This window comes from Pseudoflavonifractor sp. HNCC25GI2 (assembly GCF_058136395.1).
This window is the reverse complement of record NZ_JBYUOW010000008.1, coordinates 57,148-110,317: the sequence shown is the minus strand read 5'-3', so window position 1 is coordinate 110,317 and position 53,170 is coordinate 57,148. Positions and strand designations below refer to the sequence as shown.

56 protein-coding genes and 3 tRNA genes (1 of these 59 cut by a window edge) are annotated in these 53,170 nt (G+C 60.9%); 14 read left to right on the top strand and 45 right to left on the bottom strand.

Going from position 1 to position 53,170, the window contains the following annotated elements; all coding sequences use genetic code 11:
- Positions 1-144: 144 nt before the first annotated feature.
- The 9 genes from AC3YUO_RS10715 to spoIIIAA form a co-directional block, all read right to left on the bottom strand.
- On the bottom strand, positions 145-519 hold the full coding sequence (locus AC3YUO_RS10715; RefSeq protein ID WP_118644820.1) for an Asp23/Gls24 family envelope stress response protein: 375 nt from the start codon (positions 517-519) through the stop codon (positions 145-147).
- 182 nt (positions 520-701) lie between these two features.
- On the bottom strand, positions 702-1,340 hold the full coding sequence (locus tag AC3YUO_RS10710) for a SpoIIIAH-like family protein (RefSeq protein ID WP_489963021.1): 639 nt from the start codon (positions 1,338-1,340) through the stop codon (positions 702-704).
- A 35-nt stretch (positions 1,341-1,375) separates the two neighbouring features.
- A complete protein-coding gene (locus AC3YUO_RS10705) occupies positions 1,376-1,882 on the bottom strand; it encodes a stage III sporulation protein AG (protein WP_489963020.1) in 507 nt (168 codons plus the stop codon).
- Positions 1,879-2,376 (bottom strand): stage III sporulation protein AF, encoded by a 498-nt coding sequence (locus AC3YUO_RS10700; protein WP_489963019.1) that lies wholly within the window; start codon positions 2,374-2,376, stop codon positions 1,879-1,881. Before AC3YUO_RS10700 ends, AC3YUO_RS10705 begins: the two co-directional genes overlap by 4 nt.
- Complete coding sequence (locus tag AC3YUO_RS10695; protein WP_489963018.1) at positions 2,373-3,443, bottom strand: stage III sporulation protein AE; 1,071 nt, start codon at positions 3,441-3,443, stop codon at positions 2,373-2,375. Before AC3YUO_RS10695 ends, AC3YUO_RS10700 begins: the two co-directional genes overlap by 4 nt.
- On the bottom strand, positions 3,440-3,829 hold the full coding sequence (locus tag AC3YUO_RS10690; protein WP_489963025.1) for a SpoIIIAC/SpoIIIAD family protein: 390 nt from the start codon (positions 3,827-3,829) through the stop codon (positions 3,440-3,442). Before AC3YUO_RS10690 ends, AC3YUO_RS10695 begins: the two co-directional genes overlap by 4 nt.
- A complete protein-coding gene (gene spoIIIAC / locus AC3YUO_RS10685) occupies positions 3,829-4,023 on the bottom strand; it encodes a stage III sporulation protein AC (protein WP_118644832.1) in 195 nt (64 codons plus the stop codon). Before spoIIIAC ends, AC3YUO_RS10690 begins: the two co-directional genes overlap by 1 nt.
- A gap of 33 nt (positions 4,024-4,056) precedes the next feature.
- Positions 4,057-4,566, bottom strand: a complete 510-nt coding sequence (locus AC3YUO_RS10680) for a stage III sporulation protein AB (RefSeq protein ID WP_489963017.1) — start codon at positions 4,564-4,566, stop codon at positions 4,057-4,059.
- The gene (spoIIIAA, locus tag AC3YUO_RS10675) at positions 4,563-5,477 is read right to left on the bottom strand and encodes a stage III sporulation protein AA (protein WP_489963016.1); all 915 of its coding nucleotides are present in this window, start codon (positions 5,475-5,477) and stop codon (positions 4,563-4,565) included. The genes AC3YUO_RS10680 and spoIIIAA overlap by 4 nt, the downstream gene beginning before the upstream one ends.
- Before the next feature lie 165 nt (positions 5,478-5,642).
- Here spoIIIAA and AC3YUO_RS10670 point away from each other — a divergent pair, with 165 nt between their 5' ends.
- Both AC3YUO_RS10670 and AC3YUO_RS10665 read left to right on the top strand, forming a co-directional pair.
- Positions 5,643-5,996, top strand: coding sequence for a hypothetical protein (locus AC3YUO_RS10670; protein ID WP_489963015.1), 354 nt, complete (start codon positions 5,643-5,645; stop codon positions 5,994-5,996).
- Positions 5,993-6,190: a helix-turn-helix transcriptional regulator gene (locus tag AC3YUO_RS10665; protein ID WP_489963014.1), complete on the top strand. Its 198-nt coding sequence runs from the start codon at positions 5,993-5,995 to the stop codon at positions 6,188-6,190. The genes AC3YUO_RS10670 and AC3YUO_RS10665 overlap by 4 nt, the downstream gene beginning before the upstream one ends.
- Positions 6,191-6,267: 77 nt before the next feature.
- Here the strand turns inward: AC3YUO_RS10665 and folD are convergent, their stop codons facing one another.
- The 4 genes from folD to yfmF are packed head-to-tail and all read right to left on the bottom strand — an operon-like array spanning position 6,268 to position 10,760.
- On the bottom strand, positions 6,268-7,110 hold the full coding sequence (folD, locus tag AC3YUO_RS10660) for a bifunctional methylenetetrahydrofolate dehydrogenase/methenyltetrahydrofolate cyclohydrolase FolD (protein WP_489963013.1): 843 nt from the start codon (positions 7,108-7,110) through the stop codon (positions 6,268-6,270).
- Between the two features lie 3 nt (positions 7,111-7,113).
- Positions 7,114-8,193, bottom strand: coding sequence for a prolipoprotein diacylglyceryl transferase (gene lgt / locus AC3YUO_RS10655; protein WP_489963012.1), 1,080 nt, complete (start codon positions 8,191-8,193; stop codon positions 7,114-7,116).
- The gene (yfmH, locus tag AC3YUO_RS10650; protein ID WP_489963011.1) at positions 8,193-9,473 is read right to left on the bottom strand and encodes an EF-P 5-aminopentanol modification-associated protein YfmH; all 1,281 of its coding nucleotides are present in this window, start codon (positions 9,471-9,473) and stop codon (positions 8,193-8,195) included. Before yfmH ends, lgt begins: the two co-directional genes overlap by 1 nt.
- A 3-nt stretch (positions 9,474-9,476) precedes the next feature.
- Entirely contained in the window at positions 9,477-10,760 is a 1,284-nt protein-coding gene (yfmF, locus tag AC3YUO_RS10645) for an EF-P 5-aminopentanol modification-associated protein YfmF (RefSeq protein WP_489963010.1), read from the bottom strand.
- A 295-nt stretch (positions 10,761-11,055) separates the two neighbouring features.
- Between yfmF and ylxM the strand changes: the two genes are divergently transcribed.
- The 6 genes from ylxM to AC3YUO_RS10615 all read left to right on the top strand — a co-directional run bounded on the left by ylxM (position 11,056) and on the right by AC3YUO_RS10615 (position 15,139).
- Entirely contained in the window at positions 11,056-11,421 is a 366-nt protein-coding gene (ylxM, locus tag AC3YUO_RS10640) for a YlxM family DNA-binding protein (RefSeq protein ID WP_489963009.1), read from the top strand.
- Between the two features lie 3 nt (positions 11,422-11,424).
- Positions 11,425-12,810 carry a signal recognition particle protein gene (gene ffh / locus AC3YUO_RS10635; protein ID WP_489963008.1) on the top strand — a complete coding sequence of 462 codons (1,386 nt, stop codon included), beginning with the start codon at positions 11,425-11,427 and terminating at the stop codon, positions 12,808-12,810.
- Between the two features lie 78 nt (positions 12,811-12,888).
- Complete coding sequence (gene rpsP, locus AC3YUO_RS10630) at positions 12,889-13,128, top strand: 30S ribosomal protein S16 (protein WP_118644854.1); 240 nt, start codon at positions 12,889-12,891, stop codon at positions 13,126-13,128.
- A 21-nt stretch (positions 13,129-13,149) separates the two neighbouring features.
- The gene (locus AC3YUO_RS10625; protein ID WP_199648853.1) at positions 13,150-13,380 is read left to right on the top strand and encodes a KH domain-containing protein; all 231 of its coding nucleotides are present in this window, start codon (positions 13,150-13,152) and stop codon (positions 13,378-13,380) included.
- 80 nt (positions 13,381-13,460) lie between these two features.
- Positions 13,461-13,955 carry a ribosome maturation factor RimM gene (gene rimM / locus AC3YUO_RS10620; RefSeq protein ID WP_489963007.1) on the top strand — a complete coding sequence of 165 codons (495 nt, stop codon included), beginning with the start codon at positions 13,461-13,463 and terminating at the stop codon, positions 13,953-13,955.
- A 2-nt stretch (positions 13,956-13,957) separates the two neighbouring features.
- Positions 13,958-15,139 carry an AI-2E family transporter gene (locus tag AC3YUO_RS10615; RefSeq protein ID WP_489963006.1) on the top strand — a complete coding sequence of 394 codons (1,182 nt, stop codon included), beginning with the start codon at positions 13,958-13,960 and terminating at the stop codon, positions 15,137-15,139.
- A gap of 63 nt (positions 15,140-15,202) precedes the next feature.
- On the opposite strand, the gene AC3YUO_RS10610 is transcribed toward AC3YUO_RS10615, so the two are convergent.
- From AC3YUO_RS10610 to AC3YUO_RS10580, 7 genes are all read right to left on the bottom strand, one after another.
- Positions 15,203-17,839, bottom strand: coding sequence for an EAL domain-containing protein (locus tag AC3YUO_RS10610; RefSeq protein ID WP_489963005.1), 2,637 nt, complete (start codon positions 17,837-17,839; stop codon positions 15,203-15,205).
- A 177-nt stretch (positions 17,840-18,016) separates the two neighbouring features.
- Entirely contained in the window at positions 18,017-18,946 is a 930-nt protein-coding gene (locus AC3YUO_RS10605; protein WP_489963004.1) for a DMT family transporter, read from the bottom strand.
- A gap of 110 nt (positions 18,947-19,056) precedes the next feature.
- Entirely contained in the window at positions 19,057-19,593 is a 537-nt protein-coding gene (locus AC3YUO_RS10600) for a CarD family transcriptional regulator (RefSeq protein WP_489963003.1), read from the bottom strand.
- Between the two features lie 169 nt (positions 19,594-19,762).
- Positions 19,763-21,091 carry an MATE family efflux transporter gene (locus AC3YUO_RS10595; protein ID WP_489963002.1) on the bottom strand — a complete coding sequence of 443 codons (1,329 nt, stop codon included), beginning with the start codon at positions 21,089-21,091 and terminating at the stop codon, positions 19,763-19,765.
- Positions 21,092-21,259: 168 nt separating this feature from the next.
- Positions 21,260-21,433 (bottom strand): DUF4250 domain-containing protein, encoded by a 174-nt coding sequence (locus AC3YUO_RS10590; protein WP_489963001.1) that lies wholly within the window; start codon positions 21,431-21,433, stop codon positions 21,260-21,262.
- Positions 21,434-21,454: 21 nt separating this feature from the next.
- The gene (locus AC3YUO_RS10585) at positions 21,455-21,847 is read right to left on the bottom strand and encodes a DUF5655 domain-containing protein (RefSeq protein WP_489963000.1); all 393 of its coding nucleotides are present in this window, start codon (positions 21,845-21,847) and stop codon (positions 21,455-21,457) included.
- A gap of 143 nt (positions 21,848-21,990) precedes the next feature.
- Positions 21,991-22,077, bottom strand: a tRNA-Leu gene (locus AC3YUO_RS10580).
- Positions 22,078-22,416: 339 nt separating this feature from the next.
- Between AC3YUO_RS10580 and AC3YUO_RS10575 the strand changes: the two genes are divergently transcribed.
- Together AC3YUO_RS10575 and AC3YUO_RS10570 are read left to right on the top strand one after the other, a co-directional pair.
- Positions 22,417-22,977, top strand: a complete 561-nt coding sequence (locus AC3YUO_RS10575) for a manganese efflux pump MntP (protein ID WP_489962999.1) — start codon at positions 22,417-22,419, stop codon at positions 22,975-22,977.
- Between the two features lie 84 nt (positions 22,978-23,061).
- Entirely contained in the window at positions 23,062-24,282 is a 1,221-nt protein-coding gene (locus AC3YUO_RS10570; RefSeq protein WP_489962998.1) for a dicarboxylate/amino acid:cation symporter, read from the top strand.
- A 64-nt stretch (positions 24,283-24,346) separates the two neighbouring features.
- Here the strand turns inward: AC3YUO_RS10570 and AC3YUO_RS10565 are convergent, their stop codons facing one another.
- The 9 genes from AC3YUO_RS10565 to AC3YUO_RS10525 all read right to left on the bottom strand — a co-directional run bounded on the left by AC3YUO_RS10565 (position 24,347) and on the right by AC3YUO_RS10525 (position 33,844).
- A complete protein-coding gene (locus AC3YUO_RS10565; protein ID WP_489962997.1) occupies positions 24,347-25,264 on the bottom strand; it encodes a LysR family transcriptional regulator in 918 nt (305 codons plus the stop codon).
- Positions 25,265-25,527: 263 nt separating this feature from the next.
- Complete coding sequence (rpoN, locus tag AC3YUO_RS10560) at positions 25,528-26,883, bottom strand: RNA polymerase factor sigma-54 (RefSeq protein WP_489962996.1); 1,356 nt, start codon at positions 26,881-26,883, stop codon at positions 25,528-25,530.
- 481 nt (positions 26,884-27,364) lie between these two features.
- Positions 27,365-27,457 (bottom strand): HIT domain-containing protein, encoded by a 93-nt coding sequence (locus AC3YUO_RS10555; RefSeq protein WP_489962995.1) that lies wholly within the window; start codon positions 27,455-27,457, stop codon positions 27,365-27,367.
- 138 nt (positions 27,458-27,595) lie between these two features.
- Positions 27,596-27,934, bottom strand: coding sequence for a histidine triad nucleotide-binding protein (locus tag AC3YUO_RS10550; RefSeq protein WP_489962994.1), 339 nt, complete (start codon positions 27,932-27,934; stop codon positions 27,596-27,598).
- A 67-nt stretch (positions 27,935-28,001) separates the two neighbouring features.
- Entirely contained in the window at positions 28,002-29,042 is a 1,041-nt protein-coding gene (locus AC3YUO_RS10545) for a hypothetical protein (RefSeq protein ID WP_489962993.1), read from the bottom strand.
- A complete protein-coding gene (locus AC3YUO_RS10540) occupies positions 29,029-29,523 on the bottom strand; it encodes an RNA polymerase sigma factor (protein WP_489962992.1) in 495 nt (164 codons plus the stop codon). The genes AC3YUO_RS10545 and AC3YUO_RS10540 overlap by 14 nt, the downstream gene beginning before the upstream one ends.
- A 147-nt stretch (positions 29,524-29,670) precedes the next feature.
- On the bottom strand, positions 29,671-30,198 hold the full coding sequence (locus tag AC3YUO_RS10535) for a hypothetical protein (RefSeq protein WP_489962991.1): 528 nt from the start codon (positions 30,196-30,198) through the stop codon (positions 29,671-29,673).
- A gap of 487 nt (positions 30,199-30,685) precedes the next feature.
- Positions 30,686-33,364, bottom strand: a complete 2,679-nt coding sequence (gene alaS / locus AC3YUO_RS10530; RefSeq protein ID WP_489962990.1) for an alanine--tRNA ligase — start codon at positions 33,362-33,364, stop codon at positions 30,686-30,688.
- Between the two features lie 45 nt (positions 33,365-33,409).
- Positions 33,410-33,844: a DUF3887 domain-containing protein gene (locus AC3YUO_RS10525; protein WP_489962989.1), complete on the bottom strand. Its 435-nt coding sequence runs from the start codon at positions 33,842-33,844 to the stop codon at positions 33,410-33,412.
- 384 nt (positions 33,845-34,228) lie between these two features.
- Here AC3YUO_RS10525 and AC3YUO_RS10520 point away from each other — a divergent pair.
- Both AC3YUO_RS10520 and AC3YUO_RS10515 read left to right on the top strand, forming a co-directional pair.
- Positions 34,229-34,315 (top strand) — tRNA-Ser (locus tag AC3YUO_RS10520).
- Between the two features lie 36 nt (positions 34,316-34,351).
- Positions 34,352-34,443 (top strand) — tRNA-Ser (locus AC3YUO_RS10515).
- A gap of 135 nt (positions 34,444-34,578) precedes the next feature.
- Here AC3YUO_RS10515 and AC3YUO_RS10510 read toward each other — a convergent pair.
- From AC3YUO_RS10510 to AC3YUO_RS10460, 11 genes are all read right to left on the bottom strand, one after another.
- The gene (locus tag AC3YUO_RS10510; protein WP_489962988.1) at positions 34,579-35,343 is read right to left on the bottom strand and encodes a peptidoglycan recognition protein family protein; all 765 of its coding nucleotides are present in this window, start codon (positions 35,341-35,343) and stop codon (positions 34,579-34,581) included.
- A 235-nt stretch (positions 35,344-35,578) separates the two neighbouring features.
- Entirely contained in the window at positions 35,579-36,748 is a 1,170-nt protein-coding gene (locus AC3YUO_RS10505) for a sodium ion-translocating decarboxylase subunit beta (protein WP_489962987.1), read from the bottom strand.
- Between the two features lie 14 nt (positions 36,749-36,762).
- The gene (locus AC3YUO_RS10500) at positions 36,763-37,428 is read right to left on the bottom strand and encodes an OadG family transporter subunit (protein WP_489962986.1); all 666 of its coding nucleotides are present in this window, start codon (positions 37,426-37,428) and stop codon (positions 36,763-36,765) included.
- A 16-nt stretch (positions 37,429-37,444) separates the two neighbouring features.
- A complete protein-coding gene (locus AC3YUO_RS10495) occupies positions 37,445-37,861 on the bottom strand; it encodes a biotin/lipoyl-containing protein (RefSeq protein WP_489962985.1) in 417 nt (138 codons plus the stop codon).
- A 210-nt stretch (positions 37,862-38,071) separates the two neighbouring features.
- Positions 38,072-39,208, bottom strand: a complete 1,137-nt coding sequence (gene hgdB, locus AC3YUO_RS10490) for a (R)-2-hydroxyglutaryl-CoA dehydratase subunit beta (protein WP_489962984.1) — start codon at positions 39,206-39,208, stop codon at positions 38,072-38,074.
- Complete coding sequence (gene hgdA / locus AC3YUO_RS10485) at positions 39,205-40,668, bottom strand: (R)-2-hydroxyglutaryl-CoA dehydratase subunit alpha (protein ID WP_489962983.1); 1,464 nt, start codon at positions 40,666-40,668, stop codon at positions 39,205-39,207. The genes hgdB and hgdA overlap by 4 nt, the downstream gene beginning before the upstream one ends.
- Positions 40,669-40,722: 54 nt before the next feature.
- Complete coding sequence (gene hgdC, locus AC3YUO_RS10480; protein ID WP_489962982.1) at positions 40,723-41,517, bottom strand: (R)-2-hydroxyglutaryl-CoA dehydratase activase HgdC; 795 nt, start codon at positions 41,515-41,517, stop codon at positions 40,723-40,725.
- A gap of 76 nt (positions 41,518-41,593) precedes the next feature.
- On the bottom strand, positions 41,594-42,844 hold the full coding sequence (locus tag AC3YUO_RS10475; RefSeq protein WP_489962981.1) for a sodium/glutamate symporter: 1,251 nt from the start codon (positions 42,842-42,844) through the stop codon (positions 41,594-41,596).
- A gap of 223 nt (positions 42,845-43,067) precedes the next feature.
- Positions 43,068-44,816, bottom strand: a complete 1,749-nt coding sequence (locus AC3YUO_RS10470) for an acyl-CoA carboxylase subunit beta (protein WP_489963024.1) — start codon at positions 44,814-44,816, stop codon at positions 43,068-43,070.
- 64 nt (positions 44,817-44,880) lie between these two features.
- A complete protein-coding gene (gctB, locus tag AC3YUO_RS10465) occupies positions 44,881-45,684 on the bottom strand; it encodes a glutaconate CoA-transferase subunit B (protein WP_489962980.1) in 804 nt (267 codons plus the stop codon).
- A gap of 21 nt (positions 45,685-45,705) precedes the next feature.
- Positions 45,706-46,803, bottom strand: a complete 1,098-nt coding sequence (locus AC3YUO_RS10460) for a CoA transferase subunit A (RefSeq protein ID WP_118644922.1) — start codon at positions 46,801-46,803, stop codon at positions 45,706-45,708.
- 291 nt (positions 46,804-47,094) lie between these two features.
- Between AC3YUO_RS10460 and AC3YUO_RS10455 the strand changes: the two genes are divergently transcribed.
- Together AC3YUO_RS10455 and brnQ are read left to right on the top strand one after the other, a co-directional pair.
- Entirely contained in the window at positions 47,095-47,934 is an 840-nt protein-coding gene (locus tag AC3YUO_RS10455; protein WP_489962979.1) for a helix-turn-helix domain-containing protein, read from the top strand.
- Positions 47,935-48,160: 226 nt separating this feature from the next.
- Positions 48,161-49,468, top strand: a complete 1,308-nt coding sequence (brnQ, locus tag AC3YUO_RS10450; protein ID WP_489962978.1) for a branched-chain amino acid transport system II carrier protein — start codon at positions 48,161-48,163, stop codon at positions 49,466-49,468.
- A gap of 58 nt (positions 49,469-49,526) precedes the next feature.
- On the opposite strand, the gene AC3YUO_RS10445 is transcribed toward brnQ, so the two are convergent.
- The 5 genes in view from AC3YUO_RS10445 to recA are tightly spaced (at most 41 nt apart) and all read right to left on the bottom strand, a layout consistent with a single transcriptional unit that may run on beyond the window.
- Positions 49,527-50,405: a YitT family protein gene (locus AC3YUO_RS10445; protein WP_489962977.1), complete on the bottom strand. Its 879-nt coding sequence runs from the start codon at positions 50,403-50,405 to the stop codon at positions 49,527-49,529.
- A 28-nt stretch (positions 50,406-50,433) separates the two neighbouring features.
- Positions 50,434-50,958: a CDP-diacylglycerol--glycerol-3-phosphate 3-phosphatidyltransferase gene (gene pgsA / locus AC3YUO_RS10440; protein ID WP_489962976.1), complete on the bottom strand. Its 525-nt coding sequence runs from the start codon at positions 50,956-50,958 to the stop codon at positions 50,434-50,436.
- A gap of 30 nt (positions 50,959-50,988) precedes the next feature.
- Positions 50,989-52,314 (bottom strand): 30S ribosomal protein S12 methylthiotransferase RimO, encoded by a 1,326-nt coding sequence (rimO, locus tag AC3YUO_RS10435; RefSeq protein ID WP_489962975.1) that lies wholly within the window; start codon positions 52,312-52,314, stop codon positions 50,989-50,991.
- 41 nt (positions 52,315-52,355) lie between these two features.
- Positions 52,356-52,976 (bottom strand): regulatory protein RecX, encoded by a 621-nt coding sequence (locus tag AC3YUO_RS10430; RefSeq protein ID WP_489962974.1) that lies wholly within the window; start codon positions 52,974-52,976, stop codon positions 52,356-52,358.
- 3 nt (positions 52,977-52,979) lie between these two features.
- Positions 52,980-53,170, bottom strand: the 3' end of a protein-coding gene (gene recA / locus AC3YUO_RS10425) for a recombinase RecA (protein WP_489962973.1). The gene runs 922 nt beyond the window's last position; only the last 191 of its 1,113 coding nucleotides appear in the window; the start codon falls outside the window, past its right edge — the gene reads right to left on this strand; the stop codon is at positions 52,980-52,982.

The window sequence follows — 53,170 nt, the reverse complement described above, 5'->3', positions numbered from 1 at the left end:
CAAAGGCAGGCACATTGTTTTCTTCCTCTTTACAACAAAAACGAGTGAGCCATATACATGGCTCACTCGTTTTTCTGCCTTTTTCCGCAATTTCTCACCACATAAAAAAGGAGCCTGCTCTCGCAGGCTCCCGCTGTGTCTCACTTACGCCTTGGGAGGGAAGGTAATGCCGCCCACGTTCACGTTGATGGCGGACACCTCCAGGCCGGTCATGGACTCCACGGCGCTCTTGACGTTGTCCTGAATGGCCTTGCCCATCTCCGGAATGGTGTGCCCATAGGACATGAGGACGGACAGCTCGATTTCCACCTTGTCGTCCTCCATCTTTACATGGACGCCCTTGGCCAGATTTTTCTTGCCCAGCAGCTCAGCAATGTCGCTGCCCAGGTTCGCAGCCAGACCGCTGACGCCCTCAACCTCCAGCGCAGCAGCGGCGGTAATGGCGGCCAGCACTTCCTCCGAAATATGGATATTGCCCAGCTCGTCAGAGCGGGAGACGTACTCTTTGTTCTCACTCATGTTTGCCACGCTCCTCAATCGTTCGCAGATAGGTCGCCCCGGCGCTCCTCCACCTGGGAGAGGAGGCCCGCACCCGGGCTGGCGGCAGCTGCCGCTTTTGTGTATTGTACCACATTTCCCTCTCCTTGACAACTGCGGCGGCCAAACTTCTTCTCCTGTCCCCCGCTCCGGGTTTCGACCAATTATTCCACCGGGATGATCTTAATCTGGTCCGCCGTGAAGCCCGCGGACTGATTGACCACGTCCACAATCTTGGCGGTATCCGCCTCGGTGAGCCCGCCCTCCGGCGCGGCCACCGCCAGGCTGAGGGCATTCTCCCCGATGAAGGCCACGCAGTCAGTGTAGCCCTTGGCCACCACCAAATTTTCGATCTGGGCCTCGGTGACGGTGTAGTCCGCCATGGTCTGAATGGTGTCGTTGACCTGCTCCTTCACGGTCTCGTCGGCGTCCTCCCGGGCGGCGGCGTCCTGGAGCAGGGAGAGGGCACTGTCCCGGGCCTGCTGGCGGTTGAGACGGGCGGTGGCAAAATAGTCTCCGCTGGTGGTGGCGGTCTGGGATTGTGCGTCCGTCTCCACATCGCCGCTTTCCACGTCGCCAGTCTGGGCGTCCGCATCCTGCTCGATACCCGTTCCGCTCACCAGCGGGTCATTCGTCTCACTGCCCACCATGGTGGACTGGCCCAGGGTCTTCCCCGCCTCGGCCTCCTGCTCATAGTTCCAGTTGAGATACACCGCCGCGCACACAAACAGGGCAATGGCCGCCACCACCGCGTTGCGCTTCCACAGCTGGGACCATCCCGTCCCCTTTTTTCCCGTTCTCATTGCTCATTCCTCCTGATTTCTTGAAATAATGAATGTTATGGATTTCCCGTGCAGATAGAGATTCGGTCGCTGCCCAGACCGGTGACGGCGGACACCGCCTCCACCAGCCGCAGCCGGACCTGGGCCTCTCCGCCCCCCTGGCAGATCACCAGAGCGCCCCGGAAGTCGGGGGTAAAGGTCTGGAGCGGGACCACCTCCTCCGTCCCGCCTCCCCGGCCCACCGTCACGGTGGTGGAGGAGCCTCCTCCCCCGCCGTCGGTATCCCGGTCCTGGGCCAGCACCTGGCGGCCATCGCTGGCCAGGGTCAGCACCACGCTGACCTCCCCCGCCCCCTCAATGCGGGACAGGGCTTTTTCCAGCTTTGTCTCAAATTCTTCCAAATCAAAGTACGTTCCGCTCTCCTCGGTCAGAACCGTTTCCTTCTCCCCGCCGCCGGGCCAGAGCAGCAGCGCCGCCCCCACCCCGATGACCAGCAAAACGTACCCGTACTTTCCCAGCGCCTCCTTCCACCGCCGGACCAGTGCCGGCCAAGCTTCCTTCACGGCAATTCCTCCTCGCTGTAATAGGCCTGCCGTTCCGGTGGGACCAGCAGTTCCTCCTCAATGATCTGGGTCAGGCGGCTCTGCTCCTCGTCAGAGAAGCGTCCTGTCACCTCCACCCGTTCCGGCACCGTCAGGCCATCCTCTCCGGTCCGGCAGACCACCCGGGCACGGCAGACAATGCCAAGCTCCTTTGCCTTGTCCACAATATATGCGGCGTACTCCTCCTCTATGATACCTTTTGTCCCCGCATCCGCCGCCTCTTTCAAATCCTGCTTCTGCTGCTCCAGCCCGGAAAAATAGCTCTCCAGCCACGCCTGTCCCTCCTCCAGATGCAGGCCGGGAAGGGGGGAGAGCATCACACACAGCAGCACCAGGCCGCACACCAGCCGTCCCGCCTTTTTCACCGGCCCCTGAGGCATCAGGGCGTCGGCCAGGGCACACAGCAGACACGCGGCGATGACGCTCAGCAGCCAGCCCCGCACATCGTCCATCATGAGGGCACCACCGCCGACACGGCAGAGACCAGGCTGACCAGCAGCAGCAGCGCTCCCGCTCCTGTCATGCCCAGCACCAGGCCGAAGGCGCCGCCGATGGCGTCAATGAGCTGGCTGAGCCGGGGCTGAGCCACCGTGGCGCACAGGGCGGCCGTCACCTTGTAGGTGAGGTACTGGAGGGCCAGGCGCAGGAAGGGGGTCAGGCAGATGGCCAGCACCACCAGAAGCCCGGCCACGCCTACCGTCCCCCGCAGCACCCCCGCGCCGGCCAGCACCGTCTCCGAAGCATCGGCCAGGATGCTGCCCACCACCGGAATGGCCCGGGAGATGGCCAGCTTGGCCGCCTTCACCGCTGAGGCATCCACACTGCCGGCGATGGCCCCGCTGGCGGTGAGGTAGCCCACAAACCCCAGCAGAAGGGCGGTGAGGAGGAAGGTGGCGACGCTCTTCAGCAGCCCGGCCAGCTTCTGAAGCCCCGGGTTGCCCACCGCCGCATAGGCGCAGCTGAGGGCCACATAGCCGTACACCAGAGGGATGAGCAGCCGGTCCATGGCGGTGATGAGCAATTGGGAAAAGAGAACGGTGGCCTCCTGCCGGGCGGCAGCCGCAGTAATCCCTCCCGTGGCGGCGGTGAGCACCGCCACCGCCGGCAGCAGCACTCCGGCAAAGTCGTCCATCTTTCCGATGGTGTCCCGCCCCAGGCCAATCATGGCCGCCATATCCGTCATGGTCAGGGCGGTGATGGCCAGGGCGCCCCCCATCTCCACAACCGGCAGGCTCTCCCCACCTCCGCCGCTGTATAGTCCCTGGGCCGCGGCGCACAGCACCACCACCGCCAGCAGTTTTAGTCCCGTGGCCACCCTTGCCCGAAGAAGCTCCCCCGCTTGGGCAAGGGCGTCGGAAAAGAGGTTGGATAGCCCCTGGTCCAGCTCCGTGCCTCCCTCCACGCCGTAGCGCTCCGTCTGCTCCCACAGCTCGTCCACCTGAGGGAACTCCAGCTCCGCCGCCAGACAGGGGGTGGCGCTCAGCAAAAGTACCACAATCATGGTCAGTATTCCTTTTCTCATGTCAGCATCTCCGCCATCAGTACCGCTACCGCCCGCATCAGGGGCAGGGCCACCACCAGGGCGGCCACCGTCCCGCCCAGTTCCACAAAGGAGGCCAGCCCCGATTCCCCCGCCGAGCGGCAGATTTCCGCCGTCAGCTTGGTGAGGATGGACAGGGCCACCGTCTTGGCCACCGGCTCCAGCAGCTCCTCGGACAGGCCGGACACCCCGGCCAGCTCCTCCATCAGCGCCGCCACCGCCCCCAGCCCATCCAGCGTCAGCGTCAGAATCCACACCCCTGCCGCCACCACCAGCAGCAGCGCCAGCTCCGGGGCACTCTTCTTCAGAACCGTCCCAAGCACTGCCGCCGTCAGCCCCACGGCGGCAATGCGCACCATGGTCTCCATCACAGCTGAAACAGGGTTTTGACCAGGTCGAACAGGTCGGCAATCTCCTGCACCACCATCATCAAAACCACCACCAGCCCTGCCAGGGTGGTCATCATGGCCTGTTCATCCCGGCCGGCCCGGCTGAGCACCTGGTTCAGCACCGCCACCAGAATTCCAATGGCGGCAATTTTAAAAATCAAATCCACATCCATTGTCTTACCCTCTTTCGCATTCGGCTTGCTGCCTCACAGCAGGAGAATCACCAGAAACGCCCCGCCGGACAGCCCCAGCACCTGATAGACCCGGCCCATCCGAAGCCGCTCCTCCCTGGCCCGCCCGGCCTCCTGCTCCAGACGCTGGGCCACGCAGTCCAGGGCCCTCCGCTCCTCCTCCCAGCCGCAGCGCCCCAGCACCTGCCCAAGGGGCAGCAGACAGGCCTGTCCCTCTTTGTTCAGCAGGGGCTCCGACTCCACCAGCCGCTCCCAGGCCCGGGCGAACGGCTCCTCCTCCAGGTGGTCCAGCGCCGCCCGGCACCCGGCAAACAGCGTGCGGGCCGCTCCCCGGCTCCCTGGAATCAGCCGCTCCAGCAGCTGTTCCAGGGGCGGCTGGTCCAGCTCCAGCTCCCGGGCCATGCGGCTCAGCCCCTCCGCCAGCTCCTCCAGGGCCCGGGTCCGTGCCCCCAGCCTCCCCGCCGCGCCAAAGCCCAGCCAGGCACTGCCTGCCGCAATAAAAAGCGCCCCCATCAGCCGTATCATCGTCCCAACTCCTCCACTTCGTATTGCCGCCCATCCCCCCGCCGGAGGATGTGTACCAGCTTTTGAAACATGCCCTCCCGCAGGAGAGGGCGGTACAGTTCCCGCCGCTCCAGGTCCTCCCGGTCCCGCCCGTGGGCGGTTGCCAGCAGGGTAACGCCGCAGCCCACAGCGGTACGCAGGGCGGCCACATCCTCGGGGGCGGTAATCTCGTCCACCGCCAGCACCTGGGGGTTCATGGCCCGCAGCAGCAGCATAAGGCCCTGGGCCTTGGGGCAGCCCTCCATCACATCGGTGCGGGGGCCCACCTCCAGCTGAGGAACGCCCCGGTACAGAGCCGCCACCTCTCCCCGCTCGTCGGCCAGGGCCACCCGCAGAGGGTGACAGCCCTCCCCCTCGGACACCCGGCGGATCAGATCCCGCAGCAGGGTGGTCTTGCCCAGACCGGGCGGGGCCAGAATGAGGGTGCTCTCCAGCCGCCCCTCCCGGCACAGCCGTTCCAGCACCCCCTCCGCCGCTCCAGGCAGCTGCCGGGCAATACGCAGGTCGGCGGAGGAGAGATTCCGCAGTCCCTGCACCTCCCCCTCCCGCAGCACCGCGCTGCCGCACAGGCCGATACGGTGGCCTCCTGCCACAGTAAGGTAGCCCCGGCGCACCTGGTCGGCCACCGCGTGGAAGGAGGCCCCGCTGGCTAGCTCCACCAGCTGCTCCAGATCCCGCCCGGTTACCGGGTTTCCCTCCAGCCAGCGCTCCCCCCAGGGGAGCACCAGGGAGAGGGGCCGTCCCACCCGCAGCCGGACCTCCTCCGTCCGTTCCTGCTCCTCCTGAGAGACGGACAGCGCCCGCTGCCGCAGGGGTGGGGGCAGAACCCGGAGGGCCTGCCGGTATGCCGTCACTGCTCTGTTTTCTTCCATGCCCGTCCACCCGCCTTTGCCCTATCCTATGTGGGGACAGGCCCGGGTATGACAGAAGGAAATGTGAGATATTTTTCACATTTCTCTTGACAGTGCCCGGCACATGTGATATATTTCACACACAGGATATTAGAAATATCTCACATTTCAGAAAGGAGCTCCCCTATGAAACGAGCCTTCAATCCCATGGGGCTGCTGGGCCTGCCCGCTCTGGCCGCTCTGCTGTACCTGCCCACCGGGGAGACCAGCTTTCTGGGCTTTCTCGGCTTTTTGGTCTTTTTCCGCTACTTCCGGGTCATCCCGGATGAGCTGTTCCTGCTCACCCTCCGTCGGGCGGCCACCCTCTCCTTTTTGCTGGAGTGCATTCTCATCGGCCCGGCCCTGCTGTTCTTCTATCTCCGGGCTCCCGGCGCGAACCCCATGCCCCAGGCCCTGGGGCTGAGCTTTGCCGCTGCCCTTATCTTCTTCTGCCTCTACCACACCTATCTGGAGTGGCGGGAACTGAGGGGGATGGCATGAGTCTGACCACACGCATCCGGGAGTACCGCATCCGGGACCGCATGAGCCAGGAGGAGCTGGCCCAGCGGGTGGGAGTGCGGCGGGAGACCATCGGCAACCTGGAAAACGGCAAGTATAACCCCTCCCTGAAGCTGGCCATGGACATCGCCCAGGTCTTTGGCTGCACCGTGGAGGACCTGTTTTTCTTCACTTAACCGGAAAAGCACAAAAATCCCCCTGTTTCAGAGCAGACGCTCTGAAACAGGGGGCATATTTCTGCCATTGGCAGCCTTTATTTCCCATGTCTCCGTGCAGCCAGGAAGGTGTTCTCCATCAGCATGGCCCGGGTGACCGGACCCACGCCGCCGGGAACGGGAGTGATGTAGGAGGCCTTCTCCACAACCTGGTCGTAGACGGTATCGCCGCACAGCTTTCCCGTCTCGTCCCGGTTGACGGCGATGTCAATGACCACCGCGCCCTCTTTCACCATGTCTCCGGTAATGAGGCCCCGCTGGCCGGCTGCGGTGATCAGGATGTCCGCCCGGCGGCACTCTCCGGCCAGGTCCACTGTCTTGGTGTGACAGACGGTGACCGTGGCGTCCTCCCACAGCATCATCATAGCCTGGGGCTTGCCCACGATGTTGGACCGGCCCACCACCACACAGTGCTTGCCGGTGGGGTCAATTCCATATTCGGACAGCAGCCGCATCACACCCGAGGGGGTACAGGGGCGCAGGGACTCCTCCCCCAGCACCAGGTAGCCCATATTGGCCGGGTGGACGCAGTCCACATCCTTGTCCGGCCGAATGGCCAGCTGCACCGCCTTGCCGTCCAAGTGGTCCGGCAGGGGGAACTGGACCAGAATGCCGTCAATGTCCTCCCGTCCGTTGAGCAGGTCGATGAGATCCAGCAGCTCCTCCTGGGAGGTCTCCTGGGGCAGGATGTACTCCTCACTGTAAATGCCGCACAGGGTGCAGTCCTTCTTCCGTCCCCGCACGTAGACCCGGGAGGCGGGGTCCTCCCCCACCAGCACCACGGCCAGGCCGGGCTTCACGGGCATCTTCTCCACCTGCTGACGAATCTCTTCCTTTAATTGGGCCGCCAGGGCCTTTCCATCCATTGCCACAGCGGCCATGGGTCATTCCTCCTTGTGTGTCTCGTCCTCCGCGTCCCGTTCCGGCACCTCAGGTGCCTTCTCTTCCTCCGCCTGCTCCGCGGCGGCCCCTTCCGGGGCAGCCTGGGCAGACTCCGACGCAGTCTGGGCCGCCTTCTGGGCGGCCAATTTGTTTACATACAGATTTTCCGGGCGGTTATTTTTGCGCAGCAGCATCACCAGCAGCACAATGCCCGCCGCCAGAGCGGACAGGGCCGCCACCAGCTGGGACACCCGGATGCTGCTGCCCACATAGAGATAGAGGCTGTCGGTGCGCAGCCCCTCAATCCAGGCGCGGCCAAGGCCGTACCAGAAGACATAGAACAAAAAGCACTGTCCGTCAAACTTGCGCTTCTTGCCCATGAAGTAGACCAGCAGAAGGCCCACAAAATTCCAGGCCGACTCGTAGAAAAAGGTGGGATGTACGCCCAGGGAACCGGACAGGATGGCCTGGTAGCCGGTCTCATCCACATAGCCGTTGCGGAGCATATAGTCGGCAATGGAGCTGCCGCACATGCGCCAGGGGGCGGCGGTGGTGGAGCCGAAGGCCTCCACATTCATGAAGTTGCCCCAGCGGCCCACCAGCTGGCCGATAAACAGCCCGTGGACCCCCAGGTCGGCAAAGGCCAGGAAGCTGATCTTCCGCACATGGCAGAAGATCAGCAGCACGATGGCCGAGGAGATGATGGCCCCGTAGATGGCCAGACCTCCGTCACTGTAGTTTAAAATCTTTCCCCAGTTCAGGGATCCGTCCTGGTTTTGGAAGATACTGATGTTAAAGGCCACATAGTAGACCCGGATGGCCACCAGGGCAGCTGGGACGGCAAAGAGCATCATGTCGATGATCTGATCTCCGTTCACCCCGTACCGAACTCCCCAGCGGCTGCACAGGCAAACCGCCAGGATGAGGCCGGAGGCAATGATAATGCCGTACCAGTAGACCGGACGGCCCAGAATGATGACGGCTACCCGATTCAGGTCAAAGCTCAGCCCCAGGCCCGGGAAGAAGACGTTCTGCACCGTCTCCGGCCCGGGCAGGGCAATGAGGTTTTGCAAAAAGTCCATCAGTCCGCTCCTCCCTTGGGCCGGATAATGGACAGGGCGGTGCGCTCCTCCGTCACCCAGCGGGCGATGAGCTCCTCCGCCTCCTGCTTGGTAAGGGCGCCGAAGAGGTCGGCAAAGCGCAGGAAGTCCGTGCCGGCAAAGAAGGCCTGGGCCTGGCCCACGCACAGGTTTTCAAAGGAGTTGAGGGAACGCACCTTGTTGCCGTAGACGCCCTTTTTGAGGCGCTCCCACAGCTTGCCGTCGATGCCCTCCCGGCCGATGCGGGCGCCCTCCTCGGCCACCGCCATGCGCACGGCCTCCGGGTCCTTGGACTCGCCGCCGGCGCACAGGAAGGAGCAGCCGGGGTAGCTGTCATAGCCGTAGGAGAAGTTCTGGTTGATGAGGCCTTCCCGGTAAAGCTTGGCGTACAGGGGGCTGGAGTTGCCCAGCAGGGCCTCCAGGGCCAGCTCAGTCACCAAACGCTGGCGCAGCCGCTCCTCGCCGGTTTTGGCCGGGTCGCCCTTGTAGCCCAGCTGGAAAATGGGGGTGGACACCGCCATCTCCTTCTCCACCCGGTGCTGGAAGACCCGGGGCTTCTCCTCCTCGCCGTAGTCCTTCAGGGCGATGGGGCCGGGGGTCTTGGGCAGAATCTCCCGGGCCAGCTCACACACCCGCTCCGGGTCCACATTGCCCGCCACGCACAGCACCATGTTGGCCGGGTCATAGAAGGCCTTGTGGCAGGCATAGAGGGTGTCGGCGGTGATGTGGGAGATAGACTCCACGCTGCCCGCCACGTTCTCCCGCACGGGGTGATTCTTGTAGAGGGCGGCCATGAGGTTGATATAGGACTCCCACTCCGGATCGTCCTCGTACATGCGGATCTCCTGGCCGATGATGCCCTGCTCCTTGTCCACACTCTCGGGGGTAAAATAAGGAATGGAGACAAAGGAGAGGAGGATCTTCAGATTGTCCTCGAACTTCTCCGTGGACTCAAAGAAGTAGCCGGTAATGGCGTTGCTGGTGAAGGCATTGGGGGAGGCCCCGTTGGCCGCCAGCTCCTGGAGGGCGTTGCCCTCCTTGGTGTCAAACATCTTGTGCTCCAGGAAGTGGGCCACGCCGGCGGGGGTGTCGTGCCACTCCCCGTCCAGGCAGAAGCGCATATCCATGCCGCCGTAGTTGGTGGCAAAGAAGGCGTAACCCTTCTGATAGTCGGGCTTGGGGAAGACAAACACGTTGAGGCCGTTTTCCAGCTTCTCGTGGTACATCTGCTCCCCTACCCGGGTAAATTCCAGCTTCTCCATGGCTCAGGCCTCCTTTCCCTTCAGGAAGTAGATGGTGTCCAGCTCCAGCTTCTGAGCCACGGCCGCCACCTGCTCCCGGGTAATGGTCTCAAACTGGGCGCACAGCTCCTCAATGGTGGTGTCCAGTCCGGCGGCCGCCTGGCCCAGCCAGAACTCCTCCTGCCGTCCCTGGTCGTCCAGGGTGGACAGGTGGCCCCCAATGAGGGTGCGGCGGGCACCCTCCAGCTCCCAGTCCTCAATTTCACCCCGGCGGACGGCTTCCAACTGAGCCAGGATCTCATCCCGGGCGGTCTCGTACTTGTCAAACTCGATGCCGGAGGAGACCAGCATAAGGCCCTTCATCTTCTCCAGCATGGAGCTGGCGTAGTAGCAGAGGGACAGCTTCTCCCGCACGTTGAGGAAGAGCTTGGACAGGGTGGTGCCGCCGAAGATGGCGTTGCACATCACCAGAGCGGGGTAGTCCTCCTCCCAGCAGGTCACTCCGCCGGTGCGGAAGCCCAAGGCCAGCTTGCCCTGGGTCACGTCCATGGCTTCCTCCTCCACCCGGGGCTGCTCCTCGGCGTGGAGGCGCACCTGGCACTCGGGGGTCAGGCGGTTCTCGCTCACCGGCAGGGACGCCAGGGCGGAGCGCAGGGCCGCCTCCACCCGCTCGGGGGCGGCAGAGCCGCAGTAATAGACCTCAATGGCGGCGGAGGACAGCAGATTCTGATACCGCTGCCACAGGGAGGCGGGGGTAATGGCCTCCACGCCGGCCTCGTCACCCAGCTTGTCCACGCCGAAGGCCTCCTCCCGGCACATGCGGCGGGTGAGCTGGAGGGTGGCGTAGGTCCGTTTGTCGTTCACCTGGCCCCGGATGCGGTCCAGCAGGTTGGCCTTCTCTCCGGCGGTATAGTCGGGGCAGAACACCCCGTCCTGGGTGTAGGGGTTCAGCAGCAGCTCGCCCAGCAGGGCGGCGGCGCTTTCCAGAATGGGCTCGCCCCCCAGGGTATAGGCGTCATCCAGGAAGCTGGCCACAAAGCCCACGCACTGGGTCTCCCCCTTCTTGCGCACCACCGGCTCCACCGCGCCGCCGTACAGCTCGTCCAGCGCGGCGGACAGGCTCTCCATGTCCGGGTGGACGGCCGTGCCCCGGCGCAGGACGTAGGGAACCAGGGCGTTCTCCGCCGCCGTTGCCCGGTCCAGGGGCGCCATGAGCGTGAGGGACAGATACGCGCTTTTGAATTTCTCCGTGTGGATCGCGCGCAGCCACACGCCGGGCCAAAGTTCCCGGCGGGTCATTTGAGCCATAATGAAATTCCTTTCTCCGCAAAGCTACGGAAGGAAATGGATTCCTTCTTTTACAATGTGTAATATGATACACGACCGGCCACAAAAAGTAAAGCAGGCGGGGCGAATTCCCCTCCAAAGCCCTGTGTTTTTCCTCCCCACGGCATGGAGTGTTCCCCGGCCCTTGGCGCAATATACCAAATCCAGCCTCCAGCGGGGCAAGTAATTTGACTTGACATTTTGAGGCAAATGTGGTATGATTCCGTTTGTAAAGTCATTCGCCTTTACATTTTTGCTTTGAAGGAGGTCCGCTGGAATGAAAAATCAGGCCTATCGCATGGCGATGCTCTTCGATTTTTATGGCGACGTACTCACCGATCGCCAGAAGGAGTTCTACGACCTCTATTACAACGAGGACCTCTCCCTGGGCGAGATTGCGGAGAACTACAACATCTCCCGCCAGGGCGTCCGGGACGTCATTGTCCGGGCGGAGGCCACTCTCACCGAGCTGGAGGACAAGACCGGCCTCATCAAGCGCTTTCACACCATGCACCGCCAGCTGGAGCAGGTCCAGCAGGACACCCGCAAAGCACTGGAGCTGTCCGCCCGGTACGACGACGGGGAACTGGAGACCCTGCTGCGGCGCGTGGATGACACCGTTGACACCCTGCTGAAGGAGTAACCCATGGCATTTGAAGGACTTTCCGAAAAGCTCTCCGCCGCCTTCAAAAAGCTGCGGGGCAAGGGCCGCCTGTCGGAGGCCGATGTCAAGGAGGCCATGCGTGAAATCCGCCTGGCTCTGCTGGAGGCCGACGTCAGCTACAAGGTGGTCAAGCAGTTCATCGCCCAGGTGACGGAGAAGGCGGTCGGGGCCGACGTGCTGGAGGCTCTCTCCCCCGCCCAGATGATCATCAAGATTGTCAACCAGGAGCTCACCGAGCTCATGGGCGGCACCAGCGCCAAGCTGACCATCGCCTCCAAGCCCCCCACCATTGTGATGATGGTGGGCCTCCAGGGCGCCGGTAAGACCACCAACGTGGCCAAGCTGGCGGGTCTTATGAAAAAGCAGAACGGCAAGCGCCCCCTGCTGGTGGCCTGCGACGTCTACCGTCCCGCCGCCATCAAGCAGCTGGAAGTGGTGGGCGAGCAGCTGGACATCCCCGTCTTCCAGATGGGACAGATCAATCCCGTGGACATCGCCAAGGCCTCTGTGGAGCACGCCCTCAAGCACGGCAACGATATGGTCTTCCTGGACACCGCCGGCCGGCTCCACGTGGACGAGGAGCTGATGGATGAGCTGCGGGCTATCAAGGCCGCAGTCAATCCCACGGAAATTCTCCTGGTGGTGGACGCCATGATCGGCCAGGACGCGGTGAATGCCGCCAAGGCCTTTGACGACGCCCTGGACATCAGCGGCGTGGTGCTCACCAAGCTGGACGGCGACGCCCGGGGCGGTGCGGCCCTCTCCATCAAGTCGGTCACCGGCAAGCCCATCAAGTTTGTGGGCATGGGCGAGAAGCTGGACCAGATTGAGGTCTTCCACCCCGACCGCATGGCCAGCCGTATCCTGGGCATGGGCGATATGCTCTCCCTCATTGAGAAGGCGGAGCAGTCTTTTGACCAGAAGAAGGCCCTGGAGCTGCAGGAGAAGCTGCGCAAGAACAAATTTACCCTCACCGATTTCTACGAGCAGATGGCCCAGCTGAAAAACATGGGCTCGCTCAGCGATATTGCCGGGATGCTCCCTGGCGTCAAGGCCTCCGACTTGGAGGGGGCCACCATGGACGAGAAGCTCCTCCAGCGCATGGAGGCCATCATCCTGTCCATGACACCCTACGAGCGGGAAAACCCCAACGTCCTCAACTCCAGCCGGAAAAAGCGCATCGCCGCCGGTTCCGGCACCCAGGTGGTGGACGTCAACCGCCTTCTCAAGCAGTTTGAGATGCTCCAGACCATGACCAAGCAGTTCTCCGGCGGCAAGCTGCCCCGGAACCTGCGGAAGATGATGGGCAAAAAGGGCGGCAAGGGCATGTTCCCCGGCATGGGCGGCGGAATGGGTCTCCCCTTCTGACGCGCCCCCTTCCTGTTGGCAAGGCGTCGCAGACGCTTTCCATATAACATTAACAAATTCATTTGGAGGTGAACATAAATGGTCAAAATCAGACTGCGCCGCATGGGCGCCAAGAAGGCCCCCTTCTACCGCATCGTGGTGGCCGACTCCCGTTATCCCCGTGACGGCCGTTTCATCGAGGAGATTGGCATCTACAATCCCGTGGTCAGCCCCGCCGAGCTGAAGGTGGATGTGGACCGCGCCCAGGCCTGGATCAAGACCGGCGCTCAGCCCACAGAGACCGTACGTGACCTGCTGAAAAAGGCTGGCGCGCTGTAAAGCTTGGAGGTCTTGCACGCAATGAAAGAGCTTCTGACCTACGTGGCCCAAAATCTGGTGGAGCATCCGGAGCAGGTCTCCGTCACCGAATCTGAGGGCGACGGCGAGACCATTCTGGAGCTGCGGGTGGCTCCCGAGGACATGGGCAAGGTGATCGGCCGCCAGGGCCGCATCGCCAAGGAAATCCGTGTCCTCATCCGCTCCGTGGCCCAGCGGTCCGGTAAGCGAGTCTCTGTTGAGATTGTCGACTAAAATGGCAGCGCAGGAGGTTCCTGCGCTGTCGTTTTACCCGGCGCTTTGCGCCTGCAACCCAAAAGGAGGGATGTTCCGGGATGGAACAGTATTTGGAAATTGGAAAAATCACCAATGTTCACGGCATCATGGGCGAGGTCCGGGTTCAGCCCTGGGCGGATTCTCCGGAATTTCTCTGCCAGTTCAAAACCCTGTATGTGGACAAGGCCCACTGGCCCATTGAGGTGGAGCGGGCCCGGGTCCACAAGAACATGGTGATTCTGAAGCTGCACGGTGTCACCGATGTGCCCAGCGCGCTGGCCATGCGCAATGCCATTTTGTATATTGACCGCAAGGACGTCCATCTGCCTGAAGGCGCGTTTTTCCTGGCCGACATCTACGGCCTGGAGGTGCGGGACGCCCAGTCCGGTCAGGTGCTGGGCAAGGTGGCCGACGTGCTCACCCTGCCCGCCAACAACGTGTACGTGGTCCGGGGCGGCGAGCGGGAGCTGATGATCCCCGCCGTTCCCCAGTTTATTGCCGAAACCAATCCGGAGGGCGGCTATCTCCGGGTCAATCTCATCGAGGGACTGTAACTATGAAGCATGAATGGAAGGTCTGGCTGCGGCTGGGCGTCACTCTGTTCCTTCTCTATCTGGCCGTTCATTACTGGGGGACGGTGTCCCAAGTGGCCCTTCTGGTGCTCTACACCTCCACCCCCCTGCTCCTGGGTGCCATCATCGCCTATGTGGTCAACATCCTCATGAGCATCTATGAGCGCTTCTACTGGCCGAAGAGCAGCCGGCCCGCTGTCATCCGGACCCGGCGCCCTGTCTGCCTCCTCCTGGCTCTGGCCAGTCTGGTTGCCATTGTCATTCTGATTATCCGCATGATTCTGCCCGAACTGGTACAGTGCATCGGGCTGCTGGTACAGGAGATCACACCTCTGCTGGAACAGCTGGGCGAAACACTGAATCAGAAGGTGGACCTGTCCCAGATCCTCTCCTCCTCCGGCATGGCGCTGGCAGACGGCACCATCAACTGGCGGGAGGCCATTACCTCCGCAGTTAACTGGGTGGTGGCCGGGCTGGGCGGCGTGATGGGCTCGGTGGTCTCCCTGTTCTCCGCCGTGGTGTCCACCGCCTTTACCCTGGTGGTCAGCGTCATCTTTGCCATTTACCTTCTGTTTGGAAAGGAAAAGCTGCAGCGGCAGTGTTCCCTGGTGCTGCGCACCTATTTGAAACCGGCCTGGTATCAAAAGCTGACCTATTTCCTCCAGACGCTGAATACCTGCTTCCACCGGTTTATTGTGGGCCAGTGCACGGAAGCGGTGATTCTGGGCCTTCTGTGCATGGCCGGGATGGCGCTGTTCCGCTTCCCCTACGCCACCATGGTGGGAACGCTCATCGGCTTTACCGCCCTTATCCCGGTGGCTGGAGCCTATATTGGAGCCGGTGTGGGCGCCTTCATGATCTTTACCGTCTCCCCCATTAAGGCCCTGCTGTTTCTGCTGTTTATCTCCGTTTTGCAGCAGCTGGAAGGCAATATCATCTACCCCAGAGTGGTGGGTTCCTCCATCGGCCTGCCTGGTATCTGGGTGCTGGCAGCCGTAACCGTCGGCGGCGGCCTGATGGGCATCTTTGGAATGCTGCTGGCCGTTCCCCTGACCGCCACTTTTTATCAGATGCTGCGGACAGACGTGAAAAAACGCAATCCGCCCCTTGCACCGCAAGAGCCTACGGAAGATTCTTCTCCCTCTGATCCACCTCAGGCCACCTGAGTTCGGAAACATGTAATAATATGAAAGAGGAGGAGGACCAAATGGTCCTCCTCCTCTTTCATATTATCTTCTTATCCCCGTGCAGACCTCCGCACTGCTCTGAATCGGCTCCTCCAGATTGGGCCGCCACAGGCAGCAGCTGCCCTTATTGCGGAATTTGGCCGCATATAGAGCCTGGTCGGCCTGGTGGATCAAATCCGAGATTGCAATGGGGCTGCGTCCGCACAGCACTCCGCCTGCCGAGCATGCGGTGGGCAGTTTTCCGTTTTGGGCACTCTCCCGGAAGGCGCGGCAAATCTCATCGCCCTTTTTCTGTACGCTCTCCCAGGTCCCCATCCGCCGGATCACCGCCACAAACTCGTCGCCGCCATAGCGGGCCAGCACGTCCGTGCTGCGGGTGTGGTGCCGGAGCACCTCGCTGAACAACTTGATGGCCCGGTCACCCTCTCCGTGTCCGTAGGTGTCGTTGATCTGCTTCAGGTTGTCCAGGTCGAAGAGGTAGATGGCCAGAGGCATGTCCTCTTCTCCCATGGCCTTCACCGCCGCCTGCAGACCGCGGCGGTTCAGGATTCCGGTGAGATAATCCCGGCTGGCCTCATCCTTGAGCATCTGCTCCCGCTCCCGGGAGGTGGTAATTCCCACCAGCCGGAGCATCCGCTGGCGGAGGCTGTTCTTCGTATAGGGCTTACACATGAAGTCGTCTGCCCCCCGCTCCAGGGCCAGTTCCTCCAGCTGCTCGTCCGGCCGGGCGGTCACGATGACCGGAATCTTCCACACCGCCTTCTCGCCGCGCAGCATGTCCAGCACGGCCAGGCTCTTTTCCCAGTCCTTTGCCATGCCCAGCACCACGGCGGCAATGGTATACTCCTGGCTGGACAGGCAGCGGAGCGCCGTCTGGGCGTCGGCTACTTCCATCACCCGATAGCGGTTTCCGAAGGTCTCCCGCGCCTGACGGCGGTACTCCTCCTCCTCGTCCACGACCAGGATGGTCTGCCCCTTGTCCTCCCGCATGGCGTTGGCCAGGTAGGGCCGGATGCCCCGCTGCTTCTGCTTGAGCAGCTCCTCAAAGTCCCAGCGGGTCATGGGCTTGGCAAAGTAGTAGCCCTGGCCGTAGTCACAGCCGATTTCCCGCAGCTGTTCAATCTCCTCCTCGGTCTCCACGCCCTCGGCAATGATGCTCAGGCCCATCCAGCGGGCCAGGCTCATAATAAAGCGCAGAATTCCCTGGTTCATGTGCCGCTTTCCGTCGTCTTTCAGACTGTTCATGTCCAGCTTCAGCGCATCAATGGTCATCCGGTTGAACATATTCAGGGAGGAATAGCCCTGACCGAAGTCATCCATCTCAATCTCAAAGCCCAGCTTCCGCAGCTGCTCCACCGTCTGGGACATCTGGATGGGACTCTCCATATAGGCCCGCTCGGTGATCTCCAGATGGAGGCTGGCGGGCGGGAGGTGATACCGCTCCACCGTCTGGAGCAGCACGCTGGTCAAATCCGCCTGATAGGCGTCCGCCCGGGACACGTTGACCGACACCGGAAGCACCGGATATCCCTGGTCCGACCACTCCCGGAGCATAGCGCACACCTTGTCCCAGATATACTGGTCCAGCCGGGTAATAAAGCCGTTCTTTTCAAAGAGCGGAATAAATTCCGCCGGAGACATGACGCCCCACTCCGGGTGGCACCAGCGCACCAGCGCCTCCGCCCCCGCCAGCTCATCGTGGCGGAGATCGTACTTGGGCTGGAAGTAGACGGAGAACTGTCCCTCCCGGAGGGCGTCCTCCATACTTGCCTCGATGCGCTGCTCCCGCAGCAGCTGTTCCCGCAGCTGGTCATCGTATTTGGCGCAGTACTTGTTGTATTTTCCCTTGATGCTCCCGGCCGCCAGCAGCGCCCAGTCGCACATCTGCTCCACGGAAATCTTCGGGTCTGTGACCTCATATATGCCCCATTTCAGGGCCACATTTTTAATGTTGGAGAGGATTTTCAGCTGCTCGGCAGCTTTGCGGAAGCGCTCGTTGCTGTATTCCGTCCCCTGCTCCACCAGACAGGCAAACTGATCCCACCGCAGGCGGCCGCACAGCCCCCCGGCACCCACCATATTCTTATAGAGGTCTGCCACCTCACGCAGCAGCCGGTCTCCGGCACCGATGCCGAAAATATCGTTGACCCGCTTGAAGTTTTCAATGTTGGAGCACCAGATCTCATATCTGCCACAAGGCTGTTCATCCAGCACTTCCCGCACCCGCCGGTAAAAATACTCCCGGGTACAAAGGCCGGTCAACCGGTCGTAGCGGAAGTGGTCGATCACATTGGCGGACTCCCGCAAGCGGATTACGCTGGACACGCGGTGGAGCACGATCTGCTCGTTGTAAGGGCGGGACACATAGTCCTCCGCCCCCCGCGCCAGAGCCTCAGCCTGCTGGTCGGGAGAGTCCTGCTCGGTAATAGCCACCACCGGAATGGAAGATAACTTCTCCTCCCGTCTGAGCCGCTCCAGAAGGAGCTGTCCCTGCTCGTCCAGCACTGTGCTGTCCAGTAAAATCAGGGAAATTTCCCCCGCGTCCTCCCGCAAAAGCTCCAGGGCCTTCCGGCCGCTCTCCGCCTCCGCAAGCTGATATTCCTCTCTCAGGATTCGCTTGAGCAGCTCCCGGTTCTCCCGGCTTTGCTCCACCAGCAAAATCCGCTCTTGCCCTGCCATAGTCCATCCCTCTTTCACCGCTGGTTCGCTCGCGCAAATTTGGTGAATTCTCCTCTTCTTCTGAATCATTCTACCATGCCCTCCGGAAAGATTCAATCGATTTCCGGGTTTTCCGCTCAAATCAAAACGCAAAAAGCTGCCGAGGGCCCACTTCCTCCGGCAGCTTTTTCGTTCCATTTACTCGGTCGTCTCCGTCGCTTTCTCGGCTTTTTCCGGCGTTTTTCCCCGCAGAGCGTCCCACTGGGAGATCACCAGTCCCCCCAGTGTCAGGCCGGCACCCACCAGAGAGGCGGGAGTCATCTGCTCCTTCAGCACCACGGCAGAGCACACCAGGGTGATCACCGGCGACAGATAGATGTATACACTGGTCTTCACCGCCCCCAGGCAGTTTACAGCCACACCCCAGGTCACAAAGCACAGTGCGCAGGCACCAATGCCCAGATACAGCATGGTCAGCGTATTCACCGGCTGGGCAAACCGTCCCAGGTTCCAGTGGAAGTCCATCAGCATCGCCGCCGGAATCATAAAGATCAGTCCATAGAGGAAGGTACGCCGGGTAGTCTGCAAAATGGGGTAGCCGAAGGAGGCAATCACCTTAACCAGCCGGGAGTAGATCCCCCACACTGCCGCCGCGCCCAGGGCCAGCAGGTCTCCCCGCCAATCCAGGGAAACCGACGCAATGCTGGGGAAGCTGATGAGGCAGATGCCCGCCATGGCGGTCACAAAGCCCAGAAAAAACTTTCCCGTGGGCTTTCCCTCTCCCCCGCCGGTCTTCCACACAATCAGAGCGGTAAACAGCGGCGCGGCCGTCACAATAACACCCACGTTGGCCGCCGTAGTGTAGGTGAGGGCCACATTCTCCATCAGATAGTATAAGCAAGCTCCGGTCAGACCCGCTGCGGCAAACACAAGCTCCTGCCGCCGGTCCCGCACCCGCAGCAGTCTGGGGCAGGCCACATACAGGGCCAGCACCCCCAGCAGAAAGCGAAACACCAGAATTTCCACCGGCGTATAGGACCGCAGCAATATTTTGGTGGCAATAAAGGTGGTCCCCCAGTTGACAATGGTAAACAGTGCGGCCAGGTGGCCCAGCGTCCTGCGCTCCAAAGAAATCCCTCCAAATCCTGTTCCGTGCAGAAAAAGGCGTCATTTGCCGTTTTTGCACAGCAACACCAGTATAGCGGAGCGCCGCAAGAAAATCCAGTCCAATTTTCCGCTCAATCCTGCGTTTTCTCTGTCCCATCACTTTCCTGGGCACGCTGGATGGTCCGGCTGATATAGTCCTCCACCTCATCCAGAGGAATGTCCAGCGCCACTGCCAGCTCCCCGTGGAGCATGTCCATGGCCTGTTTTTTGCTCCGCTCATCCACCTGGCCCAGATGGCGTCCCTTGTCCGCCGCCTCCCGTCCCTTGGCGTAAATGGTCCGGATGAGCTTCACCAGTTCCACGCAGCTGCCGCTCTTCAGGCTGGTCTGATAGCGCTCATGAAGCAGACGGGGATTGTGGCTCTGGCATTTTTCTCCCTGTATCTCGGGGATATGCGCAATCAGGTCCTCCGCCTCCTCCCTGGTCATCACCGGACGCATCCGCACCTTGGCATCCACCGGAATGAAAATTGTCCCCCCGCGATAGAGCGGGGACAGGGTGTAATAGTCCACACCCTTCTGCGCCCCCTGCATCTCCAGCGGGCCCACCTTTTCCACCCGGCACACACCATCTGAGCCATAAACAACCAGCGCGCCTACTTCAAACATTCTGGCAACCCTCCTGTCCAAATAAGCGGAAGTGCACCGCCTTCTCCCGTCCTGCCCGCAGGCAGCAAACAGTTTTTCTTGCACTTCTCAACATTTCCAGCACGTTACAGGTATATAATAGCACATTTTGGAGGGTTTCGTAAGTTTTTGTTCCAGCTCTTTCCCGGTGTCAGGGTGCTTTTTCCAGCGGCTCCTTCCGCCGTCCGCGCCAGCTTGCCAGCAGGGCGATGAGGGAGGTCCCGCACTCCGCCGCCGGGAAGGTCAGCCACACACCTGTCATGCCCCACTGCCAGGCCAGCAGAAATGCCAGGGGAAGAATCAGCACAAAGCCCCGCAGCATGGAGATGAGAAAGGCCGGCCGGGGCTGATCCATAGCGCTTCGGTAGAGGGCTGTGACCACGTTATAGGCCGCAAAGGGGAGTGCCAGAAAATAAAGCCGCAATCCCGAGGAGGCAATGGCCTGCAGCTGCGCGTTCCCTTCGCTGTTGAAGGCGCCCGCTATGGGACTGGCAAACAGGGCAATGAGCCCGTACATCACCAGAGCAAAGCCGCCGGCCGCCAGCAGGGCGTAGCGGTAGACCAGCCGTCCCTGCTCCGGCCTGCCGCTGCCGCAATACTGGCTGACCAGGGGCTGAATGCCCTGCCCCACACCGGTAAACATGGCCATCAGCACCAGGGACAGGTTGGCCACCACACCGTAGGCTGCCACGCCCACGCTTCCCTCCAGCTCCAAAATCAGCAGGTTGAACACGATCATGACCACACCGGAGGACACCTCAGAGATGAGGGAGGAGACGCCCAAAGCTGCAATCTCCCCCGCCGCTTTTGGCTCCAGCCCGGTCTTCACCAGGGTAAAGGAGTTGCGACGCTTCCAAAACCACCGGGACAGGATGGCCATGCTGATGATGGGCGCAAAGCCGGTGGCCAGCACCGCGCCGAAAATACCCATCCCGCAGGGAAAGATAAAGACATAGTCCAGCACAATGTTGGCCAGACTGCCGCCCACCATGCCGGCCATGGCCAGCTTGGGGCCGCCGTCATTGCGCACGAAGCACAAAATGGTGCTGTTGAGCAGAAAAGCCGGGGCAAAGAGCAAAATCACCCTCAGATACGTCCTGGTCATGGGGTACACCACGCCCTCGGCCCCCAGCAGCGCGGCCAGCTTTCCCGCTCCGAAGGCCCCGACCAGCATGTAGACCACCGCCAGCGAGCAGGCGAGGATCACCGCCTTGGTAAAGACCTTTTCGGCCTTCTCCTGCTCTCCCGCGCCCCGCAGCAGCGCGTATTTGGTGGCGCCGCCCATTCCTACCATCAGGCCCGAGCCATAAAGGAAGCTGTAGACCGGAATGGCCAGATTCAGCGCAGCCAGTCCATCCGCGCCCAGTCCCTGGGCCACAAACCAGGTATCCGCCAGAATATAGCAGGACAGGCCCAGCATTCCCATGACATTCATCGATACATAGCGCAAAAATTCCGCCCGCAGGCCCCTTTGCTCCATTCCCATTCCTCCAGACATACAAAAAGCGCCCGGCATTTCATACCTTCTAAGGCCTAATGGTATGAAATCCGAACGCGCGGTCGCTTTACCCGGCGGCAAAGCAGAGTTTGTTTGATTGTGGGGATACGATACCACTTTGGACGAAAAAAGTCAAGAGCAATTCCCGTCTCATCCAAAGCGCCGGTGCTCCGGGTCGTAGCAGCAGCCCAGTGCGGCCAGCTTGCTCTCGATGTCCTTCTGCTCGGCGTCGTGCTCCTGGCAGAATTCCTCCAGCGTGCAGCCCTCATCCCGCATGCAGGTGTTCACATAGCTGAGCAAAATAGCAGGGTCCTGCGGCAGCATCTTCCATCCCTCCTCTCCTTCTTATTTGTTTCGTGCAAACTCATAGGCCTCCTCCAGCCAGCCCAGCAGTTCTCCGTCCAGCTCCTCCTCCCGGGTGACCAGCACGTGGTGGGTCCAGCGGTTGGGGTAGGGCTCCACCGCCACCGCAATGCGGGGCGATTCCAGCCGATGAGAGAGCCCGAAGGTGACCAGGAGGCTCTTCTCCGGCCAGCCCTTCTTTCTGCGCAGGGGCAGGGAGGCGGCGGCAAAGAGGCGGGGGCTGTAAAAGCTGATCTGGCTTTTCTGTACCTTTACCTTTGCGTCGGGGAACCGCTCCTCCATACGGGCAAACAGCGACTCATAGAGGGCCAATTCCTCCGGATGTCCGTCGAAAAAGAACAGCACGTCCGACTGGTAATACTCCGATTGCTCCACAGCACGCCCTCCCCTCTTACCATATTGTTATACCACGGGAGCGGGCATTTGAAAAGGGCGGTCGTCAACCGGAACCTCTCTGCCCATTTCAAGCCGGGAGCAAAACACAAAACAAAAGGACATCCTTTTGGATGTCCTTTTGTTGGTGCGCGAGGCGGGAGTCGAACCCGCACGCCCTTGCGAGCACTGGCACCTGAAGCCAGCGAGTCTACCAATTCCACCACTCGCGCATCTTATTGAGTTGGCGCTTCGCCGTGTCGCTCAGCGCAAGAGATATATTACCATAAGCCTCGAATTGTGTCAACACCTTTTTTCAAAAAATTTTCTCTTTTTTAAAAAGCCCCGCATGAACGCCGTCAGGGAAAAATAGGTTGACACAGGCCGCCCTTTCTGATAGGCTTATGGGAAAGTAAGGGAGTAATCGGCGCATTGGGCGCGGCCCGGTCAACACACTGGAGAAGATGCCTCTCCTGGCCGGACCTGAAATGATGAGACTTACCTGTCCCAGGGGACAGGTGGGTCTTTTTCTTTTTGCCTGCGCGCACCAAACAAGTGAGGAGGAACTTAATATGGGTTTATGGGAGCTTTTTCTGGTGGCGGTGGGTCTGTCCATGGACGCCTTTGCCGTCTCCGTATGCAAGGGCCTGTCCGTCCCCAAGGCACAGCTGAAGCACAGCCTGATCTGCGGCGTCTACTTCGGCCTCTTTCAGGCTCTGATGCCTCTGCTGGGCTGGCTGCTGGGCGTACAGTTCCAGAACATGATCACCAGCATTGACCACTGGATCGCCTTCGTGCTGCTGACCATCATCGGTGTCAACATGATCCGCGAGTCCCGCGGCCAGGAGGAGGAAGTGGACTGCTCCTTCACGCCCCGGGCCATGCTGCCCCTGGCGGTGGCCACCAGCATCGACGCTCTGGCTGTGGGGGTGACCTTTGCCTTTCTGAAGGTGCTCATCCTGCCCGCTGTCACCTTTATCGGTGTGACCACCTTCCTGCTCTCCGCCATCGGCGTGCGGGTGGGCGCGGTATTCGGCGCCCGGTTCCGCTCCAGCGCGGAGCTGGCCGGCGGCGTCATTCTGGTTTTGATGGGCCTGAAAATTTTGCTGGAACACCTGGGCGTTCTGGGCTGACTTTTACTGTGCTTCCCAGTTGCGGTTCGCCGCATATTATGGTACTATGGGAATGCTCCGCAAAACAAGAAAGGTTGTGGTCCTGTGAAAAAAGCTCTGAGCAGTCTGCCCGCCCGTCTTATCATCGGCGTGATCGTCGGCATCGCCCTGGGCCTGGCGTGCACCAATCTGTTCCTCTTTGGAAAAGACGTGGGCGTCTTGATCATACAGGTGATCCTGACCGTGAAAAATCTGCTGGGTTCGCTGATCTCCTTCTGCGTGCCCCTGATTATCATTGGTTTTATCGCCCCCTCCATCACCCGGTTGAGAAGCAACGCTTCCCGGATGCTGGCGCTGGCGTTGGTGCTGGCCTACACCTCCTCGGTCTGCGCCGCCCTGTTCTCCACGGCGGCCGGCTACACCATTATTCCCGCCCTCTCCATCCAGTCTGCGGTGGAAGGCCTGCGGGACACCCCCGAGCTGCTGTTTAATCTGGAAATCGCCCCCATCATGTCGGTGATGTCCGCTCTGGTCTTCTCCGTTCTGGTGGGCCTGGCGGCCACCTGGACCCATGCGCGTGTGGTCACCCAGGTGCTGGAAGAGTTCCAGCAAATCATTCTGGCTGTGGTTACCCGGGTGGTCATCCCCATCCTGCCTTTCTTCATTGCCGGTACCTTTACCGGTCTGGCCTATGAAGGCACCATTACCAAGCAGCTGCCCATCTTCCTCATCGTCATTCTCATCGTTATGGTGGGCCACTATATCTGGCTGGCCCTGCTGTACGGTTTGGCCGGGCTCTACTCCGGCTCCAATCCCTGGGAGGTGCTGCGGCACTATGGCCCCGCCTACCTCACCGCCGTGGGTACCATGTCCTCCGCCGCCACTATGGCCGTGGCCCTGAAGGGCGCCAAGAAGTCCTCCGTCCTCCGCCAGGACCTGACCGACTTCGGTATTCCCCTGTTTGCCAACATCCACCTGTGCGGCTCGGTGCTCACTGAGACCTTCTTTGTCATGGTGGTCTCCAAGGTGCTCTACGGCACTCTGCCCGCTCCGGGTACCATGGTTCTGTTCTGCTTCCTGCTGGGTATTTTCGCCGTGGGCGCCCCCGGCGTGCCCGGCGGCACGGTGATGGCCTCCCTGGGCCTCATCATCAGCGTGCTGGGCTTCGACAACGACGGCACCGGCCTGATGATGACCATCTTCGCCCTCCAGGACAGCTTCGGCACTGCCTGCAACGTCACCGGTGACGGCGCCCTGACCCTGATGCTCACCGGCTACGCCAAGAAGCACAACATTCAGGAGATGCCCAGTCAGACCATTCTTTAAGTTTCCCCACCTACAAAAAACCGGCTGTCTTGAAGACAGCCGGTTTTTTGTATTTTCTGGCCGGTTATAGCACCGTTCTCTCCTCAGGGAGCACATCCGGATGATCCTCCACCGTGCTCCGCACATACTGAAGAAACTCTCCCGCCACACCCAGGGGCTTCTGTTCCTTGGGCCATACCAGCACATATTCCGCCTCCTTGGCGCTGTCGGTAATCACCTTGGACACCAGCAGTCGATTGGGCGTGGAAGTGGTCTGGGGAAAAATGCTGATTCCCACCCCCTGCTCGGTCAGTGCCACGGCATCTACGTAGTTGGACATCTCACACAAAATACGGGGTTCGGCGCCAATCTCCTCAAACCAGGTGCGGATGGCCTCCACCCGGGACTTCCGGGAGGGGATGATCAATTCCTCCCCGGCCAGGCACTCCAATGCCACCTCCTCCCCCGGCAGCTTCGCCAGAGGGTGTGTTCTGGGGATCAGGGCGACCCAGGGCTCCCGGCCCACCGGAAAGCCCTCCAGATGCTCGCTGTCATAGGGGGCTGCCAGAATGGCCAGGTCGGCCAGGCCTTTCCGCAGCCGCTCCAGCACATCGTCTCCGCTGCCGTTCCACAGGCTGTACCGCACCAGGGGATAGCGCCTGCGAAACCCGGCAATCCACTGGGCGCACAAATAGGGTGCCCGCCCCTCCACCATAGCCAGACTGATGGTACCGGACAGGCCCTCCGACATGGACTGCAGCTCCTGCCGGGTCTTTTCCGCCAGATCCAGCATCTGATTGGCCCGGCGCAGCAGCAGCTCCCCCTCCTGGGTCAATTGAAGCCGGCGCTTTCCCCGGTAAAACAGGGTTACCCCCAGCTCCTCCTCCAGAGCATGCATCTGATTGCTCAGGGGCGGCTGGCTCATATGCAGCTTTTCCGCCGCCCGGGTGATGTTCAGCTCCCGGGCTACCACAGTAAAATAGCGCAGGGTACGCAGTTCCATAGTTTTTCACCTCCCACTTATCATATCAAAAAGATATGATAAAGACAATAATATATGTATTTCATTTTTTATTCGGTGTGTGCTAAGCTAAAATCATCCCAAGACTGACCGCGCTTTCCCTTCGTAATCTGGAAAAGGCAGACACGTCCATCCCGTGTCAGTTCAGTCTTCTTCTCTTCTCCTTTGTGTGATCCCATCCATCACCAAAGAAAAACAAATATGCTCCGGACAGCAGCCCTCTCTGCTATCCGGAGCGTATTTTTTTAATAGCGCCGGCGGCCGCTGGCCCCCGGGATATTCAGCTCATCCCGATACTTGGCCACGGTGCGCCGGGACAGCGGGCATCCCTCCTGAGCCATACGCTCGCACAGCTTCTGGTCGGAGAGAGGACAGGTTTTGTCCTCCTCCTCAATCAGGCGGCGCAGCAGCTCCCGGGCGGCCGTAGCCCCCATGGAGGAGGCCTGCTCCTCCCCCGCCGCCCGGCGGGAGAAGAAATAGCTCAGGGGGTACACCCCCCGCTGGCACTGGAGATATTTCTCCCTCACAGCCCGGCTCACGGTGGATTCGTGGATGCCCACCTCCTGGGCCACATCCACCAGCCGCAGCGGCATCAGGGCCATGGGGCCCCGCCGGAAAAATTCATTCTGCCGCTCCACAATCACCTGGGCGCAGTGCTGCAGGGTACTCTCCCGCTGGCCAATGGCCCACAGCACATGTTCCGCCTGGTGGAGCTTGCCCCCCAGGTACTCCCGCACCTCCCGGTCCGAGGACTGCTCCAGCAGCTCCCGGTAGTAGCTGTTGATGCGGAACATGGGGCGCTCCCGCTGCCGCACACGGGCCACGAAATGTCCATCCTGTTCCTCCACAAAGACGTCGGGCTGGATATAGGCCACCTGCTCCGGACGCTGGAACATCATCCCAGGCCGGGGCTCCAGCTGCTGGATCCGCTCCTCCGCCTGCTGCACCTGGGCCATGGTGAGGCCAAGCTTCTCCCCAATGGCCCGGTAGCGCCGCTTGGCCAGCAGCTCCAAACAGTCCCTGGCCACCGCCAGAGCGGGTCCTACCTCTCTCCGGCGCTCCAGCTGGAGCACCAGGCACTGGGACAGGGTCTCCGCCCCCACCCCAGGAGGATCCAGGGACTGGAGAATGTCCAGGCCCTGCTCCAGCTGCTTGACCGGAATGCGGGTATTCTTGGATATCTCCTCCAGGCCCACCCGCAGGTAGCCGTCATCCTCCAGAAAACAGGCCAGACACTGGACGCAGCGGGCGGTGCTCCGGTCCAGGGGCAGGCGGTCAATCTGCCGTAGGACAAAGCGCTGCAGCGTCTCCTCCAGGCCTCCCTCCGTCCCCACCCGGGCCAGCGGGTCCAGCTCCTCCTCGCTCATGGACTGGTAGAAGTGGTTCTGTCGGTCGTTGTCCTCCAGCCAGCGCAGGCGGTTCACCAGCTCCTCGCCCCGGTCCGGCGCTGCCGCTGTCCGTTCCTCGGGCTCCACCATGGGATTTTCCAGCGCCAGCTCCTGAATATAGTGCTCCAGCTCCAACGTGCTCAGCTGCAGCAGTTCCACACTCTGCAGCTGCTGTTGGGTCAGCTTCTGTACCTGCAGCTGTTGAAGCTCCACCGCGCATACCTCCTCTGCCGGTCTCCAAACCTACGGCCTCCCAGGTCCTATAAAGTCCGGACCCAGGAGGCCGCTTTCTTCTCGGTCACCCCTACTATACCAGAAAACACACCCCTTGTCATCTTTTTCAACAAATTTCTTCCTGTGTCATTTCCATTTGCTGTGCGAACTGTAACAGAAGTTCTCTCCGCCAGCCAGCTGTTCCTTTGCCGCTCTTCCTCCAGGTACATAGAAAAACCCCCGGCTGCGTGTATGCGCACAGCCGGGGGCTCGTCCGGGGAGATGCCTGTTCCGCCGGACTAGTCTGGTGGTCAGAGAGCGTCACAACTAAAGGTAGGAAGAAAGCAGGGAGGTGTAATGTGAGGAGGGGGAGTTCGCTTCCTCTAACCACGCTTAGATTAGCATATGCTAACTCATTTGTCAACCGTTTTTTCATAAAAAATCTCCGGAGCCCGAAGCTCCGGAGATTTTCGTTTTCGCATCAGCCGGGAGGCCAGGTCATATCCCGTCCGCTGAGGACATGGAAATGGAGATGCGGCACGGACTGGCCCGCCTGCTCTTCCCAATGGGGCAAGCCCCATTGGGTCCCCTTCTCATTCTCCTCGGGCGAAGTGAATTCGCCCTGCGGAATTCCTCCGTCCCTGCGGGACGGAGGAATTTACGGCGCAAAGGCGCCGCCCCATGTGCCATGGGGCCCCGGTGAGCAGGCCTCTTAGCCGGGAGGCCAGGTCATGTCCCGTCCACTGAGAACATGGAAATGGAGATGAGGCACGGACTGGCCCGCCTGCTCCCCGATGTTGGACACCACCCGGTAGCTCTCCAGGCCCAGTTCCTTGGTCACCTTGGAGATGACGGCGAAGATGTGGGCCACCACGGTGGCATTCTCCGGGGTGATCTCCGCCACAGATGCGATGTGGGCCTTGGGAATCACCAGGAAATGGGTGGGCGCCTGGGGGTCGATGTCGTAGAAGGCATAGACCGTCTCATCCTCGTAGACCTTGTTGGACGGAATCTGCCCGGCGGCAATCTTACAAAACAGGCAATCAGACATGGAAAACCCTCCTTTGTTTGTCAGGTACTTCCATTGTACCCCATTTTGCCGAAATTGCAATGGGCAATCAGCCTTCCGTAAACGCCACCCCATCCAGGGAGACGGTCTGGCCCAGCAGGGTGATGGCGGTCACATCCTCCGGTTCCAGAATCATATCGGTCTGGAAAATGCTGTGTACCGCTCCCGTAGCCTCGTCGGTGGTCTGGGACACCATACGCCGTATGGATACCTCTGTGCCGTCCGCCAGATGGAGACTGGCATCCTCCTCGATGTGGGCCAGGTCCGACCCCTCCAGGGTCTGCTCCTCCCCGGGTTCTCCCTTGAGGACAAAGGCCGCGCTGATGGGCGAGAGGTAGAGCTCGCTCAGCGTCATGGTCTCCCCATCCACCTGGATGGGCGCACTCAGCGTGTAGGTTCTGCCGCTGTCCTGCTCCGGCAGGGCCACGGTACAGCTCTGCTCCCGCTCCTCCCGAGAGAAATCCACGTCTAATTTCTTGCCTCCGCTCTCCATCAGCCATTTTGGAGTCAGGGTCACACTCTGGCCCAACAGGTCCTTGGCTCCCAGCTCCCGAGCTCCCTTGGTTTGGAGGAAGGTGAGACGGTTGTCCCCCGGGTCCTCATCCTCCAGAATCACCGGGCCATAGCCCCAGCCGCTGCTGGCCGGCTGGTTACGTGCCGAAGGGGGCAGCTCCATGCCCAGTTCAAAGTAGTAGGCCTCTCCGTCCAGCACAGTCCCCTCCGGGGCAACCACCTCGGTGAGGACCGCCAGGGAGTAGCGGTCCGCCAGCACCTGTTCGATGTTGATGGTCCAGCCGTTTTCATATTGGAAGCTCTGTCCCACCCCCACTACACCACCGGACACCTGCTGAGCATCCTCCTCGGTTCCTCTGAAGTACGCCAAAAATCTCTGGTCCAGACCCGTCGCCACGGTAAAGGCACAGGCCATCAGCAGCAGGGCGGCCGCGACCAATACGGTTACTGTTTTTTTCACCGGCTTCATTGGGCTTGTCCTCCTTTCCTCGCTCAGGAGGCGCTCCAGCATGGCCTGTTCCTGTTCCGGTGTGGGTGCGAACTCGTCAAACACCTGATTCAAATCATGGAATGTCATATCCTTCCGCCTCCATTCTCAACTTCAGCTTTTGCCGTGCCCGGGCCAGCCAGGTACGAACCGTGGAGGGATTTTTCTTCAAGAGCTCCGCAATTTCCTGGGCGGTATACCCCTGATAGTAGTGGAGATACAGCACCAGACGGTCCTGCTCGGGCAGGCCCCAGATCAGCTCCTTCAGCTCATCCTCTCTGGGCTCCTCGCAGCACATGCGCTGCAGGGCCTCCTCACTCTCCCGGTTTCTGTGCCACCAGTGCTTCAGCTGATCCCGGCACTCATTTCGGGCGGTGACGATGAGCCATGCCTTTTCATGTTCCGGATCACGAAAGGGCTTGTCATACTCCATCACCTTGCGAAAGACAGTTTGAGTTGCGTCCTCCGCGTCAGGCACATTCTTCATGAGCATCAGACAAATCTGATACACCATGGCCACATGGCGGCGGTAGAGGGCGGCCATTTCCTCTCCACTGCGTGCGCGGTTCATTCCGGACACCTCCTTTTGTCTTTCTGCTTATTACACGATTGAGTGCGGGAAAATGTTGCAAAAGAAATGAAACATTCAGGGACGGCCCTCGAGCCGTCCCTGCCATGTTACACTATGCCTTCTCCGGGTTTTCTGCTTTTCTCCGCTTCACAGCCCCAATGTTTCGTAATACTCGGAAGAAAATGTCAGTACGTCCGGGTCAAAATCAGCCTGAAGCGCCTTTACAGCCTCATAAGGATCTACGGGAGCAATGGAAAACTCGGCGCGCAGGCACTCCAGAGTTTGTGCCTTTCGCGCCAACAGTTCCTTGCACCCTGGCCAGTCTGCCTCCGCGTCCTCCGCCAGAAGCTTACGGAACCGCTCCTCGGAAAGCCACCAAATCTGGGACAAGGGGTTGGCATCCCGGCAAAACAGTATATAGGAGAGAAAGGTGCGGAAATTCTCCGCCACCGGCAGCACATAGCTCCCCGGCTCGCCCATGGCGGGATCCACACAGAACACCCGCTCGTCTCCGGGCAGAAGAATAAAGTGGACTCCGTCACAGCCAATCCACCCCACATACTCCGCTCCCAGCGGGGTGCAGAAATAGGGCGTATTTTCCCTCTCCTGTATCAGTCCGATGGATTCAAAGTCCAGCTTCATAGCGCAAAACCGCGCCAAATCCTCCCGTGTCATGGGATGGTCCTCCTTGTCCCAAGTTCTTTCCCAGCTGCGCTGGTCCGGTCTTTCCTGTCCCTTTGTGTGGTTCCATTTCCCCTACGTCTGAGGCGACTGCACGCCAAAACACTGCCGCAGCGGCCATACGTAAAATCCCTGTCGTATTTTTCGACAGGGATTTTACGCTTTGTATTTGCATTTATCTACATGGCAGGGTTGCTTACAGCCCCAGCTTCATGGACACCACGTTGTTCACCATAGCGAGGGCGTTATCCAGCATCAGCGGATCCTTGCCGCCGTTCCCACCCCGGCTTCGCCGGGGCGGGTGCCCTTTCATTTTAAATGCTCGGGCGAAGTGAATTCGCCCATCTCCGCGCTAAGAGCCGCCCTACGGTCGGTTGCGCTCCGAAACGCCGCTGCGGCGGCAGTGCGCAAATCCCCGCCGTATTTTTCGGCGGGGATTTTACGCGCCGTAGCGCGGGCTCGCTTACGCTCGCCGGGCGGCTTACAGCCCCAGCTTCATGGACACTACGTTGTCCACCATAGCAAGCGCATTATCCAGCATCAGCGGATCCTTGCCGCCGCCCATGGCGGAGTCGGGCTTGCCGCCGCCGGAACCGCCGGCAATGGCAGACACCTGCTTGATGATGTCACCGGCCTTCACGCCCTTCTGGACAGCCTCCTTGCCGCACACGGCCAGGAAGGTAATCTTCTCACCCTGAACGGTAGCCAGCACAGCCACCACCTTGGGATCCTTATCCCGCAGGAAGTCGCCCATGCTGCGCAGGCGGGCGGCGTCGGCATCGGGCACCGTGGAGGTAAGCACCTTCAGACCGCCCACATCGTGGGCAGCGAAGAGGAAGCGCTCGGCCTCGCCCATGGCGTCCTTGCTCTTGAACTTCTCCACCATCTGCTTCAGGTCCTTCATCTCCGCCATCAGGTGCTCAGCCTTGTCCCGCAGCTCACCGGGCTTGGCCTTCAGGGTAGCGGCGGCCTGGAAGAGCATCTCCTGATTGCGGTTCATGATATCCAGAGAAGCCTTGCCGGTAGTGGCCTCAATACGGCGCACACCGCTGGCCACAGAGAACTCGCTGGAGATGTGGAACACGCCCACCTTGGCGGTGTTGTCCAGGTGAGTGCCTCCGCAGAACTCCACGGAGTAGCCCTCGCCCATATCCACCACCCGGACGGTGTCGCCGTACTTCTCGCCGAAGAGGGCGATAGCGCCGCGCTTCTTGGCCTCCTCGATGGGCAGCACGTCAGTGTGGATGTCATAGCCCTCCAGCACCGCCTCATTGACAATGGCGGACACCTTAGAGAGCTCTTCGGGGGTCATGGCGGAGAAGTGAGTGAAGTCAAAGCGCAGCCGATCCTCCTCCACCAGGGAGCCGGCCTGATGGACGTGGTCGCCCAGCACGGTGCGCAGAGCCTTGTCCAACAGGTGGGTGGCGGAGTGGGCACGCATGACGGCCTTGCGGCGCTTCACGTCGATGGCGGCGGTGACCTCATCGCCCAGCTTCAGCACGCCGGAGGTGAGCTTACCGTAGTGCATATACTTGCCGCCCTTGTTCTTCTGAACGTCGTTGACCAGGAACTGGGCGCCGCTCTGGGTGGTAATGGTGCCGTGGTCGGCCACCTGGCCGCCCATCTCGGCGTAGAAGGGAGTCTTGTCCAGCACCAGGATGGCCTCCACCCCGGGCATGACCTCCTCAGCCTGCTCATTCTCCACCACCAGGGCCACGACCTTACAGCCGGCGGTCTCGGTGTTCTCATAGCCCACAAACTCGGTCTCGGGCACGTCCTTGCCGAACTCCACGCCGGACCAGCCCAGATCGCCCAGAGCCTCCCGGGCCTTACGGGCCCGCTGGCGCTGCTCCTCCATCTGCTTGTGGAACTCATCCTCGTCCAGGGTCATGCCCTGCTCCTCCACCATCTCCAGGGTCAGGTCGATGGGGAAGCCGTAGGTATCATAGAGCTTGAAGGCGTCAGCGCCGGAGAAGGTCTGCTCCCCCTTGGCCTTGTGGCCCTCCAGCATCTCATTGAAGATGCGCAGGCCGCCGTCGATGGTCTTGGCGAAGTTCTCCTCCTCCACCCGGATGACCTTGGTGATATAGTCCTGACGCTCCCGCAGCTCGGGGTAGTGGCCCTCGTTCTCATGGATGACGGTGTCGCACACCTCATAGAGGAAGGGCTTGTTCACACCCAAGAGCTTTCCGTGGCGGGCAGCCCGGCGCAGCAGGCGGCGCAGCACGTAGCCCCGGCCCTCGTTGGAGGGCAGCACGCCGTCGCAAATCATAAAGGTGGCGGAGCGGATGTGGTCGGTAATCACGCGGAGGGACACGTCCTTGGCGGCGGTCTCGCCGTAGTGGGCGCCGGTGATCTCGCTCACCTTGTGAGTGATGTTCATGACGGTGTCCACGTCAAAGAGGGAGGGCACGCCCTGACACACGCAGGCCAGGCGCTCCAGACCCATGCCGGTGTCGATGTTCTTCTGCTTCAGCTCAGTGTAGTGGTCCTCGCCGTCGTTGTCGAACTGGGAGAACACCACGTTCCACACCTCAATATACCGGTCGCAGTCGCAGCCCACGGTGCAGCCGGGCTTGCCGCAGCCCCACTGCTCGCCCCGGTCGTAGTAGATCTCAGAGCAGGGGCCGCAGGGACCGGAGCCATGCTCCCAGAAGTTGTCCGCCTTGCCGAACTTGAAGATGCGGTCGGCGGGGATGCCGATCTCCTCGTTCCAGATACGGAAGGCCTCGTCATCGGCAGGGGTGGTCTCGTTGCCCTCAAAGACAGAGGGATAGAGCCGGTTGGGATCCAGGCCCACCCACTCCGGGCTGGTCAGGAACTCCCAGGCCCAGTGGATGGCGTCCTTCTTGAAGTAGTCGCCGAAGGAGAAGTTGCCCAGCATCTCAAAGTAGGTGCCGTGGCGGGCAGTCTTGCCGATGTTCTCAATGTCGCCGGTACGGATGCACTTCTGGCAGGTGCACACCCGGTGACGGGGGGGCTCCTGCTCCCCGGTGAACCAGGGCTTCATGGGCGCCATGCCGCTGTTGATGAGCAGCAGAGAGGGGTCGTTCTGGGGAATCAGGGAAAAGCTGGGCAGGCGCAGATGTCCCTTGGTCTCAAAGAAGGACAGGAACATCTCGCGCAGTTCATTTAAGCCAAAGGGTTTGGGATCGCTCATATTTGATTACCTCCATATAAAATCATTGGTGTATTATACATTTTGTTATCCAAACAGGGACTGTTTTCCCACGGTAAAGCCCATCAGTTCCATCTCGGTACTGAAGGCCACCCGGTAAACCACGTTCTTCTTCTCGTGCTTGCAATAGAAGACCGCTGTGCCGTACTCCTCGCCGCTGTCCAGGGTCTGTCCAGTGGCCAGAGTGTCGTTCTCCTTCACATAGGGGCCCACCTCGTCCAGCAGATTTTCCATGGCCTCCCGGACGTCATCCACCGTGCTCGCTTCCTGGCCATCGGCCCGCATCCGGTCGTAGACTCCCTGGTAATCTCCTTCGTTGAGCAGGGTTACGATCTCCCGCCCCGCATCCAGCAGGGCCCCCTCATCCATGCCCTCGGGCAGAGGCTTTCCGCTGCACCCGACCAGAGCCAATACCAGAAGCAACGCCAGCGCCGCTCCGATTACCCGCCTTGCCGTTCTCATGTCACACTCCTTTTCCAAACAAAAAACCGCCCCTGACAGTGTCAGGGGCGGAAATTCCACGGTACCACCCTGATTATCCCGCCGCACACAAGTGCATCCGGGCATCTTCAGCAGCCCAATAACGTGGGGCAGGCCGTCCCGGTCCTCCCGGGCCGCTCAGAAGTGGCTTGCGCGGTTCTGCCTGCCGAGGGCTCCCACCATCCCCTCTCGCTTTGGGCAGCGCCGCCGCGCTTGGCTTCGTCACAGCGTTTACTGTGTCATTTTATCATGTTTTCCCCTATTGTCAAGTCGTTCTCCACATTTTTCCCGGAGATTTCAAAGCTTCTATTGACATCGAACAGAAAGTATGGTAGGATAGTTCTCGCCTCTGATTGAAAAAGATGAGGAGAGATGTCCGAGTGGTTTAAGGAGCCGGTCTTGAAAACCGGTGACTCGCAAGAGCCGTGGGTTCGAATCCCACTCTCTCCGCCACTTTTTTCTCGAATAAACTGAATTGCTTGTAGCCATGCAGAAGTACCCAAGTGGCTATAAGGGGCTCCCCTGCTAAGGGAGTAGGCGGGTAACACCGTGCGGGGGTTCGAATCCCCCCTTCTGCGCCACGTGGCCGCAAAGCTTAACGCTTTGCGGCCACGTTTTTTATTACATTCCGGTTCCTCTGAAAAATTTTCTCCCGCTCTTTCCAACGTTCCACAAGCGCCGCTGCAAAGTTAACGACCTTTGCAGCGGCGCTTTTCTTATTTCAATGCGGCATTGATCATGGCCGCCACTTCCTGCCGGGTGGCAAAGCCCTGCGGGCTTTTTCCATCGGTAATTCCCTTGGCCACTGCCTGCTGAACCGGCTCCTTGGCCCAATCACTGATGGCCAATTTGGTCCGGCTGGTCAGATAGGTTTCCATCATCTTATTGAATTGCTCTTGTGTCACGTTCTCTTCCTCCATCGCCTGAGCCACATCAGCCCGAAAATCATCCATGCTCTTCCCATATTTGGGGAACCAGTGGAGCACATCGGCATGGTTGCTGGCAATGCCCCGCTGAAATCCCTCCTGGTGGCAGATGACGACTCCATCCGCTTCCGGATCCAGGCGATAGGTCTGACACAGATAAGCAGTCAGCTCCACCGCCTGGGCGTAAACTTCCCGAAAATAGCGCTCGTCTGACAGGTCGTCCTCACAGATCTCAAAGGAAATATGGGTGTTGTTTCCACTGCCCTTGGGTCCGCTGGCACAGTGCCAGCCCCGCATGGTCCAGGGCAGCGTTTGATACACGGCCACAGTGCCGTCCTTCTGCCGGCCAATGAAGGCATGGACGCAGGCCCCGATGCCGCTCTGATTCCAGTGCCGCGTTGAGCTTTCCCCCAGCAGTCCGTCGTCCGGACCTACATAGCGCCGCAGATTGGGGTTATTGGCCCCAGTAGAGTGGACCATCACGCCCTTCGGCACCATGGTTTTTCCCGCCTTATAGCAGTCGTTTTCTTTGAGCAGGCAGACGTGTAAGTTCATGCTTTCTCCCTCTCTTCCGTTTTCCCCTGGCAGTTCCTCCGCCTCACCGTTTGGGCCTGTTCTGCTGCGGAGTACGCCAGGAATGGACTTGCATAGCCCGGACAGGCTGATGCTCAGTCCATCTGATACAGTCTATTCCGGAGGCGGTGCGGGTGTGTCTCCCCTCCCCTGGGCGAAAAAAGGCCCCGGCTTCTCAAATTGAGAAGCCGGGACACAATATGGACTCGATATGAGATTAGCCACCGAACACCTTGATCATGAAGCCGGCAGCCACAGCGGAACCGATAACACCGGCCACGTTGGGGCCCATGGCGTGCATGAGCAGGAAGTTGGAGGGGTTCTCCTTCTGGCCGACGGTCTGAGAGACACGGGCGGCCATGGGCACGGCGGACACACCGGCGGAGCCGATGAGGGGGTTCACCTTGCCCTTGGTCAGGAAGTACATCACATCGCCCAGCAGCACACCGCCAGCGGTGGACAGCAGGAAGGCCAGCAGGCCCAGGATGATGATGGACACGGTCTGGAAGGTGAGGAACTTGTTATACACAGCCTTGCAGCCCACGGACAGGCCCAGGGGGATGGTAACAATGTTCATCAGAGCGTTCTGAGCAGTGTCGGACAGACGGTCAGTCACGCCGCACTCACGGAACAGGTTACCCAGCATCAGCATACCGATCAGAGGAGCGGTATCGGGCACCAGCAGGATGACGAAGATGGTCACCGCGATGGGGAAGATGATCTTCTCGGTCTTGGAGACGGTGCGCAGCTGAGTCATCTTGACCTTGCGCATCTCCTTGGTGGTGAGCAGCTTCATGATGGGGGGCTGGATCATGGGGATCAGGGCCATGTAGGAATAGGCCGCGATGGCGATGGCAGGAAGCAGGTCAGAGGCCAGCTTGGAAGCCGTCAGGATGGCGGTGGGGCCGTCCGCGCCGCCGATCACGCCGATGGCAGCAGCCTGGGCGGGAGTGAACTCAATCAGGCCGCCAGTGATGGGGCCCAGAACCAGAGCCAGCAGGAACGCGGTGAAAATGCCCAGCTGAGCAGCAGCGCCCAGCAGCAGGGACATGGGGTTGGCCAGCAGAGGACCAAAGTCTGTCATTGCTCCGATGCCCATAAAGATAATGGACGGATAAATGGCATACTCAACGCCCTGATAGAGCACCCACATAAAGCCTACGCTGCTCCCGGAGGGAGGATTCAGCAGGCCGGTGAGGGGCAGGTTGGCCAGCAGCATACCAAACGCGATGGGGACCAGCAGCAGGGGCTCAAAGCCCTTGCCGATGCCCATGTAAAGCAGGATACAGGCGATGACAATCATAACCAGCTGGCGCCAGTCGTCAGGAATGGCGGCGAAGCCGGAGCCTCCAAAAATTGCACTTAAAACTTCTCCAAAGAAACCCATACTTCACCCTCCTTTCAACCAAGCGTGACCAGCAGGTCATCGGTGTTGACAGTCGTGCCAACCACAGCGGAAACGGACTTGACGGTGCCGTCCACAGGAGCGGAGACCTCGATTTCCATCTTCATGGCCTCCAGAACCACCAGCACGTCGCCGGCCTTCACGGCCTGGCCCACCTGGCACTCCACCTTAAAGATGTTGCCGGGCATGGGGCTCTTTACCGCAGTCTCGCCGGCAGCCACAGCGGCGGGGGCGGGGGCAGCGGCGGGAGCAGCAGGGGCGGGTGCGGGAGCAGGAGCAGCAGCGGGAGCGGCCACAGGGGCGGCAGCCACAGGAGCGGCGGCCACGGGGGCCACATTGGTAATCCGGAAGGAGTTGGGGTTCATGCCGGACTCCTCCGCGATGGCGGACATCATAACCGCCACCAGCTCACCCTCATCCACAGCGGGGGCGGCGGGAGCCGGCGCTGCCGCGGGCTTGGGAGCGGCCTTGGGGGCGGAAGCCGCAGCGGGCTTCTTAGCGCCTTCGATGGAGCTCACGATCTTGGAGATCACAATGATGACGAGGGCCAGGATGGCCAGCATCATAAAGACGATCACCAGACCACACACAGCCACCATCAGGGCTTCAGGCACGCTTAACGGGCTATTGGGATCTAGAATTGCTTTCGTGACGTCAGGCATAGACTATGACCCCCTATTAACCCAGGGTGACCAGCAGGTCGTCGGTGTTGACGGTGGTGCCGACCACAGCGGAGATGGCCTTGACGGTGCCGTCCACAGGAGCGGAGACCTCGATCTCCATCTTCATAGCCTCCAGAACCACCAGCACGTCGCCGGCCTTCACGGCCTGACCGACCTGGCACTCCACCTTAAAGATGTTGCCGGGCATGGGGCTCTTCACGGCAGTCTCGCCGGCGGCCACAGCGGCGGGGGCGGCGGCAGCGGGAGCAGCAGGAGCGGGCGCGGGAGCAGGAGCAGCGGGGGCAGCGGGAGCGGCCACGGGAGCGGCCGCCACAGGAGCGGCGACAGGGGCAGCAGCAGCGGGGGCGGCGGCGCCGATCTTCTCAACGCTTACGCTGTAAACCTTGCCGTTCACGGTAACATTGTAGTTCATAGCTTCTTTTCCCCTTTACAATAAAGTAATCGCTGGCTTAGCGGTGCAGATCACCGGGTTTAGCTCCGCCTAGCAAGCCGGTTCGGCAGCCCCCTGTTCCCAGGACAGGGGGCATGCCGAAATTAGTGGTATTATAGCATCTTATTGAAGTGAGTGTCAAGATTTCTGCCAGGCCCCGACCTCACTTCTGAACACAGACTTTACGCGCGCTTACAGCACGTCGGCGAAGGCCTGGATAGCGGTGCTGGCCTGGCCGAAGTCCCGCATCTGCTGGTCGATGCCCAGCTTGATGTGGGGGATACCGGCGTCGTCCAGAGCCTTCTTCAGGTAAGGATACTCCATCTCCTCGGGGTCGCAGAACTGCTGCATAAACAGCACCAGACCCTGGGCACCGGACTTCTTCACCATGTCCACCACGAAGTCGGCGCGGCGGTTCTTGCTGGAGTGCTCATCATAGAGCAGCACGTCGTAGTCCTGGTCGGCAAACTGCTGTGCCAGAGCCATCATGGGATCGCCGGTCTCGGCGGCATCCACGCGGATGGGACGGCTCTCGTGAGCCACGTCGTCAGCCACGATGGCGATCTGGTTGTCGTCAAAGATCTGCAGCAGCTTGGGGTTGTCGCAGATGATACCGGAGGTAACCACCTTGCGGCCCTTCCACTGGGAGGCGGGCAGAGCAGCCAGCTCCGCATTCAGGGCCTCCAGCTTCTCGGCGTAGGCCACGGGCTCCATGAACCAGGCGGCGCGCAGAACGGCGGAGCGGTTGACGGCGGAAATGGCCTCGGGGTGCTGGCCGGCCAGCTTGACGAACTCGCGGCGGGCAGCGCGGTTGCGGTTCATGACCTTGATAGCGCCGCGCAGAGCCTCGTCAGTGATGGGAGCGCCGGAAATCTTCTCCAGCTCAGCCTTCACATGGTTGTACTGGTCCATGGTGAACTGCAGGCCGAAGGAGGGACGGCGGTTCTGGGGATGAGCCAGGAAGATGCAGGGCAGCTTCTTGCTCATGGCCACGCGGATGTTCTGGCTCATGGGACGCAGGGTATCACAAATGGTGGGAGTGATAACGCCGTCCAGCTGATCCAGGGTACCATCCAGCAGCATCTCCAGAGCCAGCTGGGCGATGGTGCAGTAGAAGGTGGCGCAGTACTCCTTGGCCATGGAGATGGTCTTGTTGTTGCTGCCCCAGATGCCCATGGGCACCATACCGGCGGCGACGACCAGCTCCACAGGAGCGTAGTAGGGCAGGACACCGATAACCTTCTTCCCCTCCTGCTTGTACTGGGTCAGTACCCGGTAGGGGTGCTCGGAAATTTCCTTAAACTCGTTCAGCATAACCTCGGTGCTCATTTCGCCTCGGCCTCCTTATTCGCCTTATTGGCCTCCATGGCCTCCACCAGGCCCTGAACACGGGTGGTGTACTGGGCCTCGTTAAAGTTACGGGGATCCGCCTGGTCGCCGTCGAAGCCGGCGCAGGGCACGCCCAGATCCTCGGTGAAGCGGCGCTGCATCTCGGCCATATAGCCGGACCAGGGCTTGCAGGAACGGTTATAGTGGACCAGCACGCCGTCCACCTTGTTGTCCCGGCAGATGCCCTCACGCCAATCCACACCCTGCTCGATACACACGGAGTTGGGGGCCTTGTAGTAGGCGCGGGCCATCTCGTCCATGTTGTTATACACGAAGCCGAAGGCGGGAGCGTACACAACGGCGGTGACGTTGACGCCGTGCTCCTTCAGAGGCTTGAACAGGTTGGGCAGCTTGGGCCAGCAGGGGATGCCCTCGAACATCACGCGGTACTTCTCGGGGAAGGGCGTGGTGGAGGTGCCTTCCTTGATGGCCTGCTCCAGGTCCTTCTCCAGCAGCTCGAAGGCCTCGGCAGCAGCCACCTTGCCGCGGGCGGTCACCACGTCGGCCATGTGGTTGAACAGATCGAAGCCGCTGTAAGGAGCGGGCTTGTACTGCAGGTAGTCACAGACGCGCAGCCAGGCCTTGGCGGTGCGGTTGGCGTTGGCGCAGGCGTGCTCAAACTTCTTCTCGTCGAACTTCTTGCCGGTGAGCTCCTCCAGCTGGTGGATGGCGGCATCGAACTGAGCGCGGACATAGGCCACGTTGGTGTCATGGACATCCACAGTGTTGTTGTAGGGGATGTCGATCATGATCAGGGGGATGTTGCGCATACGGGCGATGTTCTCATACCACTTGGTCATGCAGTTGCAGATGTTGTTGCAGCACAGCATGAAGTCGGGCTGAGGCATACGCATCTGGCGGTAAGGCTTGATGGCCTCACGGCGGAAGTTCTTGTAGGCGATCTCCTTCTCGGTGGTCTCGGGCAGAGCCTCGATCTCATAGATGTCATCCAGCACGGTGTAGGGCTGCATGGTCTTGGGATCCTTCTTGGGCTTGCCGGTCTCGGGATCGATGATGACCTTGCCGTTCTCGTCCTTCAGGGGCTTGCCGCTGTTGGGATCGATGATGAACTCCAGGGTCTCGGGGTCGAACTTCCGGGACGCACGCTTGCCGGCGGCATAGGCCAGGCTGATGCGGGCGTAGCCGCAGATATCGTTGTCAAAGCCCAGGTCCTCGGCAGCCTTACACATAATCTCGCCGTCCCGGTTGGCGGCGATGCCGGCGGCCTGGTTCTCGGGGTACATGACGTTCAGGTCAAAGGCCTCAGCCAGCTCACAGGGGAACTTGGAGCTGGACCAGCCCACCAGCTTGCCCTCGGCGTGGGCCTTACGGGCATCAGCATAAACATCCTCAACGACCTTGCGCAGGGCCTGGACGCCGGGACTTACCGTTTTAGCCATTGTAGTTTCCTCCCTACTAATGTTCAAAAAATTGCTTGGAGCGCTGCGGACCGATTAGTCCTTATGCTCCTTTTGATACTTCTGATAGGCGAACAATGCCGCCCCCAGGGCCCCATTGTACTGGGTCAGGGGGGAGGTATAGATGATGTGGCCCAGCTCCTCCTCCAGAGCCTTCACCACACCGGTGTTCTGTGCCACGCCGCCGGTCATGACCACCTGGTCACGTACCCCCACCCGGTGGGCCAGGCCGGCGACCCGGCTGGCCACGGAGTGGTGGATTCCGTTGATGATGTCCCGTTTGTCGGTGTCCTGGGACAGCTGGCTGATGACCTCGCTCTCGGCGAAGACGGTGCAGGTGGAGCTGATCTCCACGTTTTTGGTGGACTGGGCGCCCAGGGTGCCCAGGTCCTCCACCTTTACCTCCAGTACCCGGGCCATGACGTCCAGGAACCGGCCGGTGCCGGCGGCGCACTTGTCGTTCATCACAAAGTTGGTCATCACGCCGTTTTCAATCTGAAGAATCTTCACATCCTGTCCGCCGATGTCAATGACGGTGTGGACATCGGGGAACAGGAAGCTGGCTCCCTTGGCGTGGCAGCTGAGCTCGCTCATCTGCTGATCGGCCAGCTCCAGCATGGAGTTGCGGCCGTAGCCGGTAGCCAGGATGAAGGACATGTCCTCCTTGGTCTTACCGGCTCCCTCCAGCACCTGGGCAATGGCCCGCTGAGGGCCGCTGGTGCCGGCGCCCACGGATACCAGGGACTTGCTGACGATTTCCTTGCCGTCGGCCAGCATCACACATTTCGAGGCGGTGGAACCGATGTCGATTCCTAAGGTATAAATGCTCATACGTTCATGTCTCTCCATCTTTTGAAGGTCTCAGGGCGCCGGAGACGCCCCGGATTGTGTCCCGACGGGGCCTGTTTTACCGGAACAGGCCGCCGAAAAAGGACAGGAACAGGGGATTGTAGATGTCATCAATGATGACGGCGAAGGCGGGGTAGAAGACCCACGCCACATGGTGATAGCCATAGGCGTCCATAACGGCCTTCTCATTGGCCACCGCGTTGGGTCCGGAGCCGCAGCCCCAGCCGCAGTTGCCCGCAGCCATGACCGCCGCACCGTAGTCCCGGCCGAAGAGGTTGTAGGAGATGAAGATGGCGAACACAGCCATCAGCACCGCCTGAACCAGCAGGATGATGCCCATCTGACCAGCCACGGACAGCAGAGCGGTGATGTCGATGGTCATCAGAACCAGGGCCAGGTACAGCTCCAGGAACATGTGCTCGATGGCGTCCACCTCAGGGGTATAGAAGCGGATGTTGGCGGCCTCCATCACGTTGCGGCCAATAGCGCCGGCGAAGAGGCAGCCGATAAACTTGGGCATTTCAATTTTGGGGATATTGTCCAGCAGGCAGTAGATGGGCATGCCCAGAGCCGCCAGCAGGAGCAGCATGGCAAACATGGAGACCATGCGGCTGTTATTCAGGGTGGGAGCAATTCCGGTGGACTCAGCCTCAGGCCGGTCATTGGGATCGGACTTCAGACCGTGCCGGGAGATGAGGTAGGCCGCAACAGGGCCGCCGATGAGAGAGCCCATGATGTTGCCCATGGTGCCGGCAGTCACGCCCACCGCTCTGGCACCGGCCACGCCCCAGGACTCAAAGGTGTCGCCAAAGGAGGCAGCGGTGCCCACGCCGCCGGACATGGCCGCGGAGGAGCACTGCAGGGACAGCAGGGGATTCAGGCCCACCAGGTTGCCCACCAGCACGCCGATGACGTCCTGCAGGGTGATGAGCAGGCAGGCGGCAAAGGCCACCTTGATGGCCAGCTTGCCGCCAGCCTGCTTCAGCATCTTGGCGCTGAAGCCGAAGCCCACGCACAGGAAGAACAGGTTCTGGCACAGGTCCTGAATGGTGGATACGTCAAACTGGATAGCCAGGATGCCGCTGCCCTTGATGATGGCGATGACGATGGCCACCAGCAGACCGGACACCACCGGGGCGGGGATGGCAAACTTTTTCAGAAGCTTGCTGTGGCTGACCAGGGCGTGGCCCAGGAAAATCACCAGAGCCGCAATGCCCAGAGAGGTCAGGTACTCTACCTTGAAGGATGCGGCCGCACCATCAGCTGCCGGTGTGTAGGTACCAAAATAGGATAAGATTTTTTCTGCCATAGGGGTCTTCTCCTTTCCAAAATACAGTACTATATAGCAAACTTTCCCGTATTTTGTCAATGTAAAAAGTTCCAACCCTAAGGCATTTTTACCCCTTTATCCGGCCCTCCGGCGCGGTCTGTCTCCGCAAACTTTCCTTGCACCCCAAGCGCTGGGGTGCTTTCGTCGTTTTGCTGGTAATTTTCCTCCGGCGGAGGGTCACTCCGCCGGAGAAGATTGCCATTTACTTCTTAAAGGTGTCGTAGTCCTTGATGGTCCGAGGCAGCAGCATCTGATGGAAGGGGCAGATACTCTCGGGGTTCTGGTAGCAGGCATCGGTGAAGGCCACGATGTAGTTACGCATCATGGGCATATCCACCACCTCGTCCACCAGACCGGCCTGGGCGCAGAACAGAGGCTTGGACTTGACGTCGTAGTCGTCGATCAGGGCGTTCATCTTGTCGATGGTGGGCTGGAGATCCTTGCCCGCCTTCTGATCCTTGGCCAGACGGCCGGTATACATGGCGTTGGCAGCGGTCTTGCCGTTCATGACGTTGATCTCAGTGGCAGCAGTGCCCAGAGAGAAGGCGTTGTTATCGTTGCCCTGAGGACCGCCCAGCACATAGTGGGCAGCGGCGGTGCCGCGGCGCAGGGTGATCTCCATCATGGGCAGCTTGCTGTTCTGGATGGAGTAGATGAGGGACTGGCCCAGACCCAGCAGCTCGGCGACCTCGGCGTCATCGCCCACGTCGATGCCGGTGGTATCCTGAATCCAGATCATGGGGATGCGGTCGCGGGCACACAGGGTAACAAACTCATTCATCTTAATGAGGCCCTGGCGATAGAGCTTGCCGCCGGCGCCCATGGACTGGCCGTACTTCTCCATCTTGTACTCGGGGTAGTTGGGGAACACGCCCTGCTGGTTGGCAACCACGCCCACCAGAAGGCCGTCCACCTTGGCAAGGCCGGTGATCATCTCGGGGCCATAGCCCTTCTTGTACTCCATGAACTGGCTGCCGTCGAAGAGGCGGCCGATGACGGAGTACATGTCGTAGGGACGGTTCTTGTTGTTGAGCACCAGGTCGTAGAGCTCCACGTCGGACATGGCGGGAGACTGGGGAGTGTCCACACGGAAGAACTCCAGGTCGTAGGAGGGCAGCATATCCACATACTTCTTGATGCCCTCGATGACGCCCTCCTGGGTGGTGTAGACCTCACGGAAGAAGCCGGTCTGACCGAAGTGGACGGAGACGGATCCCGGAGGTGCGGCACGCAGGCCCTTGGTGGCCTCGATCTGAGCCAGAGCGGCCTCCATGTCCACGTGGGGCTTGGGGTTCATGCCGCCCACGATGCCGGCGCCGCCCACGGCCATGTTGGCCTTCTCATGGGCAATCAGCACGGTGGGGCTGATGGAGTGGTAGCCGCCGCCGGCGGGGTTGGTGCCGTGGATGCCCACGATGACGGGAATGCCCATCTGGTTGAGCTCAGAGTTGCGGTAGAAGGGAGTGCCGCCGCCGCGACGGTTGGGGTACACCTTCTCCTGCTGGTCCAGCTCCACGCCGGCACACTCCAGCAGGTAGATGAGGGGAATGCGCAGACGCTTGGCGGTGTCGCTGCCGCGCAGCAGGTTGTCCGCCTGGCCGGGCACCCAGGTGCCGGCGTGCTTCTTGTTGTCGGAAGCGATGATGACACACCACTTGCCGTTGACGCGGCCCAGGCCCTTGACGATGGAGGTGGAGCCGTTCTTGTTGTGCTCGGGGTTGTAGAGGCTGTTCAGGGGGCACCAGGTGCCGGCGTCCACCAGCAGGCTGATGCGCTGCATGGCAGTGAGCTGGCCCTTCTCGTTCATGGCCTCGTCGGGCTTGCCGGCGGACAGGGCGTCTACAATGTGAGCGTGAATATCGTCCTCAATGGCCCGCAGCTCTTCCACGTTCTCGGCGTTGGGACGCACGGGCTTGCCCACCACGGGCATATTCTGGAAATAGCGGGGCATGGAATAGTTACCCAATGTCAATTCCTCCTAATCTTATGTTGGTTTCGGCGTCAGACTGCTCAGCTCAGTCCTTGGGAACCTTGATGAAGGCCTGACCGGGGTCGATCTCCTCGCGGATGAGCTTGATGATGTCGGGAGAGGGGCCCTCCATCAGCTGGGCGCGGGACACGTCGATCTCGAAGCCGGTGTTCTCCTGAACCATCTCGGGAGTGGAGAACGGATAGTAGTAGGCCAGATACATCCGCTTGGTCTCTTCGTCGAACTTCATGATGCCCAGGTCGGTAACCACCATCTGGGGACCGCGGTTGCCGGGCAGGCCGGCGCGCTCACGGCCGCCGGGGCCGTCCATCCAGCCGCAGGAGGTGATGTAGTCGATCTGCTCCATGAAGCGGCGCTTCTGGTGCTGCATCATGATGATGGTGTTGCAGTAGGTGGCGATGCCGTTGGCGCCGCCGGAACCGGTGAAGCGGGTCTGGGGCTTGACATAGTCGCCCTTGCCGTAGATGCAGGTGGAGTTCACGTTGCCGTAGGGGTCGATCTGGGCGCCGCCAATGAAGGCCACCAGGCGGTCGGCATCGTGGAGCCACTCGTTGGCCTCAAAGCCGATGAAGCGGATGTTGGGCCACTGCACGGCGCAATGAGCCATGAAGCGGTTGTCGCCCACGGAGCGGGGCACCTCCACAGGGGAGCAGTCCATCAGGCCGCTCTCCACGATGGGATGGCAGGAGGGGCAGACCGCCCGCTTGGCCAGGGAGGCGCCGATCAGAGGAAGACCGGTACCCACGATGACAATCTGGTTCTCCTTAATGTTCTTGGCAATGGCATAGGCCTGCATTTCCTGCTTGGTATACTTCGTATAGTCAGACATTTTAATTCTCCTCCCTGCTTCTTAGTGTCTGGTGGAGTAGCCCAGGTGGGGCTCATTCTTCAGACGCATGAGACGGGAACCGCCCACCTTGTCCAGCAGCTCCTCGTGATCCTTCACGCTGTAAACCCACTTGTCCAGGTAATCCTTGAAGGTCTCGGGAATGACGGTGCCGGCGGCAGCGTCCTCAGCGGCCTTCTTGGCGCGGGCAGCGGCGTCAGCCAGCTTCTCGTCCTCGGGCTTGGCGGCGGCAGCCTTCTCGGCCTTGGCAGCGGCCTTGGCCAGCTGGGCCTTGGCGTCCTCGGCGTCCTGATACTTGGAGGCCTTGTCGTACTCCTTCAGGGCGTGGGAGTCGTTGTCGTAGTAGTTGTAGCACTGGGAGGGCCAGGCGCCGTAGGGGCAGTGGACCACGGCGTCCACGCACTGGCCGAAGATGCGGGTCAGGGTGGGGTCGCGGCGGATGTACTCGTCGCTCACCAGGTCCTCGCAGGTGACGATGACCTTGCGGGCGGCCACGGCGATGTCAACATCGTGGAACTCATCGCCCTCGATGATGCAGGTGCCGTCGGGAGAGGCCTTCTGCACGTGGATGATGGCGGTGTCCAGCTTGGGCACGGGAACGGCAATGACCTTCTCGCCGGGGTTGAAGGGATTCTCAACCTCCACGCACTTCAGGTCGTCCACCTTGTCCAGGGTCTTGCGCTGCTCCTCGCTGATGCCCCAGTACTTCACAAGGCCGGAGCCCTGCATCAGGCGCACAGGCAGGAAGGGCAGGCCCAGAGAAGCGGCGTGAAGCTGCAGCATCAGGACGTCCTGGGAATAGTCCTCATAGATGAGCTCGCCCTTCTCGATGGCGGCACGGAAGCGGCGAGACACGTTGGTGTAGCCGGAGTTGGCGGTGTAGCAGTTGATGTAGGCCTTGACGCGGCCCTCGCCGATGAGCATATCCCAGTCGCCGCCGGCAGGACCGGCCCAGACGGTAAAGTCCTTCTGGCCCTGGCGCAGGATCTCGGACACGGCCGCATAAGGCTTGCGGTTGGTGGTGAAGCCGCCGAAGGAGATGCAGTCGCCGCTCTCGACGAACTTCGCCACCGCGTCATGCAAGGAATACACTTTGTTCATGGTAAAACCCCCATTTACAAAAAGTTTTTGTCTCTTTTATCCTTGTTTTGATTTTCAAGGTTCCAAAAGCGCAGCGCGCTCTTTAACGGATATATTTTACCATAATATCAACAGAGGGTCTATTTGTAATTTAGCAAAAAATTTGCATATCTTCTCCTCCCATGGTATAATGCCAGCAAGTGGAAAAAAAGGAGGCTTTCTTCCGAAAAGTGGGGAAACCACTGGCGTTTCTGGCTTTTCTCCCTTATCGCTCCGCTCCACCCCATTCTGCCGATTGACGGAGGTTGCCCTATGACCAATGTAGAATTCCATCTTCAGCTCAACCACAATGAGACCTGGAGCATGAGCCGCCTCCACTTTCACGACCACTTCGAGCTGCTCCTTCCCCTGACCAGTCCGGGCAACATTTTTGTCAACGACCAGGTCTATCCTTTGCGCCGGGGCACGCTGTACCTCATCGGTGAAAACACCCTGCACCGCACCATCGCCACCGGCTTCCACGCCCGGTACGTCCTGCACATCAGCCGCAAGGCCCTCTCCCAGCTCTCCACTCCCCAGACCGACTTCACCCAGGTGGCCCAGGACTCCTTCCGGCGGGTTCCCCTGAATGTGGAGGAAATGACGGAGATTATTGAGCTGTTTCAGGCCCTGGAGCGCAATAAAAACGACGGATCCTTCGGCAGTGACATCAATCAGACCATTGCGCTGCTCAACCTGCTGGTCCGGGTGGCCCCCACCCTTCACGCCGCCACCGCCGGCGAGCCCATCCGCAACAAGGACTTTCTCCGGGTCGCCCCCATTCTGGACTACATCCGGGACAACCTGTCCGAGCCCCTCTCCCTGGACCACATCGCCAGCCGCTTTTTCATCAGCAAGCACTACCTGTGCCGTATCTTCAAATCGGCCACCGGCTTCTCCGTCATGGAGTACATCATTTACAGCCGGGTGCTCAAGGCGCGGCAGCTCCTCCAGGAAGGAGTCAGCGTCCAGCAGGCAGGAGAGCTGGCCGGGTTCTCCGACAACTCCCACTTCATCCGCACCTTCGGCCACCTCACCGGCCTCACCCCGGGACGGTATGCCAAGGAATACCAGTCCAGCGACCAGATTCTTCTGAAAGAGAACCTGCGCTAACCCCGTTTTCCCGCATTTCATCCCAATTTTTGCAGATTTTCAGGTCAAGATCTGCAAATCCGCCTCTCCCCATCTGTTTTGTGGAAATTTCCTATACAGATTTCGCTGTTTCAGCCGCGGAAGGGCCGCTCAGACCGTCCGCGGCCCCGTTTTGGAGTGGCCGTTTTCCGGCCGGGACAGCCTTCCATTCTCTGAACTCTCTGCTTTTTCAAAAGGAGGATCCCCTGTGAAATCACTGCGCGTCAAAGACACTCTGCTGGTAGGGTTTACGCTGTTTTCCATGTTCTTTGGAGCCGGCAATCTGATTTTCCCCCCGGGCATCGCCGCCCAGGCCGGCACCATGACCTGGTTTGCCGTTCTGGGTCTGGCCATCAGCGCCGTGGGCCTTCCGGTCCTGGGCGTGGTGGCGGTGGCCCGCTCCGGCGGCCTCGACCAGCTGGGACGGCGGGTCCACCCCGCCTTTGCCAAGGGCTTCACCATCGTGGCCTACCTGGCCATCGGCCCCTGTTTAGCCATTCCCCGTACCGCCAGCACCTCCTTTGAGATGGCAGTGCCCCCCTTTGTGGGCGCGGACGCCCCCATCTCCCTTTTCCGGCTGATTTACTCCCTGGTATTCTTTGCCCTGGCCCTGCTCATTGCCCTTCGCCCGGAAAAGCTCACCGACCGGCTGGGCAAAATCTTCTGTCCCATTCTGGTGGCCCTCATCGTGATCACCTTTGCCGCCTGCCTTCTCAATCCTCTGGAGGGCTACGGCGCCCCTGCCCTGCGGTGGGACAACCCGGTGAAGGCGGTGGCCGCCGGCTTCCTGGACGGCTACCAGACTATGGACACCATCGCCGCTCTGGCCTTCGGCATCGTCATTGCCCTGAACATCCAGGCCCGGGGTGTAACGGAATCTGGGGCCGTGGTGAAGGAGACCGTGCGTGCCGGTCTCATCGCCGGGGCCATGCTGCTTGCCGTCTACTCCATGCTGGCCCACATCGGCGCCATCTCCGGCGGCGCAGTGCCCAACCCCAGCGACGGCACCCAGGCCCTCACCAACGTGGTACCCCTGCTGTTCGGCTCTCTGGGCAGCGTCATTCTGGCCGCCATCTTTGTCATCGCCTGCTTCAACGTATGCGTGGGCCTCATCAGCTCCTGTGGGGAATACTTCCACGGGCTGTGCCCCCGTCTGAGCTACCGGAGCTGGGCCATCCTGTTCGCTCTGGTGAGCATGCTGCTGGCCAACGCGGGACTGAGCCAGATTCTCACCTTCTCCGTCCCCGTTCTGAACATCATTTACCCGGTGGCCATCGTCCTTATCCTCCTCTCCTTCGCCCACCGGTGGATTCAGAACCATCCCGCGGTCTATCCCGCCGCCATTTTGTGTACCGGAATTGCCAGCGTCCTGCTGGAGCTGCAGCGGCTTACGAAGCTCCCCCTCCTCGCTCCCCTCTCCGCCCTGCCCCTGGCCAATCTGAGCCTGGGGTGGGTGGTACCTGCTCTGGTCGGTGTGGTCATCGGCCTGCTCCTTCCCCCCCGGAAGGCTGCCTGACTGCAAAAAGCAAAAAAAGAACGGATACGTCCTCTTTTCCGGACGTATCCGTTCTTTTTTAATCTCTGGGTCGTCGATAGAAGTTTCCGTGGAGCTGCTCGGTGCGCAGCACATTGACAAAGGCCTTGGGGTCCGCCTCCCGCACCTTGCGGGTGAGCTGGCGGATCTGGCTGCTGGCCACCACTGAGTAAATCATCACGCAGGGCTCCCCGTTGTAGAGGCCCACCCCCTCCACCAGCGTGGCGGTGTGATGGGTGTCCTGAATCTGGGCACAGACGCCTCCGGCGCTCTCCCGGCCGGTGACAATAAAGAGGGTGGCCCGCTTGCTCTCAGGGTCCATCATGCGGATGACCTGGGTGGAGGTAAACTGGAAGATGATGGAGTAGAGGGCCTTATCCCAGCCGAAAAGCAGGCCGGCAATGGTAAGCATGGCCACGTTGCCGCACAGGATGTAGTTCCAGGCGTCAATATTCTTCCGCTCGGACAGGGCAATGGCAATGAAGTCCGTTCCTCCGCTGGTAATACGCACCCGCAGGCACAGGCTGATGGCAAAGCCGTTGATGAGGCCGCCGAAGATGCAGATGAGCAGTATATCCTCCGTGATGGGCATGGAGGGCACCAGGTCGGTAAAAAAGCTCACCAGTACGATGGACAGGCAGGAGTACAGAGTAAACCGCTTGCCCACCAGCTTGTAGCTGATGGCGGCGGGCACCGCGTTCAGCGCCAGGTTGATGGGAGAGAAGGGAATCTCGATCCCCGCAAACTCCAACGCGCAGCGCTGGAGCAGTCGGGTAATTCCGGTAAAGCCTCCGGGAAACAGATCGCCCGTCTGAACAAAGCTCTTCAGGTTCAGAGCCATAATCAGGGAGGACACAGTCACCACCAGCAATCGGATGACGGCCTCCTGCATCCGGCTCTGTTTGGGGTTGGTCGGCATAATCGGTTCTCCTTCGCCGGGGCCGGGCTCACTTCACCTCGGCCAAAACATCCAAGTTCTTCATGAAATACTCCACGCCGGAGTAGATGGTGGTCAGCACGATGACCGCCACACAAATGCTGTTAATCCAAGGGGCAATGGGCAGGAGCATCAGGACAATACATACCATGGTGGAGGCAGTCTTCACCTTGCCCGACCAGCCTGCGGCAATGACCCGGCCCTTGTCGGCGGCGACCATGCGCAGTCCTGACACGCCGAACTCCCGGATAATGACCACCAGCAGGGCCCAGCCGGGCATCTGGCCAATCTCCACAAACCACAGCATAGCCGCGGTCACCAAGCACTTGTCCGCCAGGGGGTCCATAAACTTGCCGAAGTCGGTGATCTGGTTATAGTGCCGGGCGATATAGCCGTCCAGCGTGTCAGTGAGGCTGGCCAGTACGAAGATGGCCAGGGCCCAGTAGTTGGCCCCGGGCACATGGAGGTAGAGCACCAGCAGGAACACGGGGATCATAATCACCCGCAGGATGGTCAGCTTGTTGGCGGTATTCATATCCTATTACACCTCAAAACTTCATATTCCTTATTCGTCAATCTCACCGGTGAGATCGCCGTCGGAGACGCCGGTGATACGCACGGGGACAAAGGTTCCGGCGGGCACCAGCCCAGCGGCGGTGAAGTAGACGTGGCCGTCGATGTCCACCGAGTCGGCATAGGTGCGGCCCACATAGCAGCCCGCCTCTCCGTCGAAGCCCTCACACAGCACCTCCATCACGGTGCCCAGGCGCTCCTCGTTCCACTCGTCCATCACCCGGGACTGGAGATCCACCACCAGCTCCACCCGGCGCTGGGCCACCTCCGGGTCCACCTGGTTGTCCATAGCGGCGGCCAGAGTTCCCTCCTCGGGAGAGAACTGGAACACCCCCGCCCGCTGGAGCTTCTGCTCCTTGAGGAATTCACAAAGCTCCTCAAACTCCGCCTCCCCCTCGTCGGGCAGACCGCAGATGAGGGAGGTACGGATGACCAGGTCAGGAATGGCCTTTCTCAGCCGGGCAAACAGCTCCTCCAGCTCCGCCCTGGTGTTCCGGCGGCGCATGGCCTTGAGAATGGCGTCGTTGCAGTGCTGAATGGGGATGTCCAGATAGTGGAGAATCTTGGGCTGGGAGGCAATAACCTCGATGAGCTCATCGGTGATGGCCTCAGGATAGAGGTAGTGCAGGCGAATCCAGTGGAAGGGAAGCTTGCACAGCTCCCTCAGAAGGCCCGCCAGGGAGCTTCCGTCCCTCAAATCCAGCCCATAGCGGGTGATGTCCTGGGCGATGACAATGAGCTCCTGTACCCCGGAGTCGGCCAGGCCCTTGGCCTCAGCCAGGAGGGTGTCCATGGTGCGGCTGCGGTAGCGGCCCCGCAGCTTGGGAATAATGCAGAAGGCGCAGCCATTGCTGCACCCCTCGGCGATCTTCAGATAAGCGGTGTAGGGCGGAGTGGTCACCAGCCGCTCTCCGTCCTCATAGGTGCGGTGGATATCGCCGAAGTGCTCGGCCTTCTCCCCCGCCATCAGCTCCTCCACCGCGGCCACCACGTCGGTGTAGCTGCCGGTGCCCAGCATGCCGTCCACCTCGGGCAGCTCCGTGCGGATGTCCTCGGGATAGCGCTGGGTGAGACAGCCTGCTACCAGCAGTTTTTTCAGCTTCCCCTGCTCCTTGAGCTGAGCCAGCTGAAGGATGTTGTCAATGGCCTCGCTCTTGGCCGACTCAATAAACCCGCAGGTATTGAGCACCGCCACGTCGGCTCCCTCCGCGTCCCCGGTGACGATGTGGCCCGCCTTGCGGCACAGGGCCATCATCTGCTCGGTGTTCACCAGGTTTTTGGCACAGCCGAGGGAGATAAAGGCTACTTTATAAGGCATCTTCTTCGCTCCTGTTCTTCTTCCTTCCGGGCCCTGGGCCCTCAGTCCTCCTCCACCTCTGCCCCATACCGGCGCAGGGCGTCGGAAATATCCGACCACTGGTAGCCCCGACGGGCCAGGGCGGCGGAGACCTTCTGCAGCTCCTTGCGGTCCACCGGCCCTCCGCCCAGCTTTTTGGCCAGAAAGGCATCAATGGCCTCTGCCGGGTCCTGGCACTGCTCCAGTGCCTGGTCCCACAGCTCCCGGGGAATCCCCCGGCGGTACAGTTCATCCTGGATCTTCCGCTGGCCGTAGCCCCGGCCCCAGTAGTGACGGGCCACCTGGGCGGCGTAGGCGGCGTCGTTGAGGTAGCCCAGCTCCTCCAGTCGGCTGCACACAGCCTCCTGCTCCTCTTCTCCCGCACCCCAGCCGGCCAGCTTCCGCTCCAGCTCCCGGCGGGAGATGGGCTTCCCCGCCGCCAGGTTCATGGCCCGCAGCTTGCGGTCGCTGCGCTCCACCGACTGGGTGAGGGCCTGGGCCTCCTGGTCGCTGAGCTCCCGCCCGGCGTACAGGTTGAAGCTCAGCACCTCGTTTTCCCCCAGGCGCAGGATGCTTCCGTCCTCCATGGCGGCCAGCCACCGGCCGGGCACCCGCTTGGAGGGCTTTAAATCCTGGATGACCATGGATTACTCCTCGCTGCCGTCCTCAAAGTCGTCGGCAGACACGTCCACCGCCCGTCCGGCGGCCTTGGCCGCCGCCTGGGACTGCTTGCTCATCAGCTTGTAGGCATTGGCCCGCACCTGGTCCTCCACCTGCTGGGCAATCTCCGGGTTGTCCTTCAGGTACTGCCGGGCGGCGTCCCGGCCCTGGCCGATGC

Coding starts and splice junctions, on each gene's coding strand:
- AC3YUO_RS10715 (WP_118644820.1), bottom strand. CDS start 519: ATGAGTGAGAACAAAGAGTACGTCTCCCGCTCTGACGAGCTGGGCAAT.
- AC3YUO_RS10710 (WP_489963021.1), bottom strand. CDS start 1,340: ATGAGAACGGGAAAAAAGGGGACGGGATGGTCCCAGCTGTGGAAGCGC.
- AC3YUO_RS10700 (WP_489963019.1), bottom strand. CDS start 2,376: ATGATGGACGATGTGCGGGGCTGGCTGCTGAGCGTCATCGCCGCGTGT.
- AC3YUO_RS10695 (WP_489963018.1), bottom strand. CDS start 3,443: ATGAGAAAAGGAATACTGACCATGATTGTGGTACTTTTGCTGAGCGCC.
- AC3YUO_RS10690 (WP_489963025.1), bottom strand. CDS start 3,829: ATGGAGACCATGGTGCGCATTGCCGCCGTGGGGCTGACGGCGGCAGTG.
- spoIIIAC (WP_118644832.1), bottom strand. CDS start 4,023: ATGGATGTGGATTTGATTTTTAAAATTGCCGCCATTGGAATTCTGGTG.
- AC3YUO_RS10680 (WP_489963017.1), bottom strand. CDS start 4,566: ATGATACGGCTGATGGGGGCGCTTTTTATTGCGGCAGGCAGTGCCTGG.
- spoIIIAA (WP_489963016.1), bottom strand. CDS start 5,477: ATGGAAGAAAACAGAGCAGTGACGGCATACCGGCAGGCCCTCCGGGTT.
- AC3YUO_RS10670 (WP_489963015.1), top strand. CDS start 5,643: ATGAAACGAGCCTTCAATCCCATGGGGCTGCTGGGCCTGCCCGCTCTG.
- AC3YUO_RS10665 (WP_489963014.1), top strand. CDS start 5,993: ATGAGTCTGACCACACGCATCCGGGAGTACCGCATCCGGGACCGCATG.
- folD (WP_489963013.1), bottom strand. CDS start 7,110: ATGGCCGCTGTGGCAATGGATGGAAAGGCCCTGGCGGCCCAATTAAAG.
- lgt (WP_489963012.1), bottom strand. CDS start 8,193: ATGGACTTTTTGCAAAACCTCATTGCCCTGCCCGGGCCGGAGACGGTG.
- yfmH (WP_489963011.1), bottom strand. CDS start 9,473: ATGGAGAAGCTGGAATTTACCCGGGTAGGGGAGCAGATGTACCACGAG.
- yfmF (WP_489963010.1), bottom strand. CDS start 10,760: ATGGCTCAAATGACCCGCCGGGAACTTTGGCCCGGCGTGTGGCTGCGC.
- ylxM (WP_489963009.1), top strand. CDS start 11,056: ATGAAAAATCAGGCCTATCGCATGGCGATGCTCTTCGATTTTTATGGC.
- ffh (WP_489963008.1), top strand. CDS start 11,425: ATGGCATTTGAAGGACTTTCCGAAAAGCTCTCCGCCGCCTTCAAAAAG.
- rpsP (WP_118644854.1), top strand. CDS start 12,889: ATGGTCAAAATCAGACTGCGCCGCATGGGCGCCAAGAAGGCCCCCTTC.
- AC3YUO_RS10625 (WP_199648853.1), top strand. CDS start 13,150: ATGAAAGAGCTTCTGACCTACGTGGCCCAAAATCTGGTGGAGCATCCG.
- rimM (WP_489963007.1), top strand. CDS start 13,461: ATGGAACAGTATTTGGAAATTGGAAAAATCACCAATGTTCACGGCATC.
- AC3YUO_RS10615 (WP_489963006.1), top strand. CDS start 13,958: ATGAAGCATGAATGGAAGGTCTGGCTGCGGCTGGGCGTCACTCTGTTC.
- AC3YUO_RS10610 (WP_489963005.1), bottom strand. CDS start 17,839: ATGGCAGGGCAAGAGCGGATTTTGCTGGTGGAGCAAAGCCGGGAGAAC.
- AC3YUO_RS10600 (WP_489963003.1), bottom strand. CDS start 19,593: ATGTTTGAAGTAGGCGCGCTGGTTGTTTATGGCTCAGATGGTGTGTGC.
- AC3YUO_RS10595 (WP_489963002.1), bottom strand. CDS start 21,091: ATGGAGCAAAGGGGCCTGCGGGCGGAATTTTTGCGCTATGTATCGATG.
- AC3YUO_RS10590 (WP_489963001.1), bottom strand. CDS start 21,433: ATGCTGCCGCAGGACCCTGCTATTTTGCTCAGCTATGTGAACACCTGC.
- AC3YUO_RS10575 (WP_489962999.1), top strand. CDS start 22,417: ATGGGTTTATGGGAGCTTTTTCTGGTGGCGGTGGGTCTGTCCATGGAC.
- AC3YUO_RS10565 (WP_489962997.1), bottom strand. CDS start 25,264: ATGGAACTGCGTACCCTGCGCTATTTTACTGTGGTAGCCCGGGAGCTG.
- AC3YUO_RS10550 (WP_489962994.1), bottom strand. CDS start 27,934: ATGTCTGATTGCCTGTTTTGTAAGATTGCCGCCGGGCAGATTCCGTCC.
- AC3YUO_RS10545 (WP_489962993.1), bottom strand. CDS start 29,042: ATGACATTCCATGATTTGAATCAGGTGTTTGACGAGTTCGCACCCACA.
- AC3YUO_RS10540 (WP_489962992.1), bottom strand. CDS start 29,523: ATGAACCGCGCACGCAGTGGAGAGGAAATGGCCGCCCTCTACCGCCGC.
- AC3YUO_RS10535 (WP_489962991.1), bottom strand. CDS start 30,198: ATGACACGGGAGGATTTGGCGCGGTTTTGCGCTATGAAGCTGGACTTT.
- alaS (WP_489962990.1), bottom strand. CDS start 33,364: ATGAGCGATCCCAAACCCTTTGGCTTAAATGAACTGCGCGAGATGTTC.
- AC3YUO_RS10525 (WP_489962989.1), bottom strand. CDS start 33,844: ATGAGAACGGCAAGGCGGGTAATCGGAGCGGCGCTGGCGTTGCTTCTG.
- AC3YUO_RS10510 (WP_489962988.1), bottom strand. CDS start 35,343: ATGAACTTACACGTCTGCCTGCTCAAAGAAAACGACTGCTATAAGGCG.
- AC3YUO_RS10505 (WP_489962987.1), bottom strand. CDS start 36,748: ATGGGTTTCTTTGGAGAAGTTTTAAGTGCAATTTTTGGAGGCTCCGGC.
- AC3YUO_RS10500 (WP_489962986.1), bottom strand. CDS start 37,428: ATGCCTGACGTCACGAAAGCAATTCTAGATCCCAATAGCCCGTTAAGC.
- AC3YUO_RS10495 (WP_489962985.1), bottom strand. CDS start 37,861: ATGAACTACAATGTTACCGTGAACGGCAAGGTTTACAGCGTAAGCGTT.
- hgdB (WP_489962984.1), bottom strand. CDS start 39,208: ATGAGCACCGAGGTTATGCTGAACGAGTTTAAGGAAATTTCCGAGCAC.
- hgdA (WP_489962983.1), bottom strand. CDS start 40,668: ATGGCTAAAACGGTAAGTCCCGGCGTCCAGGCCCTGCGCAAGGTCGTT.
- hgdC (WP_489962982.1), bottom strand. CDS start 41,517: ATGAGCATTTATACCTTAGGAATCGACATCGGTTCCACCGCCTCGAAA.
- AC3YUO_RS10475 (WP_489962981.1), bottom strand. CDS start 42,844: ATGGCAGAAAAAATCTTATCCTATTTTGGTACCTACACACCGGCAGCT.
- AC3YUO_RS10470 (WP_489963024.1), bottom strand. CDS start 44,816: ATGCCCCGCTATTTCCAGAATATGCCCGTGGTGGGCAAGCCCGTGCGT.
- gctB (WP_489962980.1), bottom strand. CDS start 45,684: ATGTCTGACTATACGAAGTATACCAAGCAGGAAATGCAGGCCTATGCC.
- AC3YUO_RS10460 (WP_118644922.1), bottom strand. CDS start 46,803: ATGAACAAAGTGTATTCCTTGCATGACGCGGTGGCGAAGTTCGTCGAG.
- AC3YUO_RS10455 (WP_489962979.1), top strand. CDS start 47,095: ATGACCAATGTAGAATTCCATCTTCAGCTCAACCACAATGAGACCTGG.
- AC3YUO_RS10445 (WP_489962977.1), bottom strand. CDS start 50,405: ATGCCGACCAACCCCAAACAGAGCCGGATGCAGGAGGCCGTCATCCGA.
- pgsA (WP_489962976.1), bottom strand. CDS start 50,958: ATGAATACCGCCAACAAGCTGACCATCCTGCGGGTGATTATGATCCCC.
- rimO (WP_489962975.1), bottom strand. CDS start 52,314: ATGCCTTATAAAGTAGCCTTTATCTCCCTCGGCTGTGCCAAAAACCTG.
- AC3YUO_RS10430 (WP_489962974.1), bottom strand. CDS start 52,976: ATGGTCATCCAGGATTTAAAGCCCTCCAAGCGGGTGCCCGGCCGGTGG.